This window comes from Novispirillum itersonii subsp. itersonii ATCC 12639 (assembly GCF_000381985.1).
Lineage (GTDB): Bacteria > Pseudomonadota > Alphaproteobacteria > Rhodospirillales > Rhodospirillaceae > Novispirillum > Novispirillum itersonii.
Genome location: NZ_KB907340.1, coordinates 230,686 through 286,532, shown reverse-complemented (window position 1 = coordinate 286,532; position 55,847 = coordinate 230,686). Strand labels below are relative to the sequence as shown.

Sequence of the window (55,847 nt, the reverse complement as noted above, 5' to 3'; positions counted from 1 at the left end):
CTGATGGCCGCACCGGAAGCGGCCCGTGCTGCAAGCGCCGATCTGAACACCCTCGCCGTCGGTGTTGAAATGACGGAGAAGGAACTGCAGAACGCGCTGGGCAAATATGGTGTCCGCCGGATCGACAGCCTGAACCAGCCGTTCAACCCGCATCATCATCAGGCAATGCAGGAAGTGGACCGCACCGACGTGCCCACCGGCACCGTCGTGATGGTTTATCAGGATGGATATCTGATTCAGGATCGTCTGCTGCGCCCGGCGATGGTTGTCGTCTCCCGCGGGGGGCCGCAGCGGGCAGCGGATACCGATACGCCGGACGCCTCGGGCGTCAATCAGACCGTCTGACCTACCGCTCTTTCCTGTATGTCCCACAGCCGGAGATGACCTGTCATCCCCGGCTGTGCCACATCACAGACCACGTCAGTTTTTCCCTTTGTCCCGATCCGGGGGTTTACCGTGCAGGCCATCCTTCAAGGCTTCCGTCCCTATCTGCTGCTGCTGGTGGTCTGTGCCGCCATCTTCCTGCCCGGTCAGACCAGTCTGCCGGCAATGGACCGTGATGAATCCCGCTTTATGCAGGCGACCCGGCAGATGGTTGAAAGCGGCGATTACATCGTTGTCCGCTTTCAGGAAGAACTCCGCGCCAAGAAGCCGGTCGGGATTTACTGGCTGCAGGCTGCGGCAGTAAACGCCTTCAGCCACCCGGCAAAGACGGAAGCCTGGCCCTATCGCCTGCCGTCACTGCTGGCAGCGTTTGCCACGGTTCTGATGACTTTCCTGTTCGGCAGCCGTCTTTTTGACCGCCGGATCGGCCTGATCGCCGCCCTGACGATGGCCGGATCCCTGATGCTGACAGTTGAGTCCCATCTGGCAAAAACCGATGCGACACTGCTGGCCCTGACCACTCTGGTACAGGGCTGTCTCGGACTGATCTATATGCAGTCCCGTGGAGGCAAGGCGGCACCGTCCTGGGCTTCTCTGGCCTTCTGGCTGGGCATGGGGGCCTCGATTCTGATCAAAGGTCCGGTGACACCGATGATCACCGCCCTGACTGTGATCACCCTATGTATCGCCGACAAACGGGTCGGCTGGCTGCATGGCCTGCGCCCGGTGATGGGGGTCATCATCACCGTTGCCATGGTTGCCCCATGGATGTCCGCCGTCAGCGGACAGACCGACGGGCAATTTCTCGGCAAAGCCGTCCGCGAAGATCTGCTGCCCAAACTGCTGGGCGCGCAGGAAAGCCATGGGGCCCCTCCCGGCTTTTACCTGCTGCTGATTTCGCTGACCCTTTGGCCTGCTTCACTGTTTCTGTGGCCGGCATTGGGGCGAAGCTGGCGGGAACGTGCCCTGCCCGGCCTGCGCTTTGCTCTCGCCTGGGCGGTTCCGGCCTGGCTGGTGTTTGAACTGATCCCGACCAAACTGCCTCATTACACCCTGCCGATGTATCCGGCGCTGGCGCTGATGATCGCCGCCACACTGATGGCTGTGCGCGATGGCACCTACGACCGGCTGGCCGGATGGCCTGCCCGCCTGTGGTATCTTCTGTGGAGCCTGATTGCGCTGGCTGTCGCCGGGGCCGCGCTGTGGCTGCCGGTCCGTCATGGCGGGGGCTTTACCCTGTGGGCCATTCCGACCGCACTGGCTGCTGTCGTTCTGGTTGCCGGTGTGTGGTGGCATGTGCTGCGTCGACATTTCCTCAACGCGCTGGTCTGGGCGCTGGCTCTGGGAGGGATCACACAGGTGACACTGGTGACACTTGTCGGTCCGCGACTGTCAGATCTGTGGGTCAGTGAAAATGTGGTCCGGATGATTGACGAGGTTACCCCCGGTGCCGCCGTCGCCGCTGTTGGCTACCATGAACCCAGCCTTGTGTTTCTGACAGAAACCAAAACCCGCCTGACCACTCCGGCCGGGGCCGCCGAAGCCCTGATGACAACCCCAAACAGTGTCGCTGTGGTTAACGAGCCGGAACTGGAAGACTTTCATAAAGCGATCCCGGCCGGTACCCGGATCACCGATCACGGCGTCGTCACCGGACTGAACTATTCCCGTGGCAAGCCGGTGCGCCTGCATCTGCTGACCCGATCCACCCCGTAACATTTTCAGTTCTGCTGCCAGAGGATCCCCCCATGTCCCTCTCCTCTCTCCGGCATCGTTTGACACCGGCGCTGCATCTGGGCTCCCGCGCACTGTCGCAGGCCCGGATCTGGAGCCTCCGCCACCCCCGGCTGGCCACTCTGGTCTGGGGTCTGGTCGGCTGCCTGCCGTTGTTTCTGGGACTGGATGCCTGGCTGTCACAGGCGGTGCGGCTGAAGCTGTCGGGGGATCTCCGCGGCTTCTTCAGCACCATTACCGATATCGGCCTTGGCGGCCCCTGGTACATCGGTTTTGCGGCAGGCTGGCTGATCTGTATGGCCACTGCCGGGCTGTCTCTGACGACAGAAGCGCATGAACTGTGGCGGATACGGGCCCGCAGCTGGGGCTTTGCCCTGATGTCGCTTGCCGCCTCCGGGATCGCAGTTCAGGCCCTGAAGTTTCTGTTCGGACGGGCCCGTCCCAAGTTTTATTTCAATGAAGGCGTTTACGGATTTTTCCCCTTCTCGGGGCATAACTCCTTCCCGTCGGGACATTCTCAGGCCATCGTCGGGGCAATGACCGCCCTGTGGTTTGTCTATCCTCGGTTCCGTCCGGCCTATGTGGTAATCGGGGCAACCATTGCCTTTTCCCGTGTTGCGGTCGGGGCGCACTACCTGTCAGACACCATCATGGGCAGCCTGCTGGCAATCGTCGTCTGCCTGTGGGTCCGTGACCGGTACCGGGACAACGGGCGACCGGATGTCACTCTGCCATAAGCGGCGACGGCATTTTCCGGCGGGGCGTCATCAAAGGATCAGGAGAAGACAATTCCTCCCGGCGCCGTAATCCGTTAGGCTGATCCCCGACACTTTATGGGGAGACGAGCGATGAAGGTCGGAATCATCGGTGCCGGTCAGGTGGGCAGTGCTGCTGCCTATGCCGTGGCGCTCAGCGGCGCGGCCAGTGATGTGGTGCTGATTGACCGCAGCGACAAGCTGGCTCTGGCACAGGCACAGGATATTCTGCACGCAACCCCCTTTGCCGCACCGGTCCGGGTGCAGGCAGGCACCTATACCGATCTGACCGGGGCACAGATCATTATCCTGACCGCAGGCGTCAATCAGAAGCCCGGGGAAACCCGGCTGGAACTTCTGGACCGCAATACAGCTGTTTTTGCTGAAATCCTGCCGCAGGTTCTGGCCGTGACTCCCGATCCGATCCTGATTGTTGCCACCAACCCGGTGGATGTGATGACCGAGGTGGCCCAGCGGCTGTCCGGCCTGCCACGGCACCGCTGCATCGGCTCCGGGACCATTCTGGATACGGCACGCTACCGCGCCTTGCTGGCCGACCATCTGGGGGTTTCCCCCAATTCGATCCATGCCAGCGTTCTGGGGGAACATGGAGATTCAGAGGTGCTGTGCTGGTCTTCCGCCACAATCGGGACCGTTCCGCTGGCCTCACTGGCCGCGCAGCAGGGCAAGCCGCTGGACGACACCGTCAAAGCCCGGATTGATGCCGGGGTCCGCCGGGCGGCTTACACCATTATCGAAGGAAAAGGGGCGACCTGGTTTGGCATCGGCGCCGGTCTGGCCCGGATGGTCCGGGCCATTGCCCGCGACGAGCGGGCAGTCATGACCATTTCGCAGGTTGAGGACAAAATTGAAGGCGTCGGCCCGGTCGCCCTGTCCCTGCCCCGGATCCTCGGGGCGGTCGGGATCCTCGGAACGGTGATGCCGATTTTAAGCCCGGAAGAACACAGTCTGTTACGTACCTCCGCTGAAACGCTGATCAAGGCGGCAGGCCGGACGCCCTGACCCCCTGAAGCCACCGGTCCGGACCCCGGGAGGCTGGGCCCGGACTGGACGACATCCCCAACTTGCGGCACAACAAAACTATGGCCCTTGATGCAGAAGATAAAGCCGGTGCGGTCGGCTGCCTGAGTGCCCTCCTCGCGATTGGCGTGGTGGTCGGTGGCGTCTATTTTTATCAGAACGTCAAAATTTCTTCGGAACCAGAGAGTCCTGCCCCGAAAAAAGCCCCGATCACCAAAGTGCAGGCACAGGATCCATCCCGCAAAACTGTGGTGGAACAGGCTGCCCCGGTAGAAAAGATGGCCCGCTCGGTCTCGACCGAGGAAAAGGCCCCGCCGCCGGAAGAGGCCCCGCCGCCGCCGCAAGGGGTAACCGCTGCGGTACAGAACCTTGGTTCAGTCCTGCCGGAACAGACCCCACCCCCGGCAGCGGTTCCGCCGGAAGCGGCACAGGTCCAGACCGTTATGGAAGCGGAACCTTTATGTTACCGCGGCCGGGTCGCACGGCGAACCGCCAGCCTGTATGGCGGCGACGGGTTTGCCATCACCTATGGTACAGACGACCGCCGGGCTGAAGGCCAGCGCCCACGCCTTGAATTCTTTTTCAACGAGATCAGCGGTCAAAAATTCGTCACCTATCTCAGTCTGGCGGAGAAGGCTCCACGCGACTTCCCCAATGATCATGAATTCATGATCCCGTGGGAAACCGATGCCATCAATGCTGTGGTGGCAAAATGGATTGTCGCGGTTGCGGATGGGACCTGTCCGGCTAAACCAGCCCTGTAAGAGTCACCACCCGGATATGATCTTTTTGTGACCTCGGTCAGTCTGGGGTTGCCGCCCTCCTGTTCAGGCCGTACCCAGAGACTCCATACGTCGCTGCCAGACCGGATTCCTTCCAATGCCTGAGCATACCGTCAGCCTTGCTGCCAGCACCAAAGTCTGGGCACGGATTGCCCTTCTCAGCTTTGGGGGGCCTGCCGGGCAAATTGCCCTGATGCACCGGGAAGTGGTGGAAGAACGCCACTGGATCAGTGAACAGCGTTTTCTCCATGCCCTGAATTACTGCATGCTCCTGCCCGGCCCGGAAGCCCAGCAGCTGGCCACCTATATTGGCTGGCTGATGCACGGGATAAAAGGCGGGCTGATCGCCGGGGGCCTGTTTATCCTTCCCGGTCTGCTGGCAATTCTGGGCCTCAGCTGGGTTTATGTCCTGCTCGGCCATCTGCCGATGATCGACGGGGTCTTTTTTGGTTTAAAGGCAGCGGTTCTGGCTCTGGTTCTTCAGGCCATGCTCCGGCTGTCGAAGCGGGCCCTGAAAACCGGTTTCCTGCGGATCATCGCCGTGGCGGCGTTTCTTGCCCTCAGCCTGTTACAGGTGCCTTTCCCGGTCGTGGTTGTGTCAGCCTTGGTCATCGGTATCCTCTACGGACGGATCAGACCACAGGCATCTGCTCAGCCTGCAACACAGGATTCCCGTGCTACCCTGCTCGGTGACACCCTTCCCGCCCATACTCAGGTCTCGGGACAGTGGGCTTTGCGGGTCGGTGGTGTATTTTTGCTGCTCTGGCTGACCCCGGTGATCGGCCTCACCCTGCTGCTGCCTGACAGCACCTATCAGCATATCGCCGTCTTCTTTTCCAAAATGGCGGTGGTCAGCTTCGGGGGGGCTTACGCCGTCCTGACCTATGTTGCCCAACAGGCTGTGGACACTTTTGGCTGGCTATCCACTCCAGAAATGGTTGACGGCTTAGGGCTGGCAGAAACCACGCCCGGCCCCTTGATTATGGTGGTGCAGTTTGTCGGCTTTCTGGCCGGATACCGTGACCCCGGCCCCCTGCCTCCGCTCGTGGCAGGGTCCATTACCGCTCTGCTGACCACTTGGGTGACTTTTGCCCCGTGCTTTCTGTGGATCTTTGTCGGCGCCCCCTTTGTTGAGACATTGCGCCGTAATCAGGCCCTGTCCGCCGGACTGACAACCCTGACCGCTGCGGTTGTCGGCGTGATCGGGACGCTGGCCCTGTGGTTCGGCCTCCATGTTCTGTTCACGGAAACCGCCCTGCGGAGCTTTGGGCCACTTCATGTTCTGCTGCCAGACATAACCAGCCTGCAGCCCAGCGCGGCCGTACTGGCCATGCTGGCCTTTCTGCTGCTGCGCCGGGGCCCGGTAACGGCCCTGAGTGTCTGTGCCGTCAGCGGGGCCCTCCTGTCACTGGGACTGTTCTGATCCTTTCGGAGCCAGAAAAGAATCCCACAGCGCTCCTTTCACTTTTTTCCCAAGAAAGGCGCGATGGCGTTCCAGTTCTTCGGCTGTCGGATGATGAGGACGTGGAGCCCGGAACGGACGATCCACCACGATCCGTTCCACTTTCGTCACCACCGGGCCGGTGGCGGCGGTCAGCACCAGCCCCGGCTGGCGCCCCCCTCGCAGCTCAAGATACACTTCGGCTAACAGCTCGGAGTCTAACAGTGCCCCATGCTTCTCACGATGACTGTTATCAATACCAAAACGACGGCACAGGGCGTCAAGGCTGGCCGGAGCACCGGGGAATTTGCGGCGGGCCATCTGGACGGTATCAATCGCCCGCTCGAACGGGACGGTCGACAGCCCAGCCCATGCCAGTTCTGCATTGATGAACTTCATATCGAATGCCGCATTATGAATGATCAGCGGAGAATCTCCGATGAAGTCGAGAAACTCTGCGGCAATATCGGCAAACAGCGGCTTGTCTTTCAGCATGTCCCATGTCAGGCCGTGAACACGCGCCGCCTCTTCCGGGACCTCACGCTCAGGATTGACGTATTTGTGAAATGTGTTTCCGGTCGCAACGTGATTCAACAATTCAACGCAGCCGATTTCCACCAACCGATGTCCTTCGGACGGCTCAAAGCCGGTCGTTTCGGTATCGAGGACAATCTCACGCATGTCAGGGATCCCTTTAGGATAATCTTATGGTGTCAGTGAAACCGGCGTCTGCCTGTTCTGAAAACGCTCCGGTGATCACAAACGTCTTTCCGGCCTGTCAGATCGGCCACAATACGCCGCAGAACCCGGACCGTCACTCCCCGGCCCAGACCACTGGGAACAATATAATCAGCCCGCCGCCGCTTTTCCGCATCCGGCATCTGTTTCGCACGGATCAGGCGCAGACGCTCTTCTGTCATTCCCGGGCGGGCCAGAACGCGCTGCTCTTGAATCAGGGCATGCGCCGTAACGACCGCCACCGCATCGCACCGCCGTTCCCCCCGGCTTTCAAACAGCAAAGGAATATCGAGTGCGACAACCGGCGTCCGCCGTCGGCGATGACGGGCAAGAAATGCCCGCTCCTCCGCCTGTACAAGCGGATGCACGATCTGCTCCAGATCTCTCAGCGCCTGTTTATTGCCAAAAACCATCCGGCCCAACGCCACCCGGTCAACCTGTCCATCCTTGACCGCATCCGGAAAGCGATTGGAAATCGGGAGCACAGCCGCCCCCTTCCGCCCATACAGACGATGGACCGTTGCGTCCGCATCATGAACCGGCACCCCCATCTGCCGCAGCAACTGGCAGGCTGTGGATTTTCCCATGCCGATTGACCCGGTGATGCCCAGGATTTTCATGGCAGCCCCTTCAGAAGAATGCCGTCATCCAGAGCATGTGCCGATATGATGCCATCCGGTTCATCGACGACACGTCTCCGGTTTTAAGGCTGGATAATCGCTGCTCTCTTGCCCAGAAGTCACTCTGATTTTATTTTCTTCCCGAAATAATATGAGCCCTCAGGGCTTCCGTCACCTCAGGAACCACCCCAAACCACGCGGCAAAACCGGGTCGGGCCTGATGCAGCAACATCCCCAGTCCATCGACCACAGGATTCCCCCGTCGGCGAGCCTCCGCCAGAAGATCGGTTTCCAGAGGGGCATAGACAATGTCCGTCACCAAGGCCCGGTCAGGCAGCGCTGACAGATCAAGGTCCAGCGGCGGCTGGCCGGTCATACCCAGACTGGTGGTATTGACCAGCAGAGCGATCCCGTCACAGGCAGCATGGCGCTGATCCCAGTCGACAACGCGGAGCGACGTGGTGCGCCCTCCGTTCAGATCTGCCGCCAGCGCCTCTGCCCGCTCACGGCCCCGGTTGGTCAGAATAACTTCCGGGCACCCCGCATCCTGCAAGGCAGCAATCACTGAACGGGCTGCCCCTCCGGCCCCGAGAATCAAGGCCGGGCCAGCCGCTGCATCCCAGCCGGGGACCCCGGCCCGCAGATTTTCAACAAACCCGAAACCGTCCGTGGTATCGCCCAGAATGCGACCGTCAGCCTCAAAGATCAGCGTATTGACGGATCCTACCGCACGGGCCCGCTCCGTCAGGCTGTTGCCGTCTTCCTGACACAGCCGGAAAGCCGCTTCTTTATGCGGTACCGTCACATTAGCCCCCCGGAACCCCAGACGGACCAGACTGCGGACAGCATCGGCGAAATACGCAGGTTCAACCGGCAACGGCAGATAGGCACCGTCAATGCCATATTGCTCCAGCCAGAAGCCATGAAGACGCGGACTCTGTGAATGACTGACCGGCCACCCCAGAACCCCGGCCAGACGGGCTTTTCCGGTAAGCATCATGCCTGCACCACCTTCCATTGACGCAAAAAGTCCAGCAGCGGCAACAGTGGCAGACCACGGATCACAAAGTGATCCCCTTGCACCCGGTTAAACAGCTGCACCCCCAGCCCTTCGATCTGATAACAGCCGACCGTGGACTGTACGGCATCTCCCACCTGATCCAGATACCAGTCGATAAACGGTTCCGACAACGGACGCATCGCCATCCGCGCCTCAGCCACCTGATGCCAGATCCGCTCCCCTTTATGGATCACCACTGCGGCACTGATCAGCCGGTGGGTTTTCCCTGACAGGGCCAGAAGCTGGTCACGGGCCGCAGCGCGGCTTTCCGGTTTATCAAACCAGACGCCGTCACACTCCAGCATCTGGTCAGCCCCCAGCACCAACGCTTCGGGAAACCGCCGGGCAACCCGGCTGGCCTTCATCTCGGCCAACACCACGGCGGCCTCTTCCACCGGAGCCTGTTCCGCCCACAGGGCAGATTTGATCTCTGCCTCGTCAACAGCAGGGGGCACACTCTTCGGTGTCAGACCGGCACTTTCCAGCATCATCCGGCGCGAGGCGCTGCCCGAAGCCAGAACCAGAGGAGGACTACTCACAGGCATGGTCATGTCGGATATCCTGACAGGTCTTCCAATACCGACAGATCTTCTTTCTGGCGGCGTTTATGATCAGCATGCAGCTGCAGGATTGCCGCCGCCGCTTCCTCAATTGATTTGCGGGTCACGTCAATCACCGGAAAACCAAGGCGGGAAAACAGACGCCGGGCTTCCAGCACTTCTTCCCGCACGGTTTCCTCGTTGGCATAAGCGCTGCCGTCACTCTGGTTCATCATCCGCAGGCGATTCCGGCGGATATCAGAGAGGCTGCGCGGTTCCCGCGTTAATCCTACTTTTAGCGGGCCTTGCAGGGTCAACAGCCGTTCCGGGAGAGGGATGCCCGGAACCACCGGCACATTGGCAGCCTTCAGACCGCGGTTGGCCAGATACATACAGGTTGGCGTCTTTGACGTTCTGGATACCCCGAACACCACCACATCTGCCGCTTCCAGACCGTCAATCACCTGTCCGTCATCGTGATCAACCGTAAACTGCATTGCTTCAATCCGACGGAAATACTCTGCATCCATCACATGCTGACGGCCAGGCTTGCCACGGATCGGCAGATCAAGGACCGCTGACAGGGTCGAAAGAACCGGATCCATCACCGGAATATAAGGAACATCAATCCGGGCAAACCCGTCCTCAAGCGTCGCGCGGATTGCCGGATCCATCACTGTATACAGGACCGGTCCCGGCGTGGCGGCAATGCTGTCGAGAACCCGTAAGGCCTGCCCTTTGGTACGGATCAGCCACCACTGATGCTGACGGACATCGACATCCTCAAACTGGACCTGACAGGCCCGGGCGACTGAAGAGACAGTCTCCCCTGATGAGTCCGAGACCAGATGCAGGTTCAGGCTCTTTACCGGCATAGGCAGCTTTCCTTCCCAACACAGGCTGTGACGCACTGTCACTGCCACACCCGGAATAGCGCATTTTCCCGGCGAAGGGAAAGTCGACCACACTCCCGCCTTGCCTTGATACGGGGGTCGGGCAGCGACACTGGCCCCGAGTCTGTGGATAACCCCTGTGGACGGCGTGGGGGAGTCACTGAATAACCGGAGGTTTGGCGATCCCGGTGGAAAATCCCTCCCACTGACTGCTTTTTCCTCCCGGAGATCATCCCGCTGTGACTCCTTTCCTCTGTCCCTCTGTGAGTCCCCTGAATCCATCCCCCGGGAAGAGACAGCCCGGACAGGTTTTCCCCAGTATCCACATCTTTCCTCACAACGGGATTCTCAGGAGTCGCTTCGAGTCGTCCCGGAGTCCTCCCGGAGTCGTCCCCAGATGGGATAACTCTGGCCTTACACACACTGTTATCCACATCGATTCTGTGGATCACTTTATGAAGAGCCTGAATCCCCGTTACCCACAGGCCCTATCAAAAACCACCATACCTTTAAAAAAAAATCTTTCTTGTGTAAGAGAAGGACATACCAAAAAGAGGAGCATCCCCGCCGTGAGCCGACCTGCGACCGACAGCAAGCGTTTTATCCGGGCTCTTAAGGGGGAAACCTTAACCCCTCCGCCCTTCTGGCTGATGCGTCAGGCAGGGCGTTACCTGCCCGAATACCGGGCAACCCGGGCAGAGGCCGGTGGCTTCTTGGATCTGTGTTACAACCCACCGCTGGCCGTTGAGGTGACCCTCCAGCCGCTGCGACGTTACGGGATGGATGCAGCGATCCTGTTCTCAGACATTCTGGTGGTCCCTGATGCTATCGGACAGCCGGTCTCCTTCAAGGTCGGCGAAGGTCCGTGCCTGACACCTCTCGCCGATGATGCCGCTGTAGAGGCGCTGGATCCCTCACGGCTTAAAGACCATCTCGCGCCGGTGTTTGAAACCGTGTCAGGCTTGGCAAGGGCGATCCCGGAAACCACAGCGCTGATCGGCTTCTGCGGTGCGCCATGGACCGTTGCGACCTACATGGTTGAAGGCGGAGGGTCAAAAGACTATGCCCGGACCAAAGAATGGGCCTATGGGCATCCGCAGCGCTTTCAGGCTCTGATTGATAAACTGGTTGACGCCTCAGCCGAATATCTGTGTCTGCAGATTGATCATGGAGCTGAGGCCGTGCAGATTTTTGACAGCTGGGCCGGTGTTCTCCCGGAGGATGAGTTCCGTCGCTGGGTGATTGATCCGATCCGCCGGATTACGGAACGGGTGAAAGACCGCCATCCGGGCGTTCCGGTGATTGGCTTTCCGCGTCAGGCCGGACTGATGTATGTACCGTTCGCCCGAGAAACCGGCGTTGATGCGGTCAGCCTTGATACGATGATCCCGCTGGATTGGGCGGCGGAAACGCTGCAGCCGCTGGTGACGGTACAAGGCAATCTTGACCCGATTGCTCTGCTGGTTGGCGGTGAGCATCTCGACCATGCCGTGGATTATATTCTCGGCAAACTCGGTAAGGGGCCGTTTGTGTTCAATCTTGGTCACGGCATTGTCCCGGCAACACCGCCGGAGCATGTAACCCGGCTAGCAGACCGGATCCGGTCCTGGAAGGGTTGATCCGGGTTTTGCTGATCCGCGTATCGAAGAGTCAGGACTAATTTCCGCGCGCTGATAGACAGAGGGCAGATCAATGAAACGGCTGGCAGTGGTGGTGTTCAATCTGGGAGGGCCCGACTCTCCTCAGGCTGTCCAGCCGTTTTTGTTTAATCTGTTCAACGATCCGGCGATCATCAGCCTACCTCAGCCGTTACGCTGGCTGGTGGCAAAGATGATCTCTTCCCGCCGGGCACCGGTGGCGCAGGAGATTTATCATCATCTCGGTGGTAAATCGCCACTGCTGGAACAAACGCAGCGGCAGGCCAGCGCGCTGGCTGATGTCCTGAGCGGGGACGACTGTGAGGTTCGGGTGTTCATCGCCATGCGGTACTGGCATCCGATGACCGCCCAGACCGTTGCCGAGGTGAAGGCCTATGCTCCCGATGCGGTGGTCCTGCTGCCGCTGTATCCGCAGTATTCCACCACCACCAGCGGGTCTTCGCTGAAGCTGTGGGCGGAGGAAGCCGCCCGTCAGGGACTGGCGGCACCGACCAAGGCGATCTGCTGCTACCCGATAGAGCCCGGATTTATTGCTGCGATGACAGCCACCCTTCTGCCCCTGCTGCGTCAGGCGGAGGGGACCGGAGTGCCGCGCCTGCTGTTTTCGGCCCACGGTCTGCCAAAGAAAGTCGTGGATGGCGGTGACCCCTATCAGAATCAGGTGGAGGCTTCCGCCGCTGCGGTGATTCAGGCACTGGAACAGGCAGATCCACACTGGCATGGTCTGGACTGGCAGGTTTGTTATCAAAGCCGCGTCGGCCCGCTGGAATGGATCGGCCCTTCCACCGACGCCGAAATCGAACGGGCTGGCCGTGATGGTGTTCCTGTAGTCCTGATGCCACTGGCTTTCGTCTCAGAGCATTCAGAAACGCTGGTTGAACTGGATATCGAGTACGGCAAACTGGCGGCTGACGCTGGGGTCCCCCTGTATCTGCGGGCACCGACGGTACAAAGTCAGCCGGAGTTCATTCATGGACTGGCCGGTTTGGTCCGGCAGGCCCTTGACTGGCCCAGGGGGGTAACCCCACGTCCTGACGGCGGGTTGCGCCGCTGTGCCGATGCCTGGGGAAAATGTCCCTGTCAGCCATAACGCCGTAGTATCACTGATTGTTATGTTTAACGGGCCGGAGCCTGACTGATGCCGACACTTGTTGATCCCGGGACTACGGCTTATGCGCTGGTAAAGGCGCTGCACATCATCAGTGTAATTACCTGGATGGCAGCGATGTTCTATCTGCCCCGGTTGTTCGTTTATCATGCGTCTGCCACCCCGGGCAGCGAGCTGTCAGAAACGTTTAAGGTGATGGAGCGGCGCCTTCACCGGGCCATTATGACCCCGTCGATGATCGTGGTGTTTTTGACCGGGCTGACCATGGCCCCGGTCTGGCTGACCGGTCAGGGCTGGCTGCATGCCAAGCTGGTGCTTGTTCTGGGGATGGCAGCCTGTCATGGTTTTTATGCCCGTTGGCGGCGTCAGTTTAATGAAGACGGAAACCGGCGTACCGACCGTTTCTATCGGGTTGCGAATGAAATACCGACCATCCTGTTGCTTGGGATTGTGTTTCTGGTGGTTCTGAAGCCGTTCTGAGCCCCGGTTTTGATCGCTCTCTCTTGACAAGGGGGATCAATGCGCCTAACCGTAGGCGCACGACCTGATGCGGGCTGACGGGATTATTCCGGTCCGCAAAGGGCCGGTCCCTCCTCTGTGCTGCTATCCCCTGAACGCAAAACACTCCAGTCCAGCTCTGCTGTCAGAGATCCGGCCCTGCCCCGGTTTTATCCGGCGGGGCGTGATATCTTACGGTGGGAGTCATCCTGAATCCGGTGTTTTCCGTTTCTGCCCGATCAGCGGCCTCCTGACTATTCCGCTGCGTTCCCGTTTCTCCCTCTGATCGGGGTGGGAAGGCAGATTCTGGACCATCACTGGCGACTCTCCCATGCATTTGCAGGAACTGAAGAAAAAGTCCCCCGCCGAGCTGTTGAAGCTGGCAGAGGAACTGGAAATCGAAAATGCCAGCAGCCTGCGGAAGCAGGACATGCTGTTTGCCATTCTGAAAGGCTTCGCAGACCGTGGAACCGCCATTTACGGCGACGGGGTTCTGGAAGTGCTGCAGGATGGTTTCGGATTCCTGCGCTCCCCAGAGGCCAATTATCTGCCGGGCCCTGACGACATTTACGTCAGCCCCAGTCAGGTCCGGCGGTTTGCCCTGCGGACCGGCGATACGGTTGAAGGGCAGATCCGCGCCCCTAAGGATGGAGAGCGCTATTTTGCACTGGTTAAGGTTGACACCGTCAACTTTGAAGATCCCGATGCGGTCCGTCATCGTATTAACTTTGATAACCTGACCCCGCTGTACCCGAACCAGAAACTGAAGCTGGAAGTCGATGATCCGACCACCCGCAACATGGTTCCCCGGGTGATTGAAATGGTGGCCCCGCTGGGCAAGGGCCAGCGCGGCCTGATCGTTGCGCCGCCGCGGACCGGTAAAACGGTGATGCTGCAGAACATCGCCCATTCCATCGCTGCTAACCACCCGGAAGTCTATCTGATCGTTCTGCTGATCGATGAACGCCCGGAAGAAGTCACCGACATGGCCCGCAGTGTGCGGGGCGAAGTGATCTCCTCAACCTTCGATGAGCCGGCCAACCGCCATGTGCAGGTCGCCGAAATGGTGATCGAAAAAGCCAAGCGTTTGGTTGAGCATAAGCGGGATGTGGTGATTCTGCTGGATTCGATCACCCGTCTGGCCCGCGCCTATAACACTGTCGTTCCCTCTTCCGGTAAGGTGCTGACCGGTGGGGTGGATGCCAATGCCCTGCAGCGTCCGAAGCGTTTCTTCGGGGCGGCCCGCAATATCGAGGAAGGCGGATCGCTGACTATTATTGCCACCGCGCTGATCGATACCGGCTCGCGTATGGATGAAGTGATCTTTGAAGAGTTCAAGGGCACCGGTAACTCCGAACTGATCCTTGACCGGAAGCTGGCTGATAAGCGTACCTTCCCGGCGATCGATATCACCCGTTCCGGTACCCGTAAGGAAGAGCTGCTGGTCAGCCGCCAGAACCTGCAGAAGATGTGGGTCCTGCGCCGTATCCTGAACCCGATGGGGGTGCAGGACAGCATGGAATTCCTGCTTGGTAAGTTGCGTGAAACTAAGAATAATGATGATTTCTTTGAAGCGATGAATAACTGATTTTAAGTCAGTCGTTTCTCGCGCAAGAAAAAAGAGCGGAAGTCGATCTTCCGCTCTTTTTTATTTTATTCCATGACCTTGGGGATCAGGCTGTTCCTGCCAAACGATATCCACCGCTTTCTGTAATCAGCAGGGTGGTTTCCCCACTGATCGGTTCAATTTTCTGTCGCAGCCGGTAGATGTGGGTTTCCAGGGTATGAGTGCTGACCCCGGAGTTATATCCCCAGACTTCTGCCAGCAGGGTTTCACGGTCAACCATCCGCCCCTGACGGTACAGGTATTTCAGGATGGCGGTTTCTTTTTCCGTTAACCGGATTTTTTTCCCCTCTCCCGTCTCGAGAATTTTTGCCGAGGGCAGGAAGCGGTAGGGGCCAAGGGGGAACACTGCATCATCAGAGTGACGGTGCTGGCGGATCTGGGCTTTGATCCGGGCCAGCAGAACAGCCAGACGAAACGGTTTGGTGACATAATCGTTGGCCCCGGCATCCAGACCGGTGATGGTGTCATCGTCACTGTCGGCCCCGGTCAGCATGATGATCGGGGAGCGGACCCCCTGCCGGCGCAATTCGCGGCAGACATCACGGCCATCCTGATCCGGCAGGCCGATATCAAGCAGGATCAGATCAAACGGACCTTCCGGGCCGGTAGCCGTGGTGATGGCATCGGCCCCGGTCGCAACATCAGCGATGGTCGCGATATCCTCCTGCTGGGAAAGCTGCTCCCGCAGGGTCCGGCGCAACAGGTCGTCGTCCTCAATGATCAGGATAGAGCGTCCGGCAGCCATTGATTTGCCCCTCTTTGCAGCCCGCAGATGATGCCCTATCTATCATTCTGCCGTAGTCCTCGGGAAGAGTGCTGACGATCACACTCTGTTACAGACTGTTCCGGAGGCACCTCCTCCGCAGAAAATCTGCTTTGCGTTTCTTGCCCGGCCCGGGGACCCACAGTATAAGGCTTGTCATGACTGAACCTCTCCGCCCTGCTGCCCCGCTGTCGTCTCCCCCCCCTGCCCCGCTGCTTGCTGTGGACCGGGCAGCGGCTGAACTGCGCCGGGGGGTGCCGGTTGTTCTGATCGCGCCGGACCAGACGCCCCTGTTGGTTCTGTCGGTGGAAGCCGCGACGGCGGATAGTCTTGAGCGTCTGGTACACCTGTCAGCTCAGCCGCTGGCTTTGTGCCTGACGGCCCGCCGGACCCGACTGATCGGTCTGGAACCGGGCGACGGTGTCATTACTGCTCTGACCTCTGATCTGCCGTTAACCGCAGACCGGATGCTGCGGCTGGCTGATCCGGGAACCGCCGAGGATATGGGCGGTGTCGGCCGGATTGATGATCTGAAAGTCCAGCCGTTGGCGGCGGGTACTCCGGCTGAAGCCGGAGTCCAACTGGCAAAAATTGCCCGTCTGTTGCCCGGTGTGGTGATGACGCCGGTCGCCTGTTCAGAAACGGTCCGTAGCTGGGCGGCCAGCCGTAATCTGTTGGTGGTGGAAGGGTCGGCGGTATTGGGGTATGCCCAGACAGCCGCCCGCAGCCTGCGTCTGGTCGGCGAAGCCCGGGTTCCGCTGGTCGAAGCGGAGAACACCCGTATTCTGGCGTTCCGTCCGGCCGACGGCGGGATTGAACATCTGGCGATCGTTATCGGAACCCCTGACCCGGAACAGCCGGTTCTGGCCCGTCTGCATTCAGAATGCTTTACCGGTGATCTTCTGGGATCACTGCGCTGTGACTGTGGCGATCAGTTGCGGGGGGCGATTGACGCCATCCATCAGGCTGGCAGCGGGGTTCTGCTGTATCTGGCGCAGGAAGGCCGGGGTATCGGACTGGTCAACAAGCTGCGCGCTTACCGTCTGCAGGATGCCGGTTACGACACCATGGATGCCAATGGTCAGCTGGGCTTTGACGATGATGAGCGTGTCTATCTGCCCGCTGCGGAAATGCTGCGTCTGCTGGGGTACAGTCGGATCCGGTTGATGACCAACAATCCGTTTAAGGTTGATGCCCTGTCCCGGCATGGGGTGCAGGTAGAGGAACGGGTTCCGCATGTGTTTGAAACCAACAGCCATAATCTGTCGTATCTGCGGACCAAGGCCTTGAAAGGCGGTCATTTGTTCTGAGAGTCCACCGAAATCACCGGCTCGGACCGGTGATTAGCTCGGTAAAAGATTCCGGGCTAGCGGTTTTCTCGGCGAAAAATTTAATAAATTCAAATAGTTTTCAAATTGGCATGAGAATTGCTTATTTTTCTGTCGCGTCGTTGATGACGTAATCAGGAAACCGTGTACAGTCTGCTGATGGCAGGGTGTTGCCGGTTCCGATCCCTGCGGGGACAGACAGGAGGCAGGACAGGCAATGGCCATTGGTTCCGTTGATACTCTGCCTGTATCCAGTCAGACCCCGCCGCTGACGCCGACTGCGGCTCAGGCCCAGAAAAAGCGTGCGGCTGAGTACGACATCAGCGAAAACGGCTCCCGCAATGCTGAATTGGCAGAGTATCAGGAAGCCTCCTCCGCTCAGGACAGTGATGAGGAAGGGCTGACATTCTGGGATGTGCTTGATGTGGTTAATCCACTGCAGCACATTCCGATCGTCAATACGATCTATCGCGAGCTGACCGGTGATACCATTGCTTCCGGGGCCAAGCTGGCCGGTGGAGCCCTGTTTTTCGGGCCGATTGGTCTTGGTTTTGCGGCGCTGGATGTTGGCGTCAAGGAAATGACCGGCGCTGCAATCGACGAACATGTCGTGGCCATGGTCAAAGGCGAAGATGCCGGAGAAAATGCCCGTCAGGCTGCTGCCGCTGACGATGCCAAAAAAGCGGCCAAGATGGCCAAGGCCACGGGTGCGGAAACACCTGTCGCCTCTGCACAGGCCGCTCCGGTTGCGACGGTTGAGCGCACAGCCCCGCTCGGGCTGTTTGATGCGGCTCAGGGGACACCTGCGGCGCAGGCGGCTGCCCCGGCGGCCTCTCCTGTGGCTGTTACGGCAGCAACAGCGCCACTGGGGCTGATCGGCACTGTATCGCCCGTTTCTGCTGCTACGCAGGCAACCGCTGCCAAGGTGGTGCAGGAGGCAAACGCCCGCCCGCAGACGCTGGAATCAACCCGTCCGCGGGCCCGTCTGGCCCGCAACAGTCAGCCGACACCTGACCATCTGGCGATGGCGATGCAGGCGCAGGGCTTGGAAGCCTCTAAGCTTATGACGGTTCCATCCCGTTCGGCGACGGCTGTTTCCGCGCAGATGATTGCCTCAGAGAAGAGTGGGCGGGAACAGACGGCGGCAGCGCCTGCCAGCCGCCAGACTGCTCCGACGCAGTTGGTGACAGTGCCGGCTTCCGGGCTGTCGGTAACATCGTCGACCCAACCGGCCGCCACTCCGACCGCAGAGGCCGCAGCCGGGCCGGTTGATGTTCCGGCGTGGTTTGACTCGGCGATGATGAAAGCCAGTTCTGCCTATCAAAAGACCAATCGCGTCACTTCTGCCCCCTGATGGGGGGAGCCCTGATCTGTGGATAAATCACTGGGAAAAATATGCCGGGCGGAATTTTCCGCCCGTTTCCTTTATGGTGATATCACACTGATGTCAGGAAGAGGTCTTTGGCTGTGGATCCTTTCAACCGCCTTATTGTCACGGCGACGGGGCCGTCGCGCGGCCTCCTGTCTGCAGGCGAAAAAACGTTCCCCTGTGCGCTGGGCAAAGGCGGTTGTGTTCCGGCTGAGCAGAAACGGGAAGGGGATGGCTGTACGCCGCTGGGTGTCTTCGCTCTGCGGCACCTGATGTACCGGCCTGACCGTTTGCCTGTTGTTCCTGCTACCGCTCTGCCGGTGCAGGCCCTGACCGAGCGGGATGGTTGGTGTGATGATGCCGCAGATCCGCTGTATAACCGTCCGGTGACCCTGCCCTATGCGGCCGGTCATGAAAAGCTGTGGCGGGAAGAAGCGGTCTACGATCTGATCGTTGATCTGGGATATAACGATGACCCGCCACAGGCCGGTCGGGGGAGTGCGATTTTTATGCACATTGCCCGGGAAGGGTATACCCCGACGGAGGGGTGTGTGGCCCTCCACCGGGACGATCTGCTGTGGTTACTGGCCCATTGCGGGCCACAGACGGTTATGGACATTCAGGCCGGTTTGTCAGCGGCTTCCGAACAGGGCTGACCCCACTCGTACATGGGTGGCCCCCAGCGCCACTGCGGTCTGATAATCGGCACTCATTCCCATGCTTAAAACCGCCAGTCCGTTGCGGCGGCCAATCTCCCGCAGCAGGGCGAAATGCAGGGCCGGTTCTTCATCAACCGGCGGAATGCACATCAGCCCGGTGATGGTCAGGCCAAGGGTACGGCATTGGGCAATAAAAGCATCTGCCTCTTCCGGCAGGATACCGGCCTTCTGAGCTTCCTTACCGGTATTGACCTGAACCAGACACGGCAGAAAGCGGTTCTGGCGCTGCATTTCCGCAGCCAGTGCTTCTGCAATTTTCGGGCGGTCAACGCTTTCGATCACGTCAAACAGGGCAACGGCTTCTTTCGCCTTGTTAGACTGCAGCGGGCCGATCAGATGCAGTTCCAGATCCGGGAAAGCTTCCCGCAGGGCCGGCCACTTTCCCTGGGCTTCCTGCACGCGGTTTTCTCCGAAGACCCTCTGCCCGGCCTCCAGTACCGGCCGGATGGCATCAGCCTCGAAAGTCTTGGAAACCGCGACCAGCGTCACGGCTTCTTCCGCCCGTTTGGCACGGCGGGCACTGTCTGCGATGGCGGTGCGGATGGCATGAAGGTTTTCAACGGCAGAAGCGGCAGACATGACCAAAAATCCTGGTGGCTGAGACCGGGGAGAACCCGGTATGGTTCTGATATGAGTGTGACCCTAACAGACCGTCTTCTCCGGCTCAATTCCGAGACACGCCGCGATCATCCCGCGCTTGCGGCCTGCAGCAGAGTGCCTGCGGTGATTCTGATGACTGATCCACAGCGTGGGGCCCCTCTTCAGGCAGCCCAGATGCTGCCGCCGGGGGCGGCTGTTCTGATCCGTCATTATGATGATCCCGGGCGGGAAGAGCTGGCACTGACACTGGCAGCCCTTGCCCGCAGACAGCGGCTGAGAGTGATGCTGGCTCTGCGCGACCCGGTGCAGGATCTGCCATTGGCTGACCGGATCGAGGCCGACGGCATTCATCTGCCCGAGGCCGTTCTAAAAGCTGGGGGATTGGCCCGGCTCTGGCAATGGCGTCGGGGCAAGCCCGGACGTATTATTACGGCAGCGGCCCATTCTCCTGCGGCCCTGCGACGGGCTGAACAGGCCGGGGTCGATGCTGTTCTATTGTCCCCGGTTTTTGCCACCCTCAGCCATCCGGGGGCCCCGTTCCTTGGGGGGCTGCGAGTCCGGCGGTGGGTTCAGCAGACCCGTTTGCCTGTTCTGGCGCTGGGCGGTATTTCAGCCCAGACCATCGCCGGGCTGTCACGGTCCGGGATCTGGGGGGCTGCTGCCATCGGCGGTCTGACACCACGGGCAATCGGGGGCTGAGGATGACCGATCCACTGCAGCCTGATGTTTTTCCATTGGATTGGGATGATCTGCGGCTTGTACTGGCGATTGCCGAAGGGCGGACCCTGTCGGCCGCGGCCCGGCATCTTGGGGTTAATCAGACAACCGTATCGCGACGGTTACAGGCGGCGGAAGCAACGCTGTCCCGGGCTCTGTTTCATCGTTTCGAGGGGGAGATGATCCCGACGGAAACCGGGGAGCTGTTACTCTCTCAGGCCCGGCGGATTGAGGATGGTCTGATCGGCGTTGCTCACGCTCTCCGGCAAGGGGAAACGGTGACGGGGACAGTCCGGCTGACGGCCGTAGAGTCGGTGCTGACCTGTCTGGTGGTTCCTGCAATCCCCGATCTGTACCAGCGCTATCCCGGTCTGATGCTGGATCTTCTGGGAAGTCAGTCCAATGCCAATCTGAACCGGCGTGAAGCGGATATCGCCCTGCGGCTGGCGATGCCGCAGGATCCGGGCGTGATGGTCCGCCGTGTGGGGGCAGTGCCGATGGCGGTGTATGCCGCTGTAGGGCGGGATCCGGTGGGTCTGCCATGGCTGGGCTATGATGACAGCCTGCAGGATGTTGTGGAAGCGCGGTGGCTGGCAGACCGGCTGGAGGCTGAGGGAAGCCGCCCTGCCCTGCGTGCCTCTTCGGCGGCATTGCTGCTGGCGGCTGCTCAGGCCGGTCTGGGGCGGGCTGTACTGCCCTGTATCCTTGCTGATCGGGGGGCAGGACTGGTCCGGCTGGAGGATGTCGTGGTGACCCGTCCCCTGTGGATGGCGGTGCAGTCTGATGTTCTGCGCAGTCGCCGGGTCCGGGTGGTGGCTGACTGGCTCTCGGAAATCCTTAAACCCCTTCTCTGATAAGGGGTGTATACTGTCTTTTCCAGAGAACGCGTTTGCCGAGAACGTGGACAGCGGTGTTGCGGCTGAAGATGCCCTTCCTGTTTTAAAGAGAGCATCCCCTGCGGCGCATCCGGATCCGTTTCATCGGAACATGCTCCCGGTATAAAACAGGGGGAGACCACCATGCGCCAGAGCCAGACGACCCTGACCATCCGCACCCGCGGGCAAGATCTGACCGACATTACCGACGCAATAAACCACTGGATCCGGGACACGGGAGTGCAGACCGGTGTGCTGACGGTGTTCTGTCAACACACGTCAGCCAGCCTGACAATTCAGGAGAATGCTGATCCGGCTGTCCGCCATGATCTGGAAGTGTTCCTGAGGCGCATTGTGCCAGAGGATCCTCACCGCTACCGGCACATCGCGGAAGGGGACGACGACATGCCCGCCCATATCCGGACCATGCTGACAGGCGTCAGCCTGTCTATACCAGTGGGCGGCGGCCACATGCTGCTTGGGGACTGGCAGGCGGTGTACCTGATGGAACACCGCGCCCGTGGGCATGCCCGCCATGTCGTCCTGCATGTTATCGGAGAGGCCTGACCGGGCTTTATCCCCCGACGGCCAGTGCATATCCGGCGGCGGTGAACCGGGTTACGATCGTCTGGTTCAGGTCTGCCCTGACGGCACCGACGTCAGAGGCTGCACACCAGCCGCTGATGCTGATTTTCAGACCTGCATCCCCCAGTACGGCAATGATGGCCTGGGGGGCGGGGGACTGTTCAAGCCGCGGATCGGCATTGACGATGTCAGTCAGCAGGGCAAGGGCCCCTGTAACATCCTCGCGGTAACCGATATTCAGGCTGAAATCGATTTTGCGGCGGGGGTTGGCGGACAGGTTCCGCAGGGTATCCCCCCACAGCTTGGAATTGGGAACAATCACCTTAACGTTATCGGCGGTCGCCAATTCAGTCACGAACAGCGATAACCCTTTCACCGTACCGCTGATTGCCCCGGCTTCGATGCTGTCTCCGGCCCGGAACGGGCGGAAGATCAGCAGCATTACCCCGGCGGCAACGCTGGTTAGGGTTCCCTGCAAAGCCAGACCGATGGCCAGACCGGCGGCCCCAAGAATGGCGACAAAGCTGGTGGTGGCGACCCCAAACTTTTCAAGAACCGCGATGACGGTAAATGCCAGAATGGCATAGCGGACCAGAGAGGCGAAGAATTCCACCAGCATGCTGTCGCAGGCTTTGATCTTCGACAGCGTGCGGGCCAGAAGGCCAGATATCCACCGCGAGCTGACCCACCCGACAAGCAGGATGGTAATGGCGGCAATCACCTGCAGACCGTAGGTGGCGATGATTGCCATAACCGTATCGGTCCATTTCAGTACGGTATCCTGTAGGTGTTCCATTATGCCCTCCTGCAAAAGAGACGTCCCGGCGGTTCCGCATCGTACCGCCGGGACAGGGGTCTCTTATCTTACTGTGCCTGTGGCGTGGCCCGGCGCAAGAAGATTAATGATCGGGGATGTCCCCGGCCTGCGGAACGATCCGGGCGATCGTATCACTCAGGCCGCTCAGGGTTGTCTGATGCAGGGTGTCGGCATCAACCGCGCCACCATTCGGCAGGGGAAGGGCACGGGTGGCGCTGGCGCTGTTGACAATAGTAACCGTCATGCCCAGAGCCGAGGCTGAATGGGCTGTTCCTGCCACACAGTTGTGCGTCATAAACCCGACCAGCACCAGCGGCGGGGTCCCCAGGGCAGCCAGACGCAGCTGCAGATCAGTACCGGCAAAGGCACTGGCCCGTGTTTTGCGGATCACCGGCTCTCCGGCCCGGGGGGCGAGGGCTGGCAGAATTGCGCCCCGGGGGGCATCCAGATCAAAGGCTCCGCCCGGTGATCCCTGATGAACAATGTGCAGGACCGGTGTTCCCAGAGTCCGGGCCCGGTCCAGAAGGGCCGCCGTTTCTGCGACGGCGGCGTCAAGGCCGGGCAGAGCCAGTGGTCCGCTCTGATATTCCTGCTGGGCATCAATGATGATCAAAGCGGACTTTGACAGCGGTGGCGGTACCGGATCAACGCCACGCATCTGCTGGATTGTTTTAGGCTGTGTCATTGCTCAGACTCCTCAAACGATTGGGGATGGCCGGGTGTTTCGTGGTCTGAGATCAGAGTATCTATGCAAGAATAGAAGATTAATCGGCAATTTCTCGATATCTATCTGCAAAAATGCAGAGAGTGAGACGATAAAAAACCGGCCCCTGATCAGGACCGGTTTTTTACGGACGCATCATGCGGTGAAGCAGGACTCAACCAGTTTGGTGAAAGCCCGGGCGCGGTGGCTGATTGCGTGTTTGGCTGCCGGATCCATTTCCCCGAACGTCTGATCGTAGCCGTCCGGGGTGAAGAAGGGGTCATAACCAAAGCCATTGGTGCCCCTCGGCTCGGTCAGGGTGCCATCAATCCGGCCTTCAAAGCATTCGGTGTGCCCGTCGGGCCAGGCGACGCAGAGAACGCAGATGAACGCCACGGAGCGGTCGGGGTTGGGGCCAACCAGATCGATCACTTTTCTCATTGCCATGGCGAAATCTTTTTCCGGCCCGGCCCAGCGGGCGGAATAGATTCCCGGTGCGCCATCCAGTGCGCTGACGCTGACCCCGGAGTCATCAGACAAAGCCGGAAGATTGGCCGCTGTGGCAGCGGCAACGGCCTTCAGGATGGCATTTTCAGCGTAGGTTGAGCCTGTTTCTTCCGGTTCCGGCAGGTTCAGATCCCCGGCTGACCGGACATCAATGGAAAACGGGGCCAGAAGATCCCTGATTTCCCGGACTTTACCGGCATTGTGGCTGGCCACAATCAGGGTATCCCCGGGGTTCAGGCGGCGGGATACGGTCATGGAAGAGATCCTCCGAAGGGGCCTCAGGCGATGGAGCGGGCGGCGGTCAGGGTGTCAGCCTGCACCACAGTCAGTGTGGCAATTCCGGCTTCCGCCAGATCCAGCAGCTGGTTCAGCTCGGCACGGGTAAACGGCACGTCTTCAGCGGTGCCCTGTACCTCAATCACCTTGCCGCTGCCGGTCAGCACAAAATTGGCATCCGCCTGCGCCGAAGAGTCTTCCGCATAATCCAGATCGAGAACGGCCATACCATTGTACAGCCCGCAGGAAATGGCGGCGACACTGTCGGTCAGCGGGTGAGTCTTGATCTGGCCGGCTTTCAGGGCGTGGTCAAAGGCCAGCGCCAGCGCCACATAGGCCCCGGTGATCGAGGCGGTACGGGTTCCGCCATCGGCCTGCAGAACATCGCAGTCCACCTTGACCTGCATTTCGCCCATGGCGGTCAGATCCGTGATGGCCCGCAGGGACCGGCCGATCAGGCGCTGAATTTCCTGTGTACGGCCAGACTGTTTGCCTTTGGCGGCTTCGCGGTCGGTCCGCTGGCCGGTGGCTCGCGGCAGCATTCCGTATTCCGCCGTCACCCAGCCCTTCCCCTGCCCGCGCAGCCACGGCGGTACCCGGGTATCAATGCTGGCGGTGCACAGGACATGGGTATCCCCGAACTTCACGAGGCAGGACCCTTCAGCGTGCTTATTGACGCCGGTTTCAAGGCTGACGGAACGCAGTTGATCGGGGGAACGGCCGGACGGACGCATGAGGACTCCAGAAGCTATACGGGGAAAACGGGGCAGAAGCGGCGACGGGGGCAGCATCGCCACCCCCGTCCGGTTTCGGTCCATCCGTCTTACAGGATAAACTTTGACAGGTCACTCTTCTTTGCCAGCGGGGCGATGCGGTCCCGCACATCGGCCCCGGTCAGGGTGATGGCCTCTCCGCTGCGGTCCGGTGCGGAGAAGCTGATCTCTTCCAGCAGTTTCTCCAGCAGGGTATGCAGGCGCCGGGCACCGATGTTTTCCACAGTACGGTTCACCTCTGCGGCCAGTTCGGCCAGAGCCGTGATCGCATCATCGGCAAAGGTCAGGGTCACTTCTTCCGTGGCCAGCAGGGCAGTATACTGCTTGATCAGGCTGGCTTCCGGCTCGGTCAGGATCCGTCGGAAGTCTTCAGCGGTCAGCGGCTGCAGTTCCACCCGGATCGGCAGGCGGCCCTGCAGTTCCGGCAGAAGGTCTGACGGTTTGGCGAGATGAAACGCCCCGGAGGCGATAAACAGGATGTGGTCCGTCTTGACCGGGCCGTGCTTGGTGGTGACGGTGGTTCCTTCGATCAGGGGCAGCAGGTCGCGCTGGACCCCCTCGCGGGAGACATCGGCGCTGCGGGCCTCTGCGCGGGCACAGATTTTGTCGATTTCATCCAGAAAGACGATGCCGTTGTTTTCCACGGCACTGATCGCCTGTTTGACGACCTGTTCCTCGTCCAGCAGTTTGTCGGCTTCTTCACGCAGCAATACTGCGTAACTGTCAGACACCTTCATTTTGCGGGTTTTGGTGGCTCCGCCAAAGGCTTTGCCGAAGATGTCGTTCAGGTTGAGCATGCCCATCTGTGCCCCCGGCATTCCGGGAATATCGATGGAAGGCATCGTGGCGGCGCCGGTATCCCGGACCTGAAGTTCAATCTCGCGGTCATTCAGGCTGCCTTCCCGCAGCATCTTCCGGAATTTCTGACGGGTTTCCGGGCTGGCACTGTCCCCGACCAAGGCATCCAGCACACGGTCTTCGGCTGCCAGTTCGGCCTTGGCGGTGACCTGACGGCGCAGGGTCGCCCGGCTGTCCTGAATCGCATTCTCCAGCAGGTCGCGGATGATGCTGTCAACATCCCGTCCGACATAGCCGACCTCGGTGAACTTGGTGGCCTCAACCTTCAGGAACGGTGCCTGCGCCAGTTTGGCCAGACGGCGGGCAATCTCGGTTTTCCCGACACCGGTCGGCCCGATCATCAGAATATTCTTCGGCAGAATTTCGTCACGCAGGGGCTCTGCCACCTGCTGGCGGCGCCAGCGGTTCCGTAGGGCAATCGCCACGGCCCGTTTGGCATCCTGCTGGCCGACAATATGACGGTCCAGTTCCGAAACGATTTCGCGCGGGCTGAATCCGGTCATGGCTTACAGGCTCTCCAGCGTGACAGAGTGATTGGTGTAGATGCAGATATCACCGGCAATTTTCATGGCTTTCCGGGCAATGGCCTCGGCATCCAGTCCGTCGATATCGATCAGGGCACGGGCCGCAGACAGGGCATAGGCCCCACCGGATCCGATACCGATCAGGCCATCCTCAGGCTCCAGCACATCGCCGGTTCCGGACAGGATCAGAGAGGTGTCGCGGTCGGCGACAGCCATCATGGCTTCCAGTTTGCGCAGATAGCGGTCAGTCCGCCAGTCTTTCGCCAGTTCGACACAGGCCCGCGACAGTTGGTCGGGGTACTGTTCAAGCTTGGCTTCCAGCCGCTCAAACAGGGTGAAGGCATCGGCGGTGGCCCCGGCAAAACCGACAATGACCTTGCCCCCCGCCAACGGGCGGACCTTGCGGGCGCTGGCTTTCAGGACGGTGTTGCCCAGTGTCACCTGTCCGTCACCGGCAACGACGACACGACCGTTTTTGCGGACAGAAAGAATTGTGGTGCCATGCCACGCGGCACTGGTCGGGGAATCATGCATCGGTGATCGGGCCCTGTGATGAAAGAAGCAGACTGACGGCGCAGCCGGGCGGGATCAACCGGGCCTGACGGCGGGCTGTCTCTCCCCCATGCTGTGGTTCAACATGGGGCAGGGATAAACATGGGTCAAGGTTTGGGGAGAAGGCCTGGGTGGAGTCCTGTCAAAGCAGCACTCTTTTTTCGAGTAATCGAAAAAATGCTCTTTAAAAGAGCAGAAACGGCTTTGCGCAAACGGCAACCCTTGATAGATTTGCCGAACAAAAACGGCAACTTACTATCGTCAAGGTTGTATTTTCCGTTTTAGCTAACACGCTGGGGAGGACTACCGATGGCAGAGCAGTCAGATAAGGGGAAGGGCCCGTCTTCAAGGCCGGTAGCGGTGGATGGTACTGCCATCGGCGCAGCGGCCTCTGTTTCTGCCAAGGGGGGATCGCCGCGCCGACGGGCCGGGTTACGTCATACGACGCCAGCCCTGCCCGAGCCATGCTCTGAGCCGTTCAAGATTCTTGCCAGCCTGATCAGTGTGGCGGAACGGTTCAAGACTGACCTCGGAAATCTTCGGCCCGACTATCCTCAAATGGCCGAAGTGATCCACTTTCTGGACATTACCCAGCTGTCAGCCGAACAGCTCCTGCCGGTGTTTGAATGCCCGCCTGACCCCGGTCAGGCCCTGTCCGGTTCTGCGAAACGCTGATGTCCTGCGGTCAGTCGCGGCGCCCCATGCTGCGCAGCAGCTCCAGGACGTTTTTCCGCATATCGGAGCTTGGCAGCTTCCAGTAAGAGCGGACCAGCTCCAGGGTTTCGTTCCGTGACAGCGGGTCCTGTTCGTAAGACGGCAGCCCGGAGACCTCAGGCAGCCCGGCCTGTTCCGGCAGGTGCTGGGTCGGGCGACCATCGGTGACGTCTTTACCGATATCTTCGAAGAAGAAGGAGATTTCGACGCCAAGCACACGGGCGACATCATACAGCCGGGACGCGGAGACGCGGTTGGAGCCACGCTCATACTTTTGAATCTGCTGAAAAGTCACGCCAACGGCGGCGGCCAGCTGTTCCTGACTCAGGCCAAGAAGGGTACGGCGCAGGCGCATACGCTTGCCAACGTGAACGTCAACCGGATCCGGTCCGTATTCCTTGGCAGTAATCGGCTGGCGGCGGCGAGCCTTCGGCTTATCGTCAATCATATTATCGGCACACCATCTTGCGTGGTCAGTCCTATGCCCGGCCCGGTCCGTTGCGTCTGGATACAACACCCCCAGGGGACGGGCCCCTGTCCCGTCTGACCGGACCTAAGCTGTCATCCTGCCATAAGACAGGGTGATGCGTCGGGCTACAGACCGGGGATTGAACAATACTCGGGGTTCTTTGTGTGAACCAGTTGAAACCAGCCAAGAATAGCGAGTAAGAGGTGTAATCCGCATGCTTTTTTTGGCTTCTGGCCCTGTTGGGGATCTTGGCGGGGCCCGACAGGGCTGTTACATAGCCTGAACCCCATCCCCGTTGCCGGGGGAGATGTGCAGGTGTCCCTGATAAGCCCGGCAGCGCAAGCAGAGAGCAAACCCATGCGTCAGGCGAGCATCGAGCGGAAGACCAAGGAAACTGAAATCAGCGTCAGTGTGAACATTGATGGCACCGGCCAGTATGATGTTTCCACCGGGATCGGTTTTCTCGATCACATGCTTGAGCAGCTGTCCCGCCACTCGCTGATGGACCTGACCGTGCGGGCCAAGGGCGATACCCATATCGATTTCCACCATACGACCGAGGACAGCGCGCTGGCAATCGGGATGGCGGTGTCGAAAGCCCTGGGGGACCGTGCAGGCATCCAGCGGTACGGTTCTGCCCTGATTCCGATGGATGAGACCCTGTCGCAGGTGGCCCTTGATCTGTCCAACCGCCCCTATCTGATCTGGAAGGTGTCTTTCCCGCGCGACAAGATCGGTGATTTCGATACCGAACTGTTCAAGGAATGGTTCCAGGCATTTTCCCAGACGGCAGGGATCACCCTGCATGTGCAGAACCATTATGGTGAAAACTGCCATCACATCATTGAAAGCTGCTTCAAGGCACTGGCCCGTGCCCTGCGGCAGGCGATGGAGATTGATCCGCGCAAGCCGGGTGCGGTCCCGTCGACCAAGGGGGTTCTGGGCGGCAGCCTGTAAGAGGCCGCTACAGTTCCACAGTGGTAAAGGCATGATCCATGCGTGGTGTGGGGTTTATCCCTGCGCCGGTTCCTGCTAAGACAGCGCAGGGCTGCCCCCGCATGGGGGTGGCCCCGTCGGTATGCCATGTCGGCCATAGTGTACCGGCTTTTCCATTCGACAGTCCCGGGGCCGGTGCGATGCCTGTTGCCGGGGCGGATTACTTTCGAGGACGCAGATGACAGTAGCCATCATCGACTACGGCTCGGGCAATCTGCGCTCTGCCGCCAAGGCGCTTGACCGCGCGGTGCGTGAGGCCGGTCTGACCGAGACCGTTCTTGTCACCAATGATGCGGATCAGGTGCGGAAGGCAGATCGCGTGGTGTTGCCCGGTGTGGGGGCGTTCGGGGACTGCAAGCGCGGATTATCCGCCGTTCCCGGCATGATTGAAGCCCTGACCGAGGTGGTCCATCATCATCATCGTCCGTTTCTTGGCATCTGTGTCGGTATGCAGCTGATGGCCGAACGTGGGGTCGAGCACGGCACGTTTGAGGGGCTGGGCTGGATTTCCGGCGAGGTTTCAGCCCTGACGCCGTCGGACCCGACCCTGAAAATCCCGCACATGGGTTGGAACGAGCTGGTGTTTGACGGCGGGGCACATCCGGTTCTTACCGGGATCGCGCCGGGCGACCATGCCTATTTTGTCCACAGCTACCATATGCAGTGTGCTGATCCGGCGCACCGGCTGGTGACGGTGGATTACGGCGGGCCGGTGACAGCAATGATCGCCCGCGACACCATGGTCGGAACCCAGTTCCACCCGGAGAAAAGTCAGGCGGTTGGCCTGAAGCTTTTGACCAATTTCCTGCGCTGGACGCCATAAGGGGCCGCCGAAATGATTCTGTTTCCTGCCATTGATCTGAAGGACGGGGCCTGCGTTCGGCTTCTGCGCGGCGAAATGGATGCCGCAACCGTTTTTAACACCTCGCCCGGTGATCAGGCGGCCCGTTTCCGGGCTGCGGGGATTGACTGGCTGCATGTGGTGGATCTGAACGGAGCGTTTGCCGGGCAGCCGGTCAATGCCGGGGCCGTCGATGCCATTCTGGCGGCACTGGGGCCGGATATTCCGGTTCAGCTGGGCGGTGGTATCCGTGATCATGCCACCATCGACATGTGGCTGGAAAAGGGCGTCCGCCGGGTGATCCTCGGGACCGTCGCCCTCCGTGATCCGGCATTGGTGAAAGAGGCCTGCCGGCGTCATCCGGGCCGGGTGGCGGTCGGCATTGATGCCCGTAAAGGCATGGTGGCGGTGGAAGGCTGGGCTGAAACCTCTGACATCACTGCCGTTGATCTCGGGCTGAAGTTTGAGGATGCCGGGGTTGCTGCCATCATCTACACCGACATCGACCGCGACGGGGCGATGGGCGGCCCGAACACCGAGGCAACCGTTGCACTGGCAGAACGTCTGTCAACGCCGGTGATCGTCTCCGGTGGGGTGTCATCGGTGGCTGATCTTACGGCCGTCCGTGACCGGGCGGCGCAGATGACCCGCGGTGAGATTGCCGGGGTGATCTCTGGCCGGGCAATTTATGACGGCAGCCTCGATCTGGCCGAAGCACTGGCCGTTCTGCGGGGATAATCACGCTATGATGAAAATGCGCATTATCCCCTGTCTGGACGTCAAGGACGGCCGGGTGGTCAAAGGGGTCAACTTCGTCGGCCTGCGTGATGCCGGGGATCCGGTGGAGCAGGCGCGCATCTATGATGCCGCCGGGGCTGATGAGCTGTGTTTTCTGGACATTACAGCCTCGTCTGAGAACCGGGATACTCTCTATGACGTGGTGACCCGCACGGCGGAGCAGTGCTTTATGCCGCTGACCGTCGGGGGTGGGGTGCGGACCAACGAGGATATCCGCAGGCTGCTTCTGGCCGGGGCTGACAAAGTTTCTATCAACACTGCGGCTGTTCACCGTCCTGAGTTTGTCCGTGAAGCAGCGGAGAAGTTTGGCAGCCAGTGTGTGGTGGTGGCGATTGATGCCAAATCAGTCGCCCCCGGCAAGTTCGAGATCTTCACGCACGGTGGCCGGAATGCCACCGGGCTGGATGCGGTGGACTGGGCCAGACGGATGGCTGATTATGGGGCCGGAGAAATCCTGCTGACCAGCATGGACCGCGACGGCACCAAGCAGGGCTTCAACCTGCCGCTCACCCGGGCTGTGGCCGACGCGGTGTCGATCCCGGTGATTGCCTCCGGCGGCGTTGGCACATTGGAGCATCTGGCGGAAGGGGTTCTTGAGGGGCACGCCACTGCGGTTCTGGCCGCGTCAATCTTCCACTTCGGGGAATACACCGTGCAGCAGGCCAAGGAGTACATGGCCTCCCGCGGGATCCCCATGCGCATGGGGTAAGCCGCATGACCACGCAACACACCCTCGATGCCCTCTATGAGATTGTCGCCAGCCGCAAGGGTGGTGACCCGGAGGCATCCTATACCGCCAAGCTGTTCACCAAAGGCCGGAAGAAGATTGCCCAGAAGGTCGGTGAGGAGGCGGTGGAAATCGCCATTGCTTCACTGGTCGAGGGAAAGGCGGAGCTGATCTCAGAAAGTGCGGATCTGCTGTACCATCTGACAGCCCTGTGGGCTGACTGCGATGTGAAGCCGGAAGAGGTGTGGGCTGAGCTGCAAAACCGCTTTGGCACATCCGGTCTGGATGAAAAGAAGTCCCGCAAAAAGAAAGGCGAGATGTGATGTCTTACGATCCGAATAATATCTTCGCCCGCATTCTGCGCGGGGAAATCCCGAACCATACGGTCTATGAAGACGATCACGTTCTGGCGTTCCATGATATTGCCCCGGCCCGTCCGGTGCATGTTCTGGTGATCCCGAAGGGTCCCTACAAGTCTCTGAATGAAATGGCCCAACTGGGGAAAGATGTGGAAATCGCCGCCCTGTTCCGTGCCATTGAGAAGGTGGCGGATCTGACGCGGGTGCGGGACAGCGGCTATCGTGTCATTACCAACATCGGCGAAGATGGCGGTCAGGAAGTTCCCCACCTCCACTTCCACGTTCTGGGAGGTGGCGCTGTCGGTCCGATGCTGAAGCGCTGAGCCCCACAGTTTCAGTCTGCCCTGAAAAACCTGCTCCTGAGACTCAGGGGCAGGTTTTTTTATATGCACAAATATTGCTTTTCCGTCATGATTTCTGTGGCGCACGGGGCAGGTCGTGATCGTTTTTATCAAAAAGACGAATAAGATCGGATGATTATGACGCTCTGATAGTCTTTCTGACAGGGGTGATGTACTCTGTCAGCAGGGTTAGGGAAGGGTATGGGCATGAGAATGACAGGGGCGCTGTCGGCCCTCAGGCGGGTGGCACTGCTGTCCGGCATATGGGGGATGATCGCTCTCTGCATCGCCTGTGACTTTTCATCAGGTGTTGCCCGGGCTGAAACCGCGCCGGTCAAGGTGTTTGGCCAGTTTGGAGAAACCCGGTATGCCGCGACGGAGGCGATGAAGCGTCTGCAGGCAATCCTTGATCTGGTATATGGTGAAGCCGGTCTCGAGCCGGAATACGTGCCTGTTCCTTTTAACCGGGCGTATCAGCAGGTGATCAATCATCCGGGGAGCTGTCTGGCAGCCGTCACCCGCTCCGCTGAGACGGAGCAGACGCTGCGCTGGATGTTCCCGGTCAGCGAAACACGGGTGATCGTCATCGGCCCGGTCTTGTCAGAGACACCGGATGAAGCGGTTTCGGTCGAGATGCTCCGCCGCGCGGAAGCCAAAGGGATTGTCAGTCTGGATGGGGCCGGGCAGGTCCTTCTGCAAGGGGCCGGTATCCGGCATGACAGTCGCCCGACAGCTGACACGGTTGTTAAAATGGTTGCAGCCGGGCGCGTCCGGTATGGGGTGCTGTTGTCGGTGACATTTGATCTTCTCGACAATGATGAGAAGTCAGGAGTCCGGGTTCTTGGGCCTTTGCAGGTGCAGACCATCTGGCATGCCTGTCATCGTGATCTACCGCAGGAGCAGGCAAACCGGTTGACTGCGGCATGGGCACATCTGAAGGAGGATGGGCGGCTTGCCGCCGTTTATGCCCGTTTTCAGACGACGGTTCCTGCGCCCTGACTGCTCAAGGGGCGTGAGATAACCCTTCCCACACCGTGGTCAGGCGATCATGCAGATCCCGCACGAAATCCCGCCCCAGATCGTCCTTCACACCGCGCTGAACATTCCGCCAGAGGGGGACAGCCTGTTCAAACAGGGCGGTTCCCGCCTCAGTCAGGCGGGCGAGCTTGACCCTGCGGTCTGTTGCTTCGGCTTCCAATGTCAGCCAGCCTGCGGCCAGCATCGGCTTTAAGGTCCGTGTCAGGGTGGTCCGGTCCATGACCAGCATGTCAGCCAGTGCGGTCAGCGCGATGGGGGTGGTCATCAGATGGGCGAGAACAGAAAACTGGGTGATCCGCAGTCCCAGCGGGGCCAATGCAGCATCGTACCGCCCGGTAATGACCCGGGCTGCCCGCCGGATCTGAAAGCAGGTGCAGGGGCTGGCGTAGGGGGCGGAGGCCATCATGGGGCGAAATCCGGGGCAAGCTGACCGATCCGCTATACTAGGGTATTTCCGTTGCTACCGCTACTTTTTGCATATACAACATTGTATATGCAATTAAAAGAAGCCGGGAGAAAACGATGACCACTGCTGTATCCCCGTCCGGTCCCCACTACGGGGTCCTGCCGCTGGCCGAGATCTCTGCTGAAGATGGTATGACCTATCTGAACGGCATTCTTGAAGGCCGCCATCCGGCCCCGCCAATTGCCCGGACCCTTGGGTTCGGGCTGGGGGAAATCAGCCCGGGTCATGCCGTGTTTGAAGGGACGCCGACCGAAGATCACTATAACCCGATCGGTACCGTCCATGCCGGATTTGCCGCGACCTTGCTTGACAGCTGCATGGCCTGTTCAGTGCATACCACCCTGAAAGCGGGTGAGGCGTATACGACGCTGGAGTTTAAAATCAATCTGGTCCGGGCCATCACCGTCAAAACCGGCCCGGTCCGGGCAATTGGCACCCTGATCCACCGAGGCAGCCGGATTGCCACGGCAGAGGGAAAACTGGTGGACGCAGACGGGAAAATTTATGCGACGGCAACCACCACCTGCATGATCATGGCCCCCGGAGAACGCCGGGCCGGAGAGGGCAAGGCCTGAGAACCCTGTGACAGGCCATAGAAAAAGCCCCGGCCAGAAGGTCCGGGGCTTTTTACGGGGTGCTTGCCGTGTGTTACAGCACGGAGTTAACCCACTCGACCAGCTTGGATTTCGGCAGGGCACCGACTTTAACGGCGGCGACTTCCCCCCCCTTGAACATCACCAGGGTCGGGATGCCGCGCACCCCGAACTTGGCCGGGGTCATCGGGTTATCGTCAATATTGACTTTACCGACCACCAGACGGCCAGCGAATTCGGTGGAAATATCATCCAGTGCCGGGGCGATCTGCTTGCACGGACCGCACCATTCCGCCCAGAAATCCACCAGAACCGGCAGGTCAGACTTCAGAACGTCTGCTTCGAAGCTGCTGTCCGTAACGTGTTTCATCCCGCAAAATCCTTCCGTGAGGGTCCGGCGCAGACGCCGGACATCAGATGACCCAGACTCTAGGGAGCCGCCTTCAGAACGTCAAGTCAGGGACCGCTGTCTTCCTTCAGCCTGCAGCGGTGAACCGTCCTTCCAGCAGATCTGACAGGGCTTGATCCAGCGTCTGCGGCGGCAGATCCATCAGGAAGGGGCCATCCGTCCACAGCAGGGCGCAATGTACCGGCCGGTCCGGGTACACCTGCTGCAGTACATCACGGTATAGCGCCAGCTGAACCAGATAGGCGTCGGCCACGTCCTCGACCCGCCGGGGGGGCGGGCGGTTGGTCTTAAAGTCCACGACCCACACACCTTCCGGTCTGACCAGCAGACGGTCGACCTGACCGGAGACCACATGCTGATGGGCCACCACCCCGGTCAGGGGCACTTCTGCCAGTGATCCCGGGCCGAACAGGTCGGCGAAATCAGGGTGAGCCACCACCGCCATCGTCTCCCGCCGGAACTGGTCCTGCCGGTCGGCGGGCAGATCCCACACCGGACGGGCCAGATAGCGGGCTGCGGCGGCCTCGCGCTGTTCCGGTGGCAGGTCCGGCAGGATCTGCAGCAGGGTGTGGATCAGACGGCCCCGCTGGAAGCGGTGGCTGTCGCTGTCTTCATCGCCACTCAGGGGGGACCGTACCGGCGGATCAATCAGAACCGGTTTTGAAGGGGCCAGCGGCCGCGATGGTGTCGGCTCCTTCGGTGGTGGGGCGCTGATCCAGCCGGGCAGTGCGGCGGCGTCACCACGGTTCTGGGTGACTGGCCGGTCCGGGCGGGCCGGATCGGTCTGGGCGGAGGTATGACGCCAGACGGCGACCGGGTCTTCTCCGGCCAGACGGGTCAGCAGCGGGTCGTCCACTTCCTGCCCCAGATCCGTCATGGCAGCAGAGACCAGATCGTGCCAGCAGTCCGGGCTGCGGCGGGTCCGGTTGTCCCAGCCGCAGACATACAGGCGGTCTTCGGCCCGTGTCAGGGCCACATACAGCAGGCGCCGGTATTCCTGCATCTGCCGCCGCCCGTTTTCATCATGCATGGCCTGCGCCAGAGGGGCACGGAACTCGGCCCGTGGCGGCCAGACCAGCAGGGTTTCCTCGTCTGTTTCCTGCCACAGCAGCGTTTCGCTGTTTTTCGGAATCTGGCAGGTGTCGGGCAGAAAGACCACCGGGGCCTGCAGACCCTTTGATCCATGGACCGTCATCACCCGGACCGCATTCCCGCCTTCTTCCAGATCGCGCTTCAGTTGCTGTTCGTCGGCACTCAGCCAGTGGAGGAACCCCTGTAGGGTCGGCGGGTGGCTGCGGTCATAAGCCAGAGTCAGGCCGATGAATTCATCCAGTGGGTCGGCGGCATCGGGCCCCAGTCGGGCCAGTAGTTTTTTCCGCCCCTGCAATGGACCCAGAACGTGCGAAAACAGTTCATGCGGGGGCAGGAAGTCGGCCTTTTCCATCAGTCGCCGCAGGGTCTGATAGGCGTCGCGGAACGGCCCGCCATGGTCTGCCTGCTCGCGCAGGGTCCGCCACAGGGTCACCCCCCGCCGGCGGTCATGGGCAAGGGTGAACAGATCCTCTTCACTCAGGGAAAACAGTGGCCCCTTCAGGACAGTGGCCAGCGTCAGATCATCTTCGGGTAACAGCAGCACCTGCGCCAGAGCCAGAAGATCCTGCACCACCAGCTGTTCGGTCAGGATCATACGGTCAACCCCGGCGACCGGGACCCCGCGTTCCTTCAGGGACCGCACCAGACTGTCAACAAAACCGTTCCGGCGGCGGACCAGAATCAGGATGTCACCGGGGCGGATGGGCCGGTCGCGGCTGTCCAGCCGTTCCTGATCACGGATCATGGCCTCAATGCGGGCAGCCATCAGCCGGGCCAGCCGGTTCTGGGCGCTTTCCACCCGGATCCGTTCGACCGGGGGTTTCCATGGCTGTGCCGGTTCCGCCGCCGTTGGCTCCAGCGGTGACCACACTTCGACCACCCCGGCCTGTCCGGTGCGGAAAGGCAGGTGGGCAATCCCGTCGGCCCCGATGACTCCGTCCCCGGCCCCGGCGCGGCGGAACACGCTGTCGACCAGATCAAGGACGGCGGGGACAGAGCGGAACGAGACTTCGAGGGCCACGTCCTCAAACCGCCGTTCGATGGACGCCGCAGCCCCGGAGAACCGCTGTCGGCTGATCTCGAATTCCTGCGGGCTTGCCCCCTGAAAGGAATAAATCGACTGTTTGCGGTCACCGACGGCAAACACCGTCCGTGGTGGCTGGTCCGGGTGCTGGCCTTCTCCGGCGAAAAACTCCGAAACCAGAGACCGCACCACAGCCCACTGATCGGGGCTGGTATCCTGCGCTTCATCGATCATCAGGTGATCAAGGCCACCGTCGAGCTTGAACAGCACCCACGCCGCCGCATCAGACCGCGACAGCAGGCGGCGGGCGGTCAGGATCAGGTCGTCGAAATCCATCCGTCCGGTTGTGGCCTTTGCCCGTTCATAGCGGCTCAGAATGGCGTCGGCCAATACCAGCAGGGCGTCAGTGGCTTCCAGGCACACCGCCGCCTTGGCCTGCTGTTCAACCCGGTAAACCCGTTCCGTTTCCGCATCAAGGAAGGTCAGGAGGTGGGGAAAGGCTTCCTTCACCGCTTTGCTGGGAAAGCGGGTCTGTGATTTTGGTTCTTTTTCCTTGGTCAGGTAGACGCTGACATAGCGGTCCCACTGTACCGCCCGGTCCTCCACCGGCAGGGCCAGCCAGGCTGCCAGCACACCGGCCAGTTCCTGATCGCTTTTGCCGCCTTGCCCCAATGCCTGCGCCAGTGCCCGGGCTGATTCCTCATCCAGCCGGGGGGGGTGACAGGCAGCGGCGATCAGGCCTGCCGGGGTGGTGCCGGGCTCCAGTTCCAGCGCCTGCCGCAGACGGTCAACCGCCGTATCGACCCCATCGGCCAGAACCCGGCGCAATTTACCGCGGGCCTGTGAGACCGCAATCATCAGGCTGGAGAAGCTGTCTTCCTGCACATGGCGGGTGATGACGGTCAGGGCTGCCGAGAGGCGGGCGTTGGTCCCCAGCCGGGCATCAATCAACACCTGTTCACGGACCTGCTGCATCAGTTCGGCAGCGTCACGGTCTTCGATCAGCGTGAAATGCGGAGAAATCCCGGCTTCGAGCGGAAACCGCCCAAGCAGGGCCTGACAGAAGCTGTGGATGGTCTGAATCTTCATACCGCCCGGTACATCCAGCACTCCGGCAAACAGCCGTCGGGCGGTACGCAGGGTGACGGCATCCGGCTTCTGACCGCGCAGAGTGGTCAGATCCTGACTCAAGGCCTCATCGCTCGCCACGGCCCAGTCTGACAGCCGCCGGGCCAGCCGGTTGGCCATTTCAGCCGCAGCGGCTTTGGTGAAGGTCAGGCACAGGATTTTTTCCGGGCGGGTGCCGGTCAGCAGTAAGTTCAGCACCCGGTCGGTCAGCACTTTGGTCTTGCCGGTACCGGCATTAGCCCCGACCCAGACAGAGGCCAGCGGATCGGCGGCAAGGCGCTGACGGTCTGTGGCCTGACGGAGGATTTCGCTCACGCTCATTCACCGTCCTCCCCTTCGCCGCTGGCCCATTCCTTGACCCGGGCCAGATGCTGATAGTCAGAATAGCGCGGCGCATAATCGGGGTGCGGGCGTGGTTCGTAGGGGGTGTCCTGATGATCAAAGGCCATGACCAGCCCCCGCAGCCCTTCCAGTGCTTCTTCAGCCAGCGTGTCAGCGGTGCTGTCTTTTCCGCAGGCGGATTTTTCCGTTCCGCCGGCCCGTGATCCGGTGACATGCCAGAACAGCAGATCCTGCACCGGGGCGGCACCGACCCCTTCGAAGCCGCCGCTGCGGGCAATCAGGGCTTCCAGCGGTAATTGTGGGGCGTATCCGGCGCTGATTTCTTTCTGGCTTGGCGGACTGCCGGTTTTGTAGTCGATGATTGACAGGCTGCCGTCGCGATGGCGGTCAATACGGTCTGCGGTGGCAGTGACGGTGAAGCTGCCGATGTCCAGCTCGCCTTTCACTTCGCTGAAGCTGCGGTCAACCGTGGTCCGGCGGTCCTGCTCCATCGCCACCACCCATGCCGCCAGCCGCTCAAACCGTGGCCACCAGAACGCCCAGACAGCCGGGCGGTCCAGATGGTCGGCAAAGGCCTTCCGTCCACAGGACAGCAGGCTGTCCAGTGGATCTGCGGGAAGGTCCTGTGGATGGGCCTTCAGAAACAGTTCCAGCGCCCTGTGAACCAGCATTCCGTAATCTGCCGGGCCCGGCTCCGCTTCCAGCGGGTCAAGGGCCTGCAGGCCGAGGATAAAGCGGGCATAGATGGCATAGGGGTCACGCATCCATGTTTCCACCCGCGTCACCGACAGGCGGCGGGGGCGGGCGGAAACAGGCGGGCGGGGAGAAGGTCGCTGCGGAGGGATCTGGCGCTCCGGCATATCCAGTATCTGGGCCCAGTTCAGCCAGGTCTCGGCCGGAGTGGGCAGGTTCAGCCCGGTGGCACTGAGGACGGTATCAAGCCGTAGCAGCCAGCGTGACGGGACTGTCGGCGTGCCATCCACTTTGGCCGATCGGGTCATAAGCACCTGAGGGGCACAGAAGGCCATCGCAAAATCGTGCGCCGCATGGCCGATTTTCTGTTCCGGAAGTGGCAGGCCGAAGTCGGTCCGCATCGGGCGGCTCATCCAGGGATCGGCGGACGGACTTGGCGGCCAGATGTTGTCATTCAGTCCGCCGAGAATCATCACATCGGCCTGATACAGACGGGATTCCATTGGGCCGAGAATGCTCAGCCGTGGATGGCTGCCAAATTCGCTGCGCACTCCCCGGCCCAGCATCAGGGTCTGTAACAGGGCCGGATAGGCCGCAGGGGGGATTTCTCCCAGTACATCGGCAGTTTCCGCCAGCTCGCGGACAAAGGCAGCGGCTTCTTCCCCGGCCTGTTCCGCCCATAGCCACAGGGGGCCGGGGCGATCCGGGGTCGCGGCCAGAGCTTCTGCCATCACCATATGGGCTTCCAGCAATGCCGGGAACGGCGTGTCGCTCTGCTTCATCAGGTTGGTAAAGGCACCGCAGCAGCTTTCCAGCGCCGTCAGCAATGGGTCAAGACCGTCAGGTTCAGCCCCTTTTTCGACCAGCGCCTGCCGCAGACCTGACAGACCGGGGGCGGGGCGGACGCCACGCAGGGCCGCCAGTTCCAGCCGCCGCACCGCATCCCGGAAGACGGCCGGATCAAGCCCGGCGGAGCAGAGCGGATGCTTTAGTACCGCCAGCAGCGGCACCGGGGCAAAACCGCTTTCCACCATCGCCGCAGTCAGCCGCAGGAAGGCCCCCGGCGGTGAGACGGTCAGTGGTTGACCGGCAGAATCATCGACGCTGATGCCCCAGCGACCCAGTTCGGCGGCAACCCGGCGGCCAAGGTCACGGTCCGGCGTGACCAGCGCGCAGGTTTTATCCGGTGTTTCCAGCACCGCGCGCATTCGCAGGGCAATCGCCAGCGCCTCTTCCCGCGGGGCCGGACAATCCAGACGTTCCAGACCCGTCACGGCGTCGGCGGTCAGCCCGCCATCGGCCAGAAGCCGCCAGCGGTGGGTGGTGTCTGCCGGGCGCAGCGTCTCACTGATCAGGGTTTCCCGGCTGGTGGAGGCGATGGCTGACAGGGCAAGGGTTTCCGCCACTGGCCAGTCTGCGACATCCGCACGGGTCAGGTCCAGTCGGTCCAGAAGGCGCTTCAGGGTGTACTGGGGGTGTGTTTCCCCCAGTGCTTCCCAGCTTTCCGGATCAAGCGAGCGGTCGAGACCGGGTAATACCACCTGCCCTTCCGGCAGGCCCGCCACCACCGCCAGCAGGTCAGCGGCGGCAGGGACAGAGCCGGTCAGTCCGGCAGCCAGAACCGGCCCCGGCGGGTGGGCCTGCCACAGATCAGCCTGTGCCCGCAGCAGGCGGTTCCGGCGTTCGGCGGGATCGAGGCATCCTTCGGCCTCAAGCACCTGTGGCCACACAGTGGTCAGAATTCTCAAAAAATCGAGAGTGATCTGCCAATGTTCAGCATAGCTGTCGGGCACCAGACCGGCCAGCCGGTCAAATCCCAGTCCTTCCGTCTGAACCTGATCCAGCAGGCGGGCCAGTTCGGCTGCCAACAAGGCAGCCTGATCAGGGGTCTGGGCTTTTCCGGCCCCCGGCGCGGCCAGAATCAGCCGCGTGAGCAGAATCTGCCGTCGCAGCGGCGGGATTTCCGGCGGGATCTCGCTGCCCGCTTCGCCGCCCAGCCCGCTCAGACCGCTTTCATCATCAAGATCGGAAACGGTCAGCAGGCGGGGCAACAGCAGGGCCCTGCCCTGCGACTGGCGCAGAAAGGCTTCCCGCAGGGTCCGTCGGGCCCGTCGGGTCGGCAGCAGAATGATCTGTCGGGCCAGCCGGTCCGGGGTGTTGGCGCTCTCCTTCAGCAGTCCGGCTGCCAGAGTGTCCACAAACGGCAGGCGGGCCGGAATTGTCCAGACGGAAGCGGGCATGGCGTATCCTGCCGGTTGTGGGCGCTGTCAGCGGGAAAGATCGGCCAGAGGGTCATCCTCACCGCTGAGCAGGGCCTTGATGCGCCGTTCGGTTGGCGCGATCGCATCCGGGGTGCCGACATGGAACCACGGGCCGTCATGGGCAACGCCATAGAGGCGACCGGACGCCAGAAGGCGGTCAAACACCACATTCAGCGAAAACGGCCCGTCCGGGGTTCCGGCCATGGCGTCGGGTTTCAGCATCATGACCCCGGCGTAGATGTAGGGGGCGACTTCGCCCTCCCCCCGCCGTCGCAGGACGCCGGTACCATCCATGAAAAAGTCACCAAGACCGTCATAGCCCCAGGCGTCGGAGGTGCGTTTGACCAGCAGCAGGGCATCCATCCGGTCCGGCCGCCAGTGCCGGCCCAGACGTTCCAGCGCCGGACGAGCCCCTTCCATCCAGACGATGTCGGCATTCGCGACAAAAAATGGATTGGGCCCCAGAAGCGGCAGGGCATTGCGGACACCCCCGCCGGTCTCCAGCAGACGTTCTGTCTCGTCAGAGATCACCACCGCCGGTCCGCTTTTGCGCTGGGCCAGATGGCTGCGGATTTTGCCGGGATGGTGATGCACATTCACCACCACATCTTTGACACCTGCGGCCAGCAGGTGGTCCAGCACCCGGTCCAGCATGGTTTTTCCGCCGACCGAGATCAGCGGCTTGGGGGTATGATCGGTAATCGGACGCATGCGGGTGCCAAGACCGGCAGCCAGCACCATCGCCCGCTTGGGCAGGACGGTCATTGCAGCTTCCTCTGTCGCAGGACGGGGGGGACATGATCGTCAAACCACGCCCGGATAGCCATAAGATCAGGATGGGAAAGGGCGCGGTCAAGAAGATCCCACACCCGGGGCAGATGCCCCAGATAGTGGGGCTTTCCATCCCGCTGCCAGGTCCGGACAAAGCCGCCGATCACTTTGGTGTGGCGCTGGGCGGCACAGATGGACCAGTCACGGCGGAAGGTCTCTGCGGTCACTGTCGGGCGGGCGGCCAGATAGCGATTCTGCATCGCCTGCCGCAGGTCGGGGGCAATGTCGCGGCGGGCATCTTCCATCAGGCTCATCAGGTCATAGGGCAGCGGGCCACGCCGGGCACTCTGGAAATCCAGAAGACCACAGGCACCGGTCCCGGCCCGCCCGGACAGAACCATCAGGTTGTCGACATGAAAGTCCCGCAGCACCAGTGTTTGTGGTCCCTCTTCCAGCACGCGGAACAGCGGGTCCCACAACTCAAGAAAGCCCCGGCGCTCCGTCGCAGACAGGGTGATGCCGACAGCGGGCAGAAACCAGTCGCAGAACAGCGAAACCTCGAAGCTCAGAAAGGCATGGTCATAGGGCGGAACATCCGGCAGGGGGTTCTGACGGGTGCTCAGGCGATCGTGCAGCTGGCACAGGGCATCGGTGGCCAGTGTGTACAGCGGCAGAGCCTGATCGGGTGCTGCGGCCAGCGCCCGCCCGTAAGAAAGATCGCCGAAATCTTCCAGCAGCAGAAAGCCATTGTCCCGGTCTTCTGCCCGGATTTCGGGGACACTCAGTCCTTGTCCGGCAAGAAAGCGGGCAAGGGAGACGAAGGCCGGAATTTCGCCGGGTGGCGGGTCATCCATGACGATGGCGGTGCCGTCAGCGCCCGTTACCCGATAATAGGTCCGGGGTGAGGCATCCCCGGCGACAAACACCGCGGTTGCCGGGTTCAGACCGCAGGCGGCCACGAAGGCGGTGCGGCTGGCCGCCCGATCCTGTTGTGAAACCGGAATGGTCATTCCGCCCCCTTCAGCGGTGCCAGGCGGTCTGCCCAGCGGTTCTCTCCGCGCAGGGTGGCCAGCCGTCCGCCGTCCACCGTGTGGGTCAGCGCGATGGTCAGGGCCCGGCGGGGAGCCCACCGGCCCAGCCGCTGCGGCCATTCAATCAGGGAGACGCCATCGGCGAAGGCATCCTCGATCCCCAGTTCCAGCACATCGTCGGGCTTTTCCAGCCGGTACAGGTCAAAGTGCCAGTAGGTGGCGTGTTCCCCGTCGTAGGTCTGGACCAGTGTAAAGGTCGGACTGGGGACTTCTTCGTCCGGATCCCCCAGCGCGGCGCGGATCAGGGCGCGGCACAGGGTGGATTTGCCGGTGCCGAGGTCTCCGTCCAGCAGAACGGTGTCGCCGGGGCGCAGCAGGGCGGCCAGCGCCTGCCCCAGTCGGCAGGTGGCGGTTTCGTCGGCAAGGGGCAGGGTCATCAGATCGGTCATCATGATGATTTATGTACCGCGACTGATGGTTGTCCCGCAATTGTTCCCTGTGGTGTTTTCGGGAAATCCGGTGACAGGAAAGTCTTGATCCGGGCCGGTTGGCGGTCCACTCTGCGGGCCAAGATCTGTCTCCGCTTTTTTGTCAGGAAGTCCTGAAATGACTGACGCGATTCATCGCACCGATGCTCTGGTGATCGGGGCTGGCCCGGTCGGCCTGTTCACCGTGTTTCAGTGTGGGATGCTCCGGATCAAATGCCATGTGGTCGATGTGCTTGATACCATCGGCGGCCAGTGCGCGGCCCTGTATCCGGAAAAGCCGATTTTTGACATTCCGGCCCATCCGTCGGTGCTCGCCGGAGATCTGATTGACAGGCTGAGTCAGCAGGTTGAGCCGTTTGCCCCGGTCTATCATCTGGGGCAGCAGGTCACTGGCCTGACCCGCACCGAAGAGGGCCGCTGGCGGGCTGAGACCAGCAAGGGCACTGTGATTGATGCCGCCGTGGTGATGATCGCTGCCGGGGCCGGGGCTTTTGGTCCCAACCGTCCGCCGCTGAAAGGGCTTGAGGCGTACGAGGGCACCTCGGTGTTCTATTACGTTACCCGCCGGGAAGATTTCCGGGGGAAGAAAGTGGTGATCGCCGGGGGCGGGGATTCTGCCGTTGACTGGGCGATTTCGCTGTCGGAAGTGGCCGCCAGCGTGCAGGTGGTGCATCGGCGCGCCAAATTCCGCTGTGCGCCGGAAAGTGCGGCCCGCCTGCAGGAACTGGCGGATGCCGGGAAGATTGAGCTGGTGGTGCCCTATCAGCTGTCAGCCCTTCAGGGGGACGGCGGTGTGCTGACCGGGGTGGAGGTTGCGGATCTCGACGGTGGCCTGCGGGTGCTGGAGGCGGATGTGTTGCTGCCCTTCTTCGGTCTTGCCACCGACCTCGGCCCGATTGCCGACTGGGGTCTGGCGATGGAGCGAAGCACCATCACCATTGACCCGACCACCGGGGCGACCAGTGTGCCCGGCATTTTTGCGATGGGGGATGTCTGCCACTATCCACACAAGCTGAAACTGATCCTGACCGGCTTTGCCGAAGCGGCACAGGCTGCCCATGCCTGTTACCCGCTGGTGTTCCCCGGTGAGGTGCTGCACTTCCAGCATTCCACTTCGGTCGGTGTTCCGGCCTGATGATCAAGCGGCGGGGGCTTCAGGCCCCCGTTCTGTTGTGTCCCTGAGCGTGCAGGGTGAAACCGGCGGGGCATGGCTGCCGTGTGCCTGACGCTGTTTTACACCGGTTGCGGTGGGGGTTGCGGTGCGGTAAGGTGTGAGCCTCTGTTTTTCCTGTATGGAATGGATCCCGTGTCCCGCTTGTCTGTTCGCTCCGGCCTGATCGGCCTGCCTCTGTCCACCCGCATCGGCGGTGTGGCGGCGCGAACTATGGGCACCGGGTTCTGTGTCGCCTGATGCGGCCTCTGGCGTGACCGTCTGCTGACCCGCGCCCAGCACATCCCGGAATTTCTGTCCCTGCGGGCCCTGTCCGGTCGGTTCTGACCGGAGGCAGGGATCGCCAGACCTGAACCCCGCACCCCTTCCCGTCCGACAGGCCGATCGGTGCGCCCATCACAGAGAAAGAAGATCATGGTTGCCATTACCCTGCCCGACGGCAGCGTCCGTTCCTTCGAAGGTCCGGTTTCCGGTCTTGAGATTGCCAAAAACATCAGCACCAGCCTTGGTAAGGCGGCGCTGGCGGTGTTTGTTGACGGCGATATGTGGGATCTGACCCGGGTGATTGACCGCGACGCCAAAGTGTCGATCGTCACTGCCAAGGACGACGCCGCGCTGGAGCTGCTGCGTCACGATGCCGCCCACATCATGGCGCAGGCGGTGCAGGAGCTGTATCCGGGCACGCAGGTCACCATCGGTCCGGCGATTGAAAACGGCTTCTATTACGATTTCGCCCGCGACGAGCCGTTCTCCACCGATGATCTCGAAAAGATCGAAGCCCGGATGCGCGACATTGTCGACCGCAAGCTGGAGATTGTCCGCGAGGTCTGGGACCGGAACGATGCGATCGCTCATTTCGAAGGCATCGGTGAAAAGTACAAGGCCGAGATTATCCGCGATCTGCCGGGGGCGGAGACCATCACGGTATACCGTCAGGGTGACTGGAAAGACCTGTGCCGGGGCCCGCACCTGCCTTCCACCGATAAGCTAGGCAAAGCCTTCAAGCTGACCAAGGTGGCCGGTGCCTATTGGCGTGGCGATGCCAAGAACGCGGTTCTGCAGCGCATCTATGGCACCGCCTGGGCCAACCAGAAGCAGCTTGACGACTACCTGCACATGCTGGAAGAAGCCGAAAAGCGCGACCATCGCCGTCTTGGCAAGGAAATGGATCTGTTCCACTTCCAGGTCGAGGCGCAGGGTGCGGTCTTCTGGCATCCTAAGGGCTGGGCGGTGTACCGGACCCTGCGGACGTACATGCGCAACCGGCTGGAAGCGGCGGGCTATCTGGAGGTCAACACCCCGCAGCTGGTGGACAGCCATTTGTGGGAACTGTCCGGCCACTGGGCTAATTATCGCGACAATATGTTCGTCACCGGCTCGGAAGATAAGACGCTGGCCGTTAAGCCGATGAACTGTCCGTGCCATATTCAGATCTTCAAGCAGGGCATCAAGTCCTACCGGGATCTGCCGCTGCGGATGGCCGAGTTCGGGGCCTGCCACCGGAATGAAGCCTCCGGGGCGCTGCACGGTCTGATGCGCGTCCGTGCCTTTACGCAGGATGACGCCCACATCTTCTGTACCGACGATCAGATTGAAAGCGAAACGAAGGCGTTCTGCGATCTGTTGCGCAGCGTTTATTCCGATTTCGGGTTCTCTGAGATTAAGGTGAAGTTCTCCGATCGTCCGGAAAACCGGGCGGGCTCTGATGATGTGTGGGACCGTGCGGAAGAGGCGTTGAAGCGCGCCACTGAGGCTGCCGGGATCGAAACCTCGCCGAATCCGGGCGAAGGGGCCTTTTATGGCCCGAAGCTGGAATTCGTTCTGCGGGATGCCATCGGCCGTGACTGGCAGTGTGGTACCCTGCAGGTCGATTATGTGCTGCCGGAACGTCTGGATGCCGAATATGTCGGTGAAGATGGCAACCGTCACCGTCCGGTGATGCTGCACCGGGCAATTCTCGGGTCATTTGAACGCTTTATCGGTATCCTGATTGAAAACTATGCCGGTAAGTTCCCGCTGTGGCTGGCGCCGACGCAGGTGGTGGTGACCACGATCACCTCTGACGGTGATGACTATGCCCACGCCGTTGCCGCTACCCTGCGGAAAGCCGGTCTGCGGGTTGAGATCGATACCCGGAATGAAAAAATTAACTACAAGATCCGTGAGCATTCGCACAAAAAAGTGCCGGTGATCGCGGTTGTCGGGAAGCGCGAGGCGGAGGAAGGCAAGGTTGCTTTGCGCCGTCTGGGGGGTGATGCCCAAGAAGTGCTTGCGCTGACCGACGCTGTCGCTAAACTTGCAGATGAAGCGAAGGTGCCGGGTCTCTGACCCCGGCACCCTTCCTGCTTCCTGAATAACCGGGGGCGCGGGCCCCTACGACAATCTTCCGAGGGAGAGTGACGCACTAAGATCTGGTCACAGTCTCGCCGGAAGGCGACTGTCGCCGGATCCGCTCTCCTGACCACAACCCGAATTTATGGAGAGGGTTTCATAGCTAGGCCGCCGATGCAGACGCCGCCGTCCAAGGATGGACCGCGCGTCAACGACATGATCACTGCCCAGATGGTCCGCCTGATTGATCAGGATGGGGAACAGGTGGGCGTGGTGCATATCCGCGAAGCTCAGGAAATGGCAGATACGGCAGGTCTCGACCTCGTCGAGATCTCTCCCAATGCCGAGCCGCCGGTGTGCAAGATTCTCGACTATGGCAAGTTCAAGTACGAGAACCAGAAGCGCAAGGCCGAGCAGCGGAAGAAGACCAAGGTCATCGAGGTCAAGGAAATCAAGCTGCGTCCCAACATTGATGATAACGATTATCAGGTCAAAATGCGGGCTCTGAAGCGTTTCATCGAAGAAGGCGACAAGGTGAAGGTGACCCTCCGCTTCCGTGGCCGTGAACTGGCCCACCAGAATCTGGGGATGGACGTCCTGAACCGGGTTAAGGAAGAGACTGTCGATCTGGTGAAGGTCGAGCAGCTTCCGAAGATGGAAGGCCGCCAGATGATTATGGTTCTGGCACCGAAGTAAGCTCTCCGGTGATCGGGCTGTGTGCGGCGTAAGGCCGCACCGGCTGACACAAAAAAGCCTGCCCGAAAAAAAACGGGCAGGCTTTTTTGTGTTTTTGTGTGGGAATCCGGTGTGTGATGTGGGCTGGCAGGGTTATCCCTGCCCGCCATTCATCCGCCGGATGGTGTTGGTGGTGGATTGTCCCGGTTCCAGTTGCGCGAGGACAACCCGCCCGCCATAGCCCATCACCACATCGGCACCGACCACGGTCTCCACGGTGTAATCCGCCCCCTTGACCAGAACATCCGGGCGCAGGGCACAGATCAGGTCATACGGGGTATCTTCCCCGAACAGAACAACAGCATCGACCATCTGCAGGGCCGCCAGAACGGCGGCGCGGGCCGCTTCGGTCTGGACCGGGCGGGTTTCCCCTTTCAGGCGTTTGACCGAAGCGTCACTGTTCAGGCCGACCACCAGCCGGTCACAGGCTGCACGGGCCTGCCGCAGCAGCGCCAGATGGCCGGGGTGCAGCAGATCGAAGCAGCCGTTGGTGAAGCCGACGCTTTGCCCGCGGCGGCGCCACAGTTCCACCTGCTCGGCGGCGCGGTCCCGTTCCAGAATCTTGGCATCGCTGCTTTCCAGGTCCTGATGGTGCAGGGTTTCCACCACTTCGTGGGCGGCGACGGCGGCGGTCCCGACCTTGCCAACCACGATTCCGGCGGCAACATTCGACAGTTCCGCAGCTTCCGGCAGCGGGGCGCCGCAGGCCAGAGCGGCCGCGAGGGTTGCGACCACAGTGTCCCCTGCCCCGGAGACATCAAATACTTCCCGCGCCTCGGCAGGCAGATGGGTGACGGTGCCGTCGCTCTGCACCAGCGTCATCCCATCCTGACTGCGGGTGGCGAGAACGTTGGTGATGCCGCAGGTATCAATCAGGTGGCGGGCCGCAGCGATCACATCGGAATCGGTCTGGGTCGGCAGTCCGGTGGCGTCCTGCAGCTCTTTCCGGTTCGGGGTCACCACCGTAGCGCCGCGGTAGATGGAATAATCCCGCCCTTTGGGGTCAACCACCACCGGCAGACCGGCCGCATGGGCCAGATCAATACTGGACCGGATCACATCGTTGGTCAGGACCCCTTTGCCGTAATCAGACAGGATCATGGCCTGACACTGGCTGATGTGGGCGGCAATACCGGCCAGCAGGGCGGCGGCGCGGTCGTCGGCGATGGTCTGCACGGTTTCCCGGTCAGCCCGCAGCAACTGCTGACTGCCCGCGAGATAACGGATCTTGATGCCGGTCTGGCGTCCGGTCTCCACTTCCAGCATCGGGGTCACCAGTGGCAGGTCGCCCAGCATATCGGCGATTTCCCGTCCGGCGGTGTCATCGCCGACGGTGGACAGAAACAGCGCACGGGCTTTCAGGCCGACCAGATTGCGCACCACATTGCCCGCCCCGCCGAGCATGCTGGTTTCCCGCAGGATCCGCAGCACGGGGATCGGTGCCTCCGGCGAGATGCGGTCAACGCTTCCGCTGACGAAACGATCGAGCATGATATCACCGATGCACAGCACGGTGGCGGAGCCGAGGGAAGAGATGTGGGCAGCCAGACGGGAATGACGTTCGGACATCAGCGGGTTCCATGGTGCGGCAGGCAGGGGGCAGATCAGGCCGGTAACGGATGGCATCTGCGCCGCACCGTTCTTACCACTGTTCCGCCATCAAGGAAAACCCTGCTGAGAGCGGGCGGTCCGATCCAGCCGCAAGGGCTTCGAGGTGTTTGTTTTCCCTCGCTTCCGGGGGCGGGTTCGTTTTACAGTCGGGGGACTGACCGCATCCACATAATGCCATATGGCATGACCTTCCGGCCCCCGGAAACCATAAAGGCGTCCCATCGTGTTGTACCGAGATCCCACTCACGCCGAGCGCGAACTGATTGATCTGGTTGAACGTGGCGCGAAAACTCCGTCTGGCCGGACGGCAGTGCATCTGCATCTGTCCCAGCTGATGCCCGCGCATCGCCCGCCGCAGTATCTGCGGATTGCCTCCCGCCTGTTTGCCCCGCTGGAGTCCGATGCCGGGGTCCGGGTTTTTTCTATGTCCAACGGCGATGTGATGATCATCGGTCGGGATATGCCGGAAGATGAGATCGACCGGATGATTCACCGCATCAAGTCGTTGTTCAGCAATGACCCCCTGACCTGGGCCGATCCCGATGATGAGGACGGATTCGACCCCTTCGTCACCTGGTATGCCTTTGAGGTTGATCTGGAAGAGCTGCGGCAGGTGATCCGTGGCCTTCTGGCCGATGCCGAGAAAAAACGCCGGGATCAGATGAAGGTGACGGCGCAGACGCAGACGCTGACTTCTGACAGGCTCGGCGGCCTGATTGAAGGGCTGGGGAAGATCAACATCCGCCATCATCTGCGCCGTCAGCCCTGCGTCCGGGTGATGGATCGTAAGGCTGTCATTCTGTTTGAAGAAATCTACACCTCGATGGCTGACCTGCGGAAAGCGGTGGCACCGGACGTTGACCTGTTTTCTTCCCGCTGGCTGTTTCAGGACTTTTCCCGCAGCCTTGACCGGGTGGTTTTGACCGGCCTGCCGCGGGCGGAAATGGTACAGGCGCAGCGCCGGATCAGCCTTAACCTGAATCTTGAGACGGTTTTTACCCGGGAATATCAGATCCTGCGGCAGATCCTTGGCCCCAAGCCGGTGGTGCTGGAGGTGCAGCTGATTGATGTCTTCACCAATCTGCCAACCTATCTGAAGGTCCGCGATCAGCTGCGGGCTGACGGGGATGCGATCCTGATCGACAGCCTGACGCCGGACATGCTGGGGACCATGGATATGAGCCAGCTGGATCCTGATTTTGTCAAAGTGCAGTGGGTTTCTGATATGGCAACGCCGGGACAGCGCAATACCGGCGGAGATCTGGGCGATATCGTCGAAGCCCTTGGCGGGGACCGGGTTATTCTGACCCGCTGTGACACAGAGCTGGCAATCACCTGGGGCCTGACGCAGGGGATCTACACCTTTCAGGGCCGGTTTATCGATGCCATTCTGGGCACGGTCAGTATTAATACCCAGCCGAAGCTGGCCGGAGTCTCCCTGCGGGACTTCGTGCGCTGGCGGGCGGCTGTGGATAATGCCACGCGGCAGCAGTGTCCGGATCCGGCGGCGCTTGACGCGGTGCAGGAATTTGCATCGCCGCCGCGCCGGGGCCGTGCTGCCCGGGCACCGGTGACCCCCGCCGGGACAGGAGGCAAGTAACAGATGGCCCCGCGTCAACCCGAGCACTCGCAGGGCGCTGCTCATGAAAAGCGCCTGCTGTCCGATCTTAAGCTGTCAGCCAGCCAGACCAAGGGGCGGGGGGCTGTTCAGGTCCATCTGTCGAAGCTGGATCCGAAAGCCCGCCCGGAACATGCCCTTCGGGCGGTGGAGTCTCAGTTTCAGGGCCTGATGCAGCGTGAAGGGGTCCGGATTTACTGGCTGCGGAATTTTGATCTGTTCGTTACCTTCAACAGCATCAGTGCCGATAATATCCGTTCCGCTCTGGTGAAGATCAGGTTCCTGTTTGCCGGTGATCCGCTGATTGAAGCCCCGATCCCGGCGGAGGGGCCGGATCCGTTTGCCACATGGTATGCGTTTGAGAAGGACTTCGACGATCTTCTGGCGGCTGTCCGCAAGATGATTTCCGAGCATCGGGGGGTTTCAGCCCCGGTCCGGCGTCGGCATCGGGCGACCGGAGATATCAAGGAAGTCCATCGGCAGGGGGCGGAGCTGACGCCGGACGTTCTTAGCCGGGTGGAAGCAGCCCTGATCCGGGCTGATCTGTCGAGTCTGATCCGTCGGCAGGCCGTTTGTGCGATGGTGGGAAAAAGTACCCCGGATCCGGTTTTCACCGAGGTTTTTGTCTCGATCTCTGACCTGCGGGCCGCCTTGATTCCCCACGTGGAACTGGCATCGAATCCATGGCTGTTTCAGCATATGACACAGACGCTTGACCGGCGCGTACTGTCCATGTTGACCCGGCGTGATGATAAAACCCTGTCTTCTGGGTTTTCCTTAAATCTGAATGTGGCAACCATTCTGTCTGAGGATTTCCTGAAATTTGACGACAGCATTGCTCCGGGAAGTCACGGAACGGTTGTCCTTGAGTTGCGGGTAGAGGATATTTTCTCTGACCTTCAGGCCTTTTTCTTTGCCCGTGATTTTACCCGCCAGCGGGGGTACCGGCTGTGTATTGACGGGTTAACCTGGCGGACCCTGCCCTTCATCGATTCAACCCGCCTGGGTGTTGATATGGTGAAACTGCAGTGGAATGACGATCTGCCGATGATTTTGGTCAGCAAGGCGGGTGCCAAAACGATGGAAGCCATCAAGCGCAGTATTCAGGGTCGGATTATTCTGACCCGATGTGATGATGAGCGGGCTATTGCTGTCGGGCAGGAGCTTGGTTTCTCACTGTTTCAGGGGCGTATTCTGGATCAGATGATGCGTACTTATCTGGTGATGTGATGACGACGCCAGATTCTGCTCCGGCAATTGTGGTTGAGACTCTCGTCAAACGGTACGGGGCGGTGGCAGCGGTTGACGGGCTGACGTTCACGGTCGCTGCCGGATCAACCACAGCCTTGCTGGGGGGGAACGGCGCGGGAAAGACCACCACGCTGTCGATGTTGCTGGGGGTTCTGGAGCCAACGTCAGGCAGTGTCCGCATCTTCGGGCATGATATGCGGACTGACCGGCAGGCCGTTTTGCCGCGGATGAACTTTTCCAGCCCATACGTTGATTTGCCGGGGCGCCTGACGGTCCGGCAGAATCTGACCATCTACGCCCATCTTTATTCTTTGTCCCATGTCCGGGACCGGATTGCCCGGCTGGCGGAGGATCTTGAGATCACGGCAGTGCTGGAGCGGCCGACCGGACGGCTGTCTGCCGGGCAGAAAACACGGGTGGCACTGGCGAAAGCCCTGCTGAATGATCCGGCGCTGCTGATTCTGGATGAGCCGACGGCCAGCCTTGACCCCGACACCGGAGACTGGATCAGAACCTATCTGGAGCAGTACCGGGCCCGCAGCGGTGCCACTATTTTTCTGGCCTCGCACAATATGGCGGAGGTGGAACGGCTGTGTGATTCCGTCCTGATGATGCGGGGCGGCGTGATTCATGACCGGGGGGCTCCGGCGGATCTTCTGACCCGGTATGGCCGGGAGTCGTTAGAGGATGTGTTTCTCGATATCGCCCGCAACCGGCGCAGTGCCGTGGAGGAACCGGCATGATCAGTCTGCGGCGGGTGGGGGCGGTCTGTCTGCGTCATCTTTACACCCTTAAATCCGGCCCGGTCCGCCTGCTGGAAATGGCCTACTGGCCAACGATGCAGATGATTCTCTGGGGCTTTATTTCTTCCTTTTTTACCATGCACTCGTCCTGGCTGGCGCAGTCTGCCGGGGCGCTGCTGGCGGCGATGCTGCTGTGGGATGTGCTGTTCCGCGCTAACCTTGGGGTTTCCGTCTCGTTTCTGGAAGAGATGTGGGCCCGCAATCTGGGGCATCTGTTTGTCAGCCCGCTGCGCCCGACGGAATATCTGATTGCCCTGATGACAATGAGTCTGATGCGGACGCTGATCGGGATTATTCCGGCAGCGGTTCTGGCGGTTCCGTTTTATTCCTATAATGTTTTTTCAATGGGACTGCCGTTGCTGGTGTTTTTCACCTGCCTGATGGTGACCGGCTGGAGTCTCGGCATTGCCATCTGCGCCCTGATTTTGCGGTTTGGTCTGGGGGCAGAAAGTCTGGCGTGGGTGGTGGTGTTTGCGTTTGCCCCCATCTCGGGGATTTATTACCCGATTTCAGTGCTTCCGGGTTGGCTGCAGCCCCTCGCTCTCGCCTTTCCGCCGGCGCATGTCTTTGAAGGGATGCGGGCCGTGCTGTTTGACGGTGTGTTTGTATGGGGGCACCTGTGGGCGGCCATTGGGCTGAATATTCTCTATCTGGCGTTGGCCGGTGGTGGCTTTTTACTGGCCTTCCGGGGGGCACGCCGTCGTGGAGCCTTGCTCAATCACGGTGAATAAGGAATGCTGCGCCCGGTTTTGACCGACTGGGAGAAGCAGGGTGCAGCGGATTGGGGTGATCGGGGCCGGGGCCTGGGGAACGGCACTGGCGCAGACCGCGGTGCGGGCCGGGCGGGATGTCATCCTATGGGCGCGGGATGCCGATATCGCCGACCGGATTAACTGTGATCACCTGAATCCTGACTATCTGCCTGATTGTCCGTTGGACCCGGCGTTGACCGCCACATCTGACCTGAGGGCTGCCTGCGCGGCGGATGCTGTTCTGCTGGTGGTTCCGGCGCAGTTTCTGCGTGCCACCTGCCGTTCTTTGGCGGCGGTCTGGGTGCCCGGTGTCCCGGCAGTCCTTTGTTCGAAAGGGATTGAGCTGAGTTCCGGGGCGCTGATGACCGACGTGGTCCGCGCGGAGCTGCCCGCCGGGACACCGCTGGCCTGCCTGTCGGGCCCGTCTTTTGCGGCAGAAGTCGCCCGCGGTCTGCCGACGGCGGTGACCATCGCCAGTGATGTGATGGGACTGCCCGAGCAGTTGGTGCGGGCTCTGGGGACGCGTACATTCCGCCCCTATCACTCGACGGATTTGCTTGGGGCCGAGATCGGCGGGGCGGTGAAGAACGTTTTGGCGATTGCCTGCGGAATTCTGGAAGGGGCTGGGTTGGGCGATAATGCCCGGGCGGCGCTGTTGACCCGGGGGCTGGCAGAAATCACCCGGCTGGGGGTGGCGCTGGGGGGGCAGCCGCAGACCTTCATGGGCCTGTCAGGCATGGGCGATCTGATGCTGACCGCAACATCGATGCAGTCGCGTAATTTTTCCCTCGGCTTCGCTTTGGGGCAGGGGCGGGCATTGGCCGAAATTCTGGCAGAGCGGAAAGCGGTCACGGAAGGGGTCGCGACTGCGGCGGCTGTGACGGCTCTGGCCTCCCGGCAGGGCATTGATATGCCGCTGTGTGCAGCGGTGGATGCCCTGCTGAACCGGGGGCAGGCCCTGCCAGAGGTGATTGATGGCCTGCTCGCGCGTCCTTTCCGGCAGGAGCATGGGTGAAAACACCCTACCCCCCTTAAAGGAACCCTTTGCTCTACAAGGGTGAAAGCCGCCTAACCGGGCTATGGGTTAAGCATCGGCCGGGCGGAACAGGTGGCTGTGGTTACGCCCGTAAAGGGCGCTGGTCCGGTCTGACCGCCCTTGCAGCACTTTTCCAACCAAGATCAGAGCGGTACGGGTGACTCCGCCTTCCGCTTTTACCTGCTCGCGGATCGTTTCCAGCGTGCCGGTGATGACTTTTTCATCTGGCCAGCTGGCCCGGTATACCACGGCCACCGGACAGTCTGCCCCGTAGTGGGGAACCAGATCCCGCACCACGGCGGCCAGATTGTTGATCGACAGATGGATGGCGAGGGTGGCGTGGCTGCGGCCCAGTGTTTCCAGATCTTCTCCGGCAGGCATGGCAGAGGACCGGACGGAGGTCCGGGTCAGGATCACTGTCTGGGCCACATCCGGCAGGGTCAGTTCCCGCTGCAGGGTCGCGGCGGCAGCAGCAAAGGCAGGCACCCCGGGAACAATCTGATAGGGAATACCGAGAGCATCCAGCCGCTGCATCTGTTCGCCGATGGCACCGTAGAGGGATGGATCCCCGGAATGGACACGGGCCACATCCTGTCCGCTCTGATGGGCCTGTTCCATCAGCGCAATGATTTCATCAAGGTGCAGGGATGCGGTGTCTATGACCTGCGCCCCGGCTGGGGCAGCGGCAACCACCTCTGCCGGGACCAGAGACCCCGCATACAGACAGACGCGACAGGATTCAATCAGCCGTAGCCCACGAACGGTGATCAGGTCAGGCGCACCGGGGCCAGCACCGATGAAATGGATGGTCATAGTTCGGGTCCGTGCAGCAGTCAGACAGAATCAGCCGGAGACAGTAAGGATGGCAAGGGCGACAGTACACCCCGGCCCGGTTTGTTTGGCAAGCCACAGTACCGGCTTTTGTCCCGGCCCCGCAGCCTGACGGGCTGACGCAAGGGCGGCTGCTTCGGCAACGGATGCGACTCCGCTGTGGATGGCGGCGGCTGAGGGGGCTGCTGTGGTTTCAGCAGTCAGGGCAGTGGCGGAAACCGGAACCAGTGGGCAGCCCGCGATGGCAGCGGTTTCCGTCAAGGCTGGCAGGCTACAGCGGCGG

At 61.1% G+C, this 55,847-nt stretch carries 57 protein-coding genes (2 of these 57 only partly in view); 33 read left to right on the top strand and 24 right to left on the bottom strand.

Going from position 1 to position 55,847, the window contains the following annotated elements:
• The 6 genes from grpE to chrA all read left to right on the top strand — a co-directional run.
• A protein-coding gene (gene grpE, locus G365_RS0108535; RefSeq protein WP_081628498.1) for a nucleotide exchange factor GrpE crosses the window boundary here: on the top strand, positions 1-345 show its 3' portion. 291 nt of this gene lie to the left of the window's left edge; 345 of the gene's 636 nt are visible here — the last part of the coding sequence; its start codon lies beyond the left edge, outside the window; it ends in the stop codon at positions 343-345.
• A 111-nt stretch (positions 346-456) separates the two neighbouring features.
• The gene (locus G365_RS0108530; RefSeq protein WP_019645097.1) at positions 457-2,100 is read left to right on the top strand and encodes an ArnT family glycosyltransferase; all 1,644 of its coding nucleotides are present in this window, start codon (positions 457-459) and stop codon (positions 2,098-2,100) included.
• Positions 2,101-2,132: 32 nt separating this feature from the next.
• Entirely contained in the window at positions 2,133-2,855 is a 723-nt protein-coding gene (locus tag G365_RS20840) for a phosphatase PAP2 family protein (RefSeq protein WP_081628492.1), read from the top strand.
• A gap of 111 nt (positions 2,856-2,966) precedes the next feature.
• Complete coding sequence (locus G365_RS0108520) at positions 2,967-3,896, top strand: L-lactate dehydrogenase (protein ID WP_019645095.1); 930 nt, start codon at positions 2,967-2,969, stop codon at positions 3,894-3,896.
• Between the two features lie 80 nt (positions 3,897-3,976).
• Positions 3,977-4,678, top strand: coding sequence for a hypothetical protein (locus tag G365_RS0108515; RefSeq protein ID WP_019645094.1), 702 nt, complete (start codon positions 3,977-3,979; stop codon positions 4,676-4,678).
• A 115-nt stretch (positions 4,679-4,793) separates the two neighbouring features.
• Positions 4,794-6,119 (top strand): chromate efflux transporter, encoded by a 1,326-nt coding sequence (gene chrA / locus G365_RS0108510; RefSeq protein ID WP_019645093.1) that lies wholly within the window; start codon positions 4,794-4,796, stop codon positions 6,117-6,119.
• Here the strand turns inward: chrA and dnaQ are convergent.
• The 5 genes from dnaQ to G365_RS0108485 all read right to left on the bottom strand — a co-directional run bounded on the left by dnaQ (position 6,102) and on the right by G365_RS0108485 (position 9,969).
• Complete coding sequence (gene dnaQ, locus G365_RS20835; RefSeq protein WP_019645092.1) at positions 6,102-6,818, bottom strand: DNA polymerase III subunit epsilon; 717 nt, start codon at positions 6,816-6,818, stop codon at positions 6,102-6,104. The genes chrA and dnaQ overlap by 18 nt on opposite strands.
• Positions 6,819-6,850: 32 nt before the next feature.
• Positions 6,851-7,495, bottom strand: a complete 645-nt coding sequence (coaE, locus tag G365_RS0108500; protein ID WP_019645091.1) for a dephospho-CoA kinase — start codon at positions 7,493-7,495, stop codon at positions 6,851-6,853.
• Positions 7,496-7,625: 130 nt separating this feature from the next.
• Positions 7,626-8,495 (bottom strand): shikimate dehydrogenase, encoded by an 870-nt coding sequence (locus G365_RS0108495; RefSeq protein WP_019645090.1) that lies wholly within the window; start codon positions 8,493-8,495, stop codon positions 7,626-7,628.
• Entirely contained in the window at positions 8,492-9,106 is a 615-nt protein-coding gene (locus G365_RS0108490; RefSeq protein ID WP_019645089.1) for a Maf family protein, read from the bottom strand. The genes G365_RS0108495 and G365_RS0108490 overlap by 4 nt, the downstream gene beginning before the upstream one ends.
• Positions 9,103-9,969, bottom strand: coding sequence for a pyruvate, water dikinase regulatory protein (locus G365_RS0108485; protein ID WP_019645088.1), 867 nt, complete (start codon positions 9,967-9,969; stop codon positions 9,103-9,105). The genes G365_RS0108490 and G365_RS0108485 overlap by 4 nt, the downstream gene beginning before the upstream one ends.
• A gap of 587 nt (positions 9,970-10,556) precedes the next feature.
• On the opposite strand from G365_RS0108485, the gene hemE reads away from it, so the two are divergent.
• From hemE to rho, 4 genes are all read left to right on the top strand, one after another.
• Complete coding sequence (gene hemE, locus G365_RS0108480) at positions 10,557-11,606, top strand: uroporphyrinogen decarboxylase (protein ID WP_026345203.1); 1,050 nt, start codon at positions 10,557-10,559, stop codon at positions 11,604-11,606.
• Between the two features lie 73 nt (positions 11,607-11,679).
• Positions 11,680-12,735, top strand: coding sequence for a ferrochelatase (gene hemH / locus G365_RS0108475; RefSeq protein ID WP_019645086.1), 1,056 nt, complete (start codon positions 11,680-11,682; stop codon positions 12,733-12,735).
• 48 nt (positions 12,736-12,783) lie between these two features.
• Entirely contained in the window at positions 12,784-13,233 is a 450-nt protein-coding gene (gene hemJ, locus G365_RS0108470; protein WP_019645085.1) for a protoporphyrinogen oxidase HemJ, read from the top strand.
• Between the two features lie 349 nt (positions 13,234-13,582).
• Positions 13,583-14,839, top strand: a complete 1,257-nt coding sequence (gene rho / locus G365_RS0108465) for a transcription termination factor Rho (RefSeq protein ID WP_019645084.1) — start codon at positions 13,583-13,585, stop codon at positions 14,837-14,839.
• Between the two features lie 85 nt (positions 14,840-14,924).
• Here rho and G365_RS0108460 read toward each other — a convergent pair whose 3' ends face one another.
• Positions 14,925-15,623 (bottom strand): response regulator transcription factor, encoded by a 699-nt coding sequence (locus tag G365_RS0108460; protein ID WP_019645083.1) that lies wholly within the window; start codon positions 15,621-15,623, stop codon positions 14,925-14,927.
• Positions 15,624-15,799: 176 nt separating this feature from the next.
• Between G365_RS0108460 and ribA the strand changes: the two genes are divergently transcribed.
• From ribA to G365_RS0108445, 3 genes are all read left to right on the top strand, one after another.
• Entirely contained in the window at positions 15,800-16,951 is a 1,152-nt protein-coding gene (gene ribA / locus G365_RS0108455; RefSeq protein ID WP_019645082.1) for a GTP cyclohydrolase II, read from the top strand.
• Positions 16,952-17,186: 235 nt separating this feature from the next.
• Complete coding sequence (locus G365_RS22835; RefSeq protein ID WP_019645081.1) at positions 17,187-18,323, top strand: hypothetical protein; 1,137 nt, start codon at positions 17,187-17,189, stop codon at positions 18,321-18,323.
• A gap of 113 nt (positions 18,324-18,436) precedes the next feature.
• On the top strand, positions 18,437-18,994 hold the full coding sequence (locus G365_RS0108445) for a L,D-transpeptidase family protein (RefSeq protein ID WP_245554726.1): 558 nt from the start codon (positions 18,437-18,439) through the stop codon (positions 18,992-18,994).
• Here the strand turns inward: G365_RS0108445 and G365_RS0108440 are convergent.
• Positions 18,971-19,636 (bottom strand): YggS family pyridoxal phosphate-dependent enzyme, encoded by a 666-nt coding sequence (locus G365_RS0108440; protein ID WP_019645079.1) that lies wholly within the window; start codon positions 19,634-19,636, stop codon positions 18,971-18,973. The two genes, G365_RS0108445 and G365_RS0108440, sit on opposite strands and share 24 nt — an antisense overlap.
• A 153-nt stretch (positions 19,637-19,789) precedes the next feature.
• On the opposite strand from G365_RS0108440, the gene G365_RS20825 reads away from it, so the two are divergent.
• The 3 genes from G365_RS20825 to G365_RS0108425 all read left to right on the top strand — a co-directional run bounded on the left by G365_RS20825 (position 19,790) and on the right by G365_RS0108425 (position 21,816).
• A complete protein-coding gene (locus G365_RS20825) occupies positions 19,790-20,356 on the top strand; it encodes a thiamine phosphate synthase (protein ID WP_169545091.1) in 567 nt (188 codons plus the stop codon).
• A gap of 2 nt (positions 20,357-20,358) precedes the next feature.
• Positions 20,359-21,228, top strand: coding sequence for a LysR family transcriptional regulator (locus tag G365_RS20820; RefSeq protein WP_019645077.1), 870 nt, complete (start codon positions 20,359-20,361; stop codon positions 21,226-21,228).
• Between the two features lie 165 nt (positions 21,229-21,393).
• Positions 21,394-21,816: a secondary thiamine-phosphate synthase enzyme YjbQ gene (locus G365_RS0108425; protein WP_019645076.1), complete on the top strand. Its 423-nt coding sequence runs from the start codon at positions 21,394-21,396 to the stop codon at positions 21,814-21,816.
• A gap of 7 nt (positions 21,817-21,823) precedes the next feature.
• Here the strand turns inward: G365_RS0108425 and G365_RS20815 are convergent, their stop codons facing one another.
• From G365_RS20815 to hslV, 6 genes are all read right to left on the bottom strand, one after another.
• Positions 21,824-22,630 carry a mechanosensitive ion channel family protein gene (locus G365_RS20815; protein ID WP_019645075.1) on the bottom strand — a complete coding sequence of 269 codons (807 nt, stop codon included), beginning with the start codon at positions 22,628-22,630 and terminating at the stop codon, positions 21,824-21,826.
• Between the two features lie 103 nt (positions 22,631-22,733).
• On the bottom strand, positions 22,734-23,336 hold the full coding sequence (locus G365_RS0108415) for a cysteine hydrolase family protein (RefSeq protein ID WP_019645074.1): 603 nt from the start codon (positions 23,334-23,336) through the stop codon (positions 22,734-22,736).
• A gap of 174 nt (positions 23,337-23,510) precedes the next feature.
• Positions 23,511-24,116 carry an RdgB/HAM1 family non-canonical purine NTP pyrophosphatase gene (gene rdgB / locus G365_RS0108410; RefSeq protein ID WP_019645073.1) on the bottom strand — a complete coding sequence of 202 codons (606 nt, stop codon included), beginning with the start codon at positions 24,114-24,116 and terminating at the stop codon, positions 23,511-23,513.
• Between the two features lie 23 nt (positions 24,117-24,139).
• Complete coding sequence (gene rph / locus G365_RS20810; protein WP_019645072.1) at positions 24,140-24,871, bottom strand: ribonuclease PH; 732 nt, start codon at positions 24,869-24,871, stop codon at positions 24,140-24,142.
• A gap of 89 nt (positions 24,872-24,960) precedes the next feature.
• On the bottom strand, positions 24,961-26,271 hold the full coding sequence (gene hslU / locus G365_RS0108400; RefSeq protein ID WP_019645071.1) for an ATP-dependent protease ATPase subunit HslU: 1,311 nt from the start codon (positions 26,269-26,271) through the stop codon (positions 24,961-24,963).
• 3 nt (positions 26,272-26,274) lie between these two features.
• On the bottom strand, positions 26,275-26,826 hold the full coding sequence (gene hslV, locus G365_RS0108395) for an ATP-dependent protease subunit HslV (RefSeq protein ID WP_019645070.1): 552 nt from the start codon (positions 26,824-26,826) through the stop codon (positions 26,275-26,277).
• A gap of 327 nt (positions 26,827-27,153) precedes the next feature.
• On the opposite strand from hslV, the gene G365_RS0108390 reads away from it, so the two are divergent.
• Positions 27,154-27,519: a hypothetical protein gene (locus tag G365_RS0108390; RefSeq protein WP_155976193.1), complete on the top strand. Its 366-nt coding sequence runs from the start codon at positions 27,154-27,156 to the stop codon at positions 27,517-27,519.
• A gap of 10 nt (positions 27,520-27,529) precedes the next feature.
• Here G365_RS0108390 and G365_RS0108385 read toward each other — a convergent pair whose 3' ends face one another.
• Entirely contained in the window at positions 27,530-28,006 is a 477-nt protein-coding gene (locus G365_RS0108385) for a helix-turn-helix domain-containing protein (protein WP_019645068.1), read from the bottom strand.
• A 378-nt stretch (positions 28,007-28,384) separates the two neighbouring features.
• On the opposite strand from G365_RS0108385, the gene hisB reads away from it, so the two are divergent.
• The 7 genes from hisB (at position 28,385) to G365_RS0108350 (ending at position 33,088) form a co-directional block, all read left to right on the top strand.
• Positions 28,385-28,984, top strand: a complete 600-nt coding sequence (gene hisB / locus G365_RS0108380; RefSeq protein WP_019645067.1) for an imidazoleglycerol-phosphate dehydratase HisB — start codon at positions 28,385-28,387, stop codon at positions 28,982-28,984.
• 217 nt (positions 28,985-29,201) lie between these two features.
• Positions 29,202-29,846 carry an imidazole glycerol phosphate synthase subunit HisH gene (gene hisH, locus G365_RS0108375; protein ID WP_019645066.1) on the top strand — a complete coding sequence of 215 codons (645 nt, stop codon included), beginning with the start codon at positions 29,202-29,204 and terminating at the stop codon, positions 29,844-29,846.
• Positions 29,847-29,858: 12 nt separating this feature from the next.
• Entirely contained in the window at positions 29,859-30,602 is a 744-nt protein-coding gene (gene hisA, locus G365_RS0108370; RefSeq protein ID WP_019645065.1) for a 1-(5-phosphoribosyl)-5-[(5-phosphoribosylamino)methylideneamino]imidazole-4-carboxamide isomerase, read from the top strand.
• A gap of 7 nt (positions 30,603-30,609) precedes the next feature.
• Complete coding sequence (gene hisF / locus G365_RS0108365) at positions 30,610-31,371, top strand: imidazole glycerol phosphate synthase subunit HisF (RefSeq protein WP_019645064.1); 762 nt, start codon at positions 30,610-30,612, stop codon at positions 31,369-31,371.
• A 5-nt stretch (positions 31,372-31,376) separates the two neighbouring features.
• Positions 31,377-31,712: a phosphoribosyl-ATP diphosphatase gene (locus G365_RS0108360; RefSeq protein WP_019645063.1), complete on the top strand. Its 336-nt coding sequence runs from the start codon at positions 31,377-31,379 to the stop codon at positions 31,710-31,712.
• Positions 31,712-32,071, top strand: a complete 360-nt coding sequence (locus tag G365_RS0108355; RefSeq protein WP_019645062.1) for a histidine triad nucleotide-binding protein — start codon at positions 31,712-31,714, stop codon at positions 32,069-32,071. Before G365_RS0108360 ends, G365_RS0108355 begins: the two co-directional genes overlap by 1 nt.
• A 225-nt stretch (positions 32,072-32,296) precedes the next feature.
• Positions 32,297-33,088, top strand: a complete 792-nt coding sequence (locus tag G365_RS0108350) for a hypothetical protein (protein ID WP_155976192.1) — start codon at positions 32,297-32,299, stop codon at positions 33,086-33,088.
• Between the two features lie 4 nt (positions 33,089-33,092).
• Here the strand turns inward: G365_RS0108350 and G365_RS20805 are convergent, their stop codons facing one another.
• On the bottom strand, positions 33,093-33,533 hold the full coding sequence (locus G365_RS20805; protein WP_019645060.1) for a MarR family winged helix-turn-helix transcriptional regulator: 441 nt from the start codon (positions 33,531-33,533) through the stop codon (positions 33,093-33,095).
• Between the two features lie 116 nt (positions 33,534-33,649).
• Here G365_RS20805 and G365_RS0108340 point away from each other — a divergent pair, with 116 nt between their 5' ends.
• Positions 33,650-34,168 (top strand): PaaI family thioesterase, encoded by a 519-nt coding sequence (locus G365_RS0108340; RefSeq protein WP_019645059.1) that lies wholly within the window; start codon positions 33,650-33,652, stop codon positions 34,166-34,168.
• Positions 34,169-34,241: 73 nt separating this feature from the next.
• Here the strand turns inward: G365_RS0108340 and trxA are convergent, their stop codons facing one another.
• From trxA to tsaE, 6 genes are all read right to left on the bottom strand, one after another.
• A complete protein-coding gene (trxA, locus tag G365_RS0108335; protein ID WP_019645058.1) occupies positions 34,242-34,556 on the bottom strand; it encodes a thioredoxin TrxA in 315 nt (104 codons plus the stop codon).
• 106 nt (positions 34,557-34,662) lie between these two features.
• Complete coding sequence (gene addA / locus G365_RS0108330; RefSeq protein ID WP_019645057.1) at positions 34,663-38,160, bottom strand: double-strand break repair helicase AddA; 3,498 nt, start codon at positions 38,158-38,160, stop codon at positions 34,663-34,665.
• A complete protein-coding gene (gene addB / locus G365_RS0108325; RefSeq protein ID WP_019645056.1) occupies positions 38,157-41,114 on the bottom strand; it encodes a double-strand break repair protein AddB in 2,958 nt (985 codons plus the stop codon). The genes addA and addB overlap by 4 nt, the downstream gene beginning before the upstream one ends.
• A 27-nt stretch (positions 41,115-41,141) precedes the next feature.
• Positions 41,142-41,900, bottom strand: coding sequence for a nucleotidyltransferase family protein (locus G365_RS20800; protein WP_019645055.1), 759 nt, complete (start codon positions 41,898-41,900; stop codon positions 41,142-41,144).
• Entirely contained in the window at positions 41,897-42,916 is a 1,020-nt protein-coding gene (locus G365_RS0108315; RefSeq protein ID WP_019645054.1) for an aminoglycoside phosphotransferase family protein, read from the bottom strand. The genes G365_RS20800 and G365_RS0108315 overlap by 4 nt, the downstream gene beginning before the upstream one ends.
• Positions 42,913-43,389 (bottom strand): tRNA (adenosine(37)-N6)-threonylcarbamoyltransferase complex ATPase subunit type 1 TsaE, encoded by a 477-nt coding sequence (tsaE, locus tag G365_RS0108310; RefSeq protein WP_019645053.1) that lies wholly within the window; start codon positions 43,387-43,389, stop codon positions 42,913-42,915. Before tsaE ends, G365_RS0108315 begins: the two co-directional genes overlap by 4 nt.
• A gap of 154 nt (positions 43,390-43,543) precedes the next feature.
• On the opposite strand from tsaE, the gene G365_RS0108305 reads away from it, so the two are divergent.
• The 3 genes from G365_RS0108305 (at position 43,544) to infC (ending at position 47,623) form a co-directional block, all read left to right on the top strand.
• A complete protein-coding gene (locus tag G365_RS0108305; protein WP_019645052.1) occupies positions 43,544-44,560 on the top strand; it encodes an NAD(P)/FAD-dependent oxidoreductase in 1,017 nt (338 codons plus the stop codon).
• Between the two features lie 450 nt (positions 44,561-45,010).
• On the top strand, positions 45,011-46,924 hold the full coding sequence (gene thrS / locus G365_RS0108300; RefSeq protein WP_019645051.1) for a threonine--tRNA ligase: 1,914 nt from the start codon (positions 45,011-45,013) through the stop codon (positions 46,922-46,924).
• 177 nt (positions 46,925-47,101) lie between these two features.
• A complete protein-coding gene (gene infC / locus G365_RS0108295; RefSeq protein ID WP_019645050.1) occupies positions 47,102-47,623 on the top strand; it encodes a translation initiation factor IF-3 in 522 nt (173 codons plus the stop codon).
• 132 nt (positions 47,624-47,755) lie between these two features.
• On the opposite strand, the gene rfaE1 is transcribed toward infC, so the two are convergent.
• Positions 47,756-49,231, bottom strand: a complete 1,476-nt coding sequence (rfaE1, locus tag G365_RS0108290; RefSeq protein WP_026345201.1) for a D-glycero-beta-D-manno-heptose-7-phosphate kinase — start codon at positions 49,229-49,231, stop codon at positions 47,756-47,758.
• 265 nt (positions 49,232-49,496) lie between these two features.
• On the opposite strand from rfaE1, the gene G365_RS0108285 reads away from it, so the two are divergent.
• Genes G365_RS0108285 through G365_RS0108265 form a run of 5 tightly spaced genes read left to right on the top strand, consistent with a single transcriptional unit; the run spans position 49,497 to position 54,712 of the window.
• The gene (locus G365_RS0108285) at positions 49,497-50,873 is read left to right on the top strand and encodes a hypothetical protein (protein WP_155976191.1); all 1,377 of its coding nucleotides are present in this window, start codon (positions 49,497-49,499) and stop codon (positions 50,871-50,873) included.
• A gap of 3 nt (positions 50,874-50,876) precedes the next feature.
• Positions 50,877-52,121: an EAL domain-containing protein gene (locus G365_RS0108280; RefSeq protein ID WP_019645047.1), complete on the top strand. Its 1,245-nt coding sequence runs from the start codon at positions 50,877-50,879 to the stop codon at positions 52,119-52,121.
• Positions 52,121-52,885 carry an ABC transporter ATP-binding protein gene (locus G365_RS0108275; RefSeq protein ID WP_019645046.1) on the top strand — a complete coding sequence of 255 codons (765 nt, stop codon included), beginning with the start codon at positions 52,121-52,123 and terminating at the stop codon, positions 52,883-52,885. Before G365_RS0108280 ends, G365_RS0108275 begins: the two co-directional genes overlap by 1 nt.
• Positions 52,882-53,676: an ABC transporter permease gene (locus tag G365_RS0108270; protein ID WP_019645045.1), complete on the top strand. Its 795-nt coding sequence runs from the start codon at positions 52,882-52,884 to the stop codon at positions 53,674-53,676. The genes G365_RS0108275 and G365_RS0108270 overlap by 4 nt, the downstream gene beginning before the upstream one ends.
• 40 nt (positions 53,677-53,716) lie before the next feature.
• Entirely contained in the window at positions 53,717-54,712 is a 996-nt protein-coding gene (locus tag G365_RS0108265; protein ID WP_019645044.1) for an NAD(P)H-dependent glycerol-3-phosphate dehydrogenase, read from the top strand.
• A gap of 69 nt (positions 54,713-54,781) precedes the next feature.
• Here G365_RS0108265 and cobM read toward each other — a convergent pair whose 3' ends face one another.
• Positions 54,782-55,546, bottom strand: coding sequence for a precorrin-4 C(11)-methyltransferase (cobM, locus tag G365_RS0108260; RefSeq protein WP_019645043.1), 765 nt, complete (start codon positions 55,544-55,546; stop codon positions 54,782-54,784).
• 30 nt (positions 55,547-55,576) lie between these two features.
• Positions 55,577-55,847, bottom strand: the 3' portion of a protein-coding gene (locus G365_RS23490; protein ID WP_081628490.1) for a cobalamin biosynthesis protein. Its footprint extends 146 nt past the window's final position; only the last 271 of its 417 coding nucleotides appear in the window; the start codon falls outside the window, past its right edge — the gene reads right to left on this strand; its stop codon occupies positions 55,577-55,579.

Excerpts from the sequence above, each read along its gene's own strand:
- G365_RS20840 (WP_081628492.1), top strand. The coding sequence starts at position 2,133 with ATGTCCCTCTCCTCTCTCCGGCATCGTTTGACACCGGCGCTGCATCTG.
- G365_RS0108520 (WP_019645095.1), top strand. The coding sequence starts at position 2,967 with ATGAAGGTCGGAATCATCGGTGCCGGTCAGGTGGGCAGTGCTGCTGCC.
- G365_RS0108515 (WP_019645094.1), top strand. The coding sequence starts at position 3,977 with ATGGCCCTTGATGCAGAAGATAAAGCCGGTGCGGTCGGCTGCCTGAGT.
- chrA (WP_019645093.1), top strand. The coding sequence starts at position 4,794 with ATGCCTGAGCATACCGTCAGCCTTGCTGCCAGCACCAAAGTCTGGGCA.
- dnaQ (WP_019645092.1), bottom strand. The coding sequence starts at position 6,818 with ATGCGTGAGATTGTCCTCGATACCGAAACGACCGGCTTTGAGCCGTCC.
- coaE (WP_019645091.1), bottom strand. The coding sequence starts at position 7,495 with ATGAAAATCCTGGGCATCACCGGGTCAATCGGCATGGGAAAATCCACA.
- G365_RS0108495 (WP_019645090.1), bottom strand. The coding sequence starts at position 8,495 with ATGATGCTTACCGGAAAAGCCCGTCTGGCCGGGGTTCTGGGGTGGCCG.
- G365_RS0108490 (WP_019645089.1), bottom strand. The coding sequence starts at position 9,106 with ATGACCATGCCTGTGAGTAGTCCTCCTCTGGTTCTGGCTTCGGGCAGC.
- G365_RS0108485 (WP_019645088.1), bottom strand. The coding sequence starts at position 9,969 with ATGCCGGTAAAGAGCCTGAACCTGCATCTGGTCTCGGACTCATCAGGG.
- hemH (WP_019645086.1), top strand. The coding sequence starts at position 11,680 with ATGAAACGGCTGGCAGTGGTGGTGTTCAATCTGGGAGGGCCCGACTCT.
- hemJ (WP_019645085.1), top strand. The coding sequence starts at position 12,784 with ATGCCGACACTTGTTGATCCCGGGACTACGGCTTATGCGCTGGTAAAG.
- rho (WP_019645084.1), top strand. The coding sequence starts at position 13,583 with ATGCATTTGCAGGAACTGAAGAAAAAGTCCCCCGCCGAGCTGTTGAAG.
- G365_RS0108460 (WP_019645083.1), bottom strand. The coding sequence starts at position 15,623 with ATGGCTGCCGGACGCTCTATCCTGATCATTGAGGACGACGACCTGTTG.
- ribA (WP_019645082.1), top strand. The coding sequence starts at position 15,800 with ATGACTGAACCTCTCCGCCCTGCTGCCCCGCTGTCGTCTCCCCCCCCT.
- G365_RS22835 (WP_019645081.1), top strand. The coding sequence starts at position 17,187 with ATGGCCATTGGTTCCGTTGATACTCTGCCTGTATCCAGTCAGACCCCG.
- G365_RS0108440 (WP_019645079.1), bottom strand. The coding sequence starts at position 19,636 with ATGTCTGCCGCTTCTGCCGTTGAAAACCTTCATGCCATCCGCACCGCC.
- G365_RS20825 (WP_169545091.1), top strand. The coding sequence starts at position 19,790 with ATGACTGATCCACAGCGTGGGGCCCCTCTTCAGGCAGCCCAGATGCTG.
- G365_RS20820 (WP_019645077.1), top strand. The coding sequence starts at position 20,359 with ATGACCGATCCACTGCAGCCTGATGTTTTTCCATTGGATTGGGATGAT.
- G365_RS0108425 (WP_019645076.1), top strand. The coding sequence starts at position 21,394 with ATGCGCCAGAGCCAGACGACCCTGACCATCCGCACCCGCGGGCAAGAT.
- G365_RS20815 (WP_019645075.1), bottom strand. The coding sequence starts at position 22,630 with ATGGAACACCTACAGGATACCGTACTGAAATGGACCGATACGGTTATG.
- G365_RS0108415 (WP_019645074.1), bottom strand. The coding sequence starts at position 23,336 with ATGACACAGCCTAAAACAATCCAGCAGATGCGTGGCGTTGATCCGGTA.
- rdgB (WP_019645073.1), bottom strand. The coding sequence starts at position 24,116 with ATGACCGTATCCCGCCGCCTGAACCCCGGGGATACCCTGATTGTGGCC.
- rph (WP_019645072.1), bottom strand. The coding sequence starts at position 24,871 with ATGCGTCCGTCCGGCCGTTCCCCCGATCAACTGCGTTCCGTCAGCCTT.
- hslU (WP_019645071.1), bottom strand. The coding sequence starts at position 26,271 with ATGACCGGATTCAGCCCGCGCGAAATCGTTTCGGAACTGGACCGTCAT.
- hslV (WP_019645070.1), bottom strand. The coding sequence starts at position 26,826 with ATGCATGATTCCCCGACCAGTGCCGCGTGGCATGGCACCACAATTCTT.
- G365_RS0108390 (WP_155976193.1), top strand. The coding sequence starts at position 27,154 with ATGGCAGAGCAGTCAGATAAGGGGAAGGGCCCGTCTTCAAGGCCGGTA.
- G365_RS0108385 (WP_019645068.1), bottom strand. The coding sequence starts at position 28,006 with ATGATTGACGATAAGCCGAAGGCTCGCCGCCGCCAGCCGATTACTGCC.
- hisB (WP_019645067.1), top strand. The coding sequence starts at position 28,385 with ATGCGTCAGGCGAGCATCGAGCGGAAGACCAAGGAAACTGAAATCAGC.
- hisH (WP_019645066.1), top strand. The coding sequence starts at position 29,202 with ATGACAGTAGCCATCATCGACTACGGCTCGGGCAATCTGCGCTCTGCC.
- hisA (WP_019645065.1), top strand. The coding sequence starts at position 29,859 with ATGATTCTGTTTCCTGCCATTGATCTGAAGGACGGGGCCTGCGTTCGG.
- hisF (WP_019645064.1), top strand. The coding sequence starts at position 30,610 with ATGATGAAAATGCGCATTATCCCCTGTCTGGACGTCAAGGACGGCCGG.
- G365_RS0108360 (WP_019645063.1), top strand. The coding sequence starts at position 31,377 with ATGACCACGCAACACACCCTCGATGCCCTCTATGAGATTGTCGCCAGC.
- G365_RS0108355 (WP_019645062.1), top strand. The coding sequence starts at position 31,712 with ATGTCTTACGATCCGAATAATATCTTCGCCCGCATTCTGCGCGGGGAA.
- G365_RS0108350 (WP_155976192.1), top strand. The coding sequence starts at position 32,297 with ATGAGAATGACAGGGGCGCTGTCGGCCCTCAGGCGGGTGGCACTGCTG.
- G365_RS20805 (WP_019645060.1), bottom strand. The coding sequence starts at position 33,533 with ATGATGGCCTCCGCCCCCTACGCCAGCCCCTGCACCTGCTTTCAGATC.
- G365_RS0108340 (WP_019645059.1), top strand. The coding sequence starts at position 33,650 with ATGACCACTGCTGTATCCCCGTCCGGTCCCCACTACGGGGTCCTGCCG.
- trxA (WP_019645058.1), bottom strand. The coding sequence starts at position 34,556 with ATGAAACACGTTACGGACAGCAGCTTCGAAGCAGACGTTCTGAAGTCT.
- addA (WP_019645057.1), bottom strand. The coding sequence starts at position 38,160 with ATGAGCGTGAGCGAAATCCTCCGTCAGGCCACAGACCGTCAGCGCCTT.
- addB (WP_019645056.1), bottom strand. The coding sequence starts at position 41,114 with ATGCCCGCTTCCGTCTGGACAATTCCGGCCCGCCTGCCGTTTGTGGAC.
- G365_RS20800 (WP_019645055.1), bottom strand. The coding sequence starts at position 41,900 with ATGACCGTCCTGCCCAAGCGGGCGATGGTGCTGGCTGCCGGTCTTGGC.
- G365_RS0108315 (WP_019645054.1), bottom strand. The coding sequence starts at position 42,916 with ATGACCATTCCGGTTTCACAACAGGATCGGGCGGCCAGCCGCACCGCC.
- tsaE (WP_019645053.1), bottom strand. The coding sequence starts at position 43,389 with ATGATGACCGATCTGATGACCCTGCCCCTTGCCGACGAAACCGCCACC.
- G365_RS0108305 (WP_019645052.1), top strand. The coding sequence starts at position 43,544 with ATGACTGACGCGATTCATCGCACCGATGCTCTGGTGATCGGGGCTGGC.
- thrS (WP_019645051.1), top strand. The coding sequence starts at position 45,011 with ATGGTTGCCATTACCCTGCCCGACGGCAGCGTCCGTTCCTTCGAAGGT.
- infC (WP_019645050.1), top strand. The coding sequence starts at position 47,102 with ATGCAGACGCCGCCGTCCAAGGATGGACCGCGCGTCAACGACATGATC.
- rfaE1 (WP_026345201.1), bottom strand. The coding sequence starts at position 49,231 with ATGTCCGAACGTCATTCCCGTCTGGCTGCCCACATCTCTTCCCTCGGC.
- G365_RS0108280 (WP_019645047.1), top strand. The coding sequence starts at position 50,877 with ATGGCCCCGCGTCAACCCGAGCACTCGCAGGGCGCTGCTCATGAAAAG.
- G365_RS0108275 (WP_019645046.1), top strand. The coding sequence starts at position 52,121 with ATGACGACGCCAGATTCTGCTCCGGCAATTGTGGTTGAGACTCTCGTC.
- G365_RS0108270 (WP_019645045.1), top strand. The coding sequence starts at position 52,882 with ATGATCAGTCTGCGGCGGGTGGGGGCGGTCTGTCTGCGTCATCTTTAC.
- cobM (WP_019645043.1), bottom strand. The coding sequence starts at position 55,546 with ATGACCATCCATTTCATCGGTGCTGGCCCCGGTGCGCCTGACCTGATC.